53 protein-coding genes, 1 tRNA gene, 1 other RNA gene and 1 pseudogene (2 of these 56 running past the window's edge) are annotated in these 54890 nt (G+C 67.6%); 26 read left to right on the forward strand and 30 right to left on the reverse strand.

What is annotated here, in order from left to right:
* Positions 1-1102, forward strand: the 3' portion of a protein-coding gene (locus ACZYX4_RS09715) for an FAD-dependent oxidoreductase (protein ID WP_463875370.1). It extends 140 nt beyond the left edge of the window; the window shows 1102 of its 1242 coding nt (coding positions 141-1242); its start codon lies off the left edge, out of view; its stop codon occupies positions 1100-1102.
* 26 nt (positions 1103-1128) lie between these two features.
* Here the strand turns inward: ACZYX4_RS09715 and ACZYX4_RS09720 are convergent, their stop codons facing one another.
* Genes ACZYX4_RS09720 through acsA form a run of 5 tightly spaced genes read right to left on the reverse strand, consistent with a single transcriptional unit; the run spans position 1129 to position 6717 of the window.
* Positions 1129-1371 (reverse strand): phosphopantetheine-binding protein, encoded by a 243-nt coding sequence (locus ACZYX4_RS09720; protein ID WP_463875371.1) that lies wholly within the window; start codon positions 1369-1371, stop codon positions 1129-1131.
* Between the two features lie 13 nt (positions 1372-1384).
* Complete coding sequence (locus tag ACZYX4_RS09725) at positions 1385-2845, reverse strand: 2-oxo acid dehydrogenase subunit E2 (RefSeq protein WP_463875372.1); 1461 nt, start codon at positions 2843-2845, stop codon at positions 1385-1387.
* Positions 2838-3818: an alpha-ketoacid dehydrogenase subunit beta gene (locus ACZYX4_RS09730; protein ID WP_463875373.1), complete on the reverse strand. Its 981-nt coding sequence runs from the start codon at positions 3816-3818 to the stop codon at positions 2838-2840. The genes ACZYX4_RS09725 and ACZYX4_RS09730 overlap by 8 nt, the downstream gene beginning before the upstream one ends.
* Complete coding sequence (gene pdhA / locus ACZYX4_RS09735; protein ID WP_463875374.1) at positions 3815-4843, reverse strand: pyruvate dehydrogenase (acetyl-transferring) E1 component subunit alpha; 1029 nt, start codon at positions 4841-4843, stop codon at positions 3815-3817. The genes ACZYX4_RS09730 and pdhA overlap by 4 nt, the downstream gene beginning before the upstream one ends.
* Positions 4840-6717 (reverse strand): acetate--CoA ligase, encoded by a 1878-nt coding sequence (gene acsA, locus ACZYX4_RS09740; protein ID WP_463875375.1) that lies wholly within the window; start codon positions 6715-6717, stop codon positions 4840-4842. The genes pdhA and acsA overlap by 4 nt, the downstream gene beginning before the upstream one ends.
* 140 nt (positions 6718-6857) lie before the next feature.
* Between acsA and pyrE the strand changes: the two genes are divergently transcribed.
* The 4 genes from pyrE (at position 6858) to ACZYX4_RS09760 (ending at position 10128) form a co-directional block, all read left to right on the forward strand.
* On the forward strand, positions 6858-7442 hold the full coding sequence (gene pyrE / locus ACZYX4_RS09745; RefSeq protein WP_463875376.1) for an orotate phosphoribosyltransferase: 585 nt from the start codon (positions 6858-6860) through the stop codon (positions 7440-7442).
* A gap of 91 nt (positions 7443-7533) precedes the next feature.
* Positions 7534-8301: a GAF and ANTAR domain-containing protein gene (locus ACZYX4_RS09750; protein WP_463875377.1), complete on the forward strand. Its 768-nt coding sequence runs from the start codon at positions 7534-7536 to the stop codon at positions 8299-8301.
* 96 nt (positions 8302-8397) lie between these two features.
* The gene (locus ACZYX4_RS09755; RefSeq protein ID WP_463875378.1) at positions 8398-9003 is read left to right on the forward strand and encodes a hypothetical protein; all 606 of its coding nucleotides are present in this window, start codon (positions 8398-8400) and stop codon (positions 9001-9003) included.
* Between the two features lie 84 nt (positions 9004-9087).
* On the forward strand, positions 9088-10128 hold the full coding sequence (locus ACZYX4_RS09760; protein ID WP_463875379.1) for a thioesterase domain-containing protein: 1041 nt from the start codon (positions 9088-9090) through the stop codon (positions 10126-10128).
* Between the two features lie 9 nt (positions 10129-10137).
* On the opposite strand, the gene ACZYX4_RS09765 is transcribed toward ACZYX4_RS09760, so the two are convergent.
* Positions 10138-10992 carry an HAD-IIA family hydrolase gene (locus tag ACZYX4_RS09765; protein ID WP_463875380.1) on the reverse strand — a complete coding sequence of 285 codons (855 nt, stop codon included), beginning with the start codon at positions 10990-10992 and terminating at the stop codon, positions 10138-10140.
* A gap of 52 nt (positions 10993-11044) precedes the next feature.
* Between ACZYX4_RS09765 and ACZYX4_RS09770 the strand changes: the two genes are divergently transcribed.
* From ACZYX4_RS09770 to ACZYX4_RS09780, 3 genes are all read left to right on the forward strand, one after another.
* Positions 11045-11731: a TrmH family RNA methyltransferase gene (locus ACZYX4_RS09770; protein WP_463875381.1), complete on the forward strand. Its 687-nt coding sequence runs from the start codon at positions 11045-11047 to the stop codon at positions 11729-11731.
* 178 nt (positions 11732-11909) lie between these two features.
* Positions 11910-12929, forward strand: a complete 1020-nt coding sequence (gene fbaA / locus ACZYX4_RS09775; protein ID WP_463875382.1) for a class II fructose-bisphosphate aldolase — start codon at positions 11910-11912, stop codon at positions 12927-12929.
* Between the two features lie 2 nt (positions 12930-12931).
* Positions 12932-13360, forward strand: coding sequence for a DUF3151 domain-containing protein (locus tag ACZYX4_RS09780; RefSeq protein ID WP_463875383.1), 429 nt, complete (start codon positions 12932-12934; stop codon positions 13358-13360).
* A gap of 115 nt (positions 13361-13475) precedes the next feature.
* Here ACZYX4_RS09780 and ACZYX4_RS09785 read toward each other — a convergent pair whose 3' ends face one another.
* Both ACZYX4_RS09785 and ACZYX4_RS09790 read right to left on the reverse strand, forming a co-directional pair.
* Positions 13476-14108: a uracil-DNA glycosylase family protein gene (locus ACZYX4_RS09785; protein ID WP_463875384.1), complete on the reverse strand. Its 633-nt coding sequence runs from the start codon at positions 14106-14108 to the stop codon at positions 13476-13478.
* 172 nt (positions 14109-14280) lie between these two features.
* Positions 14281-15489: pseudogene (locus ACZYX4_RS09790) on the reverse strand (cobalamin-independent methionine synthase II family protein).
* 309 nt (positions 15490-15798) lie between these two features.
* Between ACZYX4_RS09790 and ACZYX4_RS09795 the strand changes: the two are divergent.
* Positions 15799-17088 carry an adenylosuccinate synthase gene (locus ACZYX4_RS09795; RefSeq protein WP_463875385.1) on the forward strand — a complete coding sequence of 430 codons (1290 nt, stop codon included), beginning with the start codon at positions 15799-15801 and terminating at the stop codon, positions 17086-17088.
* 212 nt (positions 17089-17300) lie between these two features.
* On the opposite strand, the gene ACZYX4_RS09800 is transcribed toward ACZYX4_RS09795, so the two are convergent.
* The 6 genes from ACZYX4_RS09800 to ACZYX4_RS09825 all read right to left on the reverse strand — a co-directional run bounded on the left by ACZYX4_RS09800 (position 17301) and on the right by ACZYX4_RS09825 (position 24100).
* Positions 17301-17798, reverse strand: coding sequence for a CoA-binding protein (locus ACZYX4_RS09800; protein WP_463875386.1), 498 nt, complete (start codon positions 17796-17798; stop codon positions 17301-17303).
* Positions 17795-19108 carry an O-acetylhomoserine aminocarboxypropyltransferase/cysteine synthase family protein gene (locus tag ACZYX4_RS09805; RefSeq protein WP_463875387.1) on the reverse strand — a complete coding sequence of 438 codons (1314 nt, stop codon included), beginning with the start codon at positions 19106-19108 and terminating at the stop codon, positions 17795-17797. Before ACZYX4_RS09805 ends, ACZYX4_RS09800 begins: the two co-directional genes overlap by 4 nt.
* Positions 19109-19179: 71 nt before the next feature.
* Positions 19180-21159, reverse strand: a complete 1980-nt coding sequence (gene acs / locus ACZYX4_RS09810) for an acetate--CoA ligase (protein ID WP_463875388.1) — start codon at positions 21157-21159, stop codon at positions 19180-19182.
* Positions 21150-22061 carry an ABC transporter permease gene (locus ACZYX4_RS09815; RefSeq protein ID WP_463875389.1) on the reverse strand — a complete coding sequence of 304 codons (912 nt, stop codon included), beginning with the start codon at positions 22059-22061 and terminating at the stop codon, positions 21150-21152. The genes acs and ACZYX4_RS09815 overlap by 10 nt, the downstream gene beginning before the upstream one ends.
* Complete coding sequence (locus ACZYX4_RS09820) at positions 22061-23104, reverse strand: aliphatic sulfonate ABC transporter substrate-binding protein (protein ID WP_463875390.1); 1044 nt, start codon at positions 23102-23104, stop codon at positions 22061-22063. The genes ACZYX4_RS09815 and ACZYX4_RS09820 overlap by 1 nt, the downstream gene beginning before the upstream one ends.
* Before the next feature lie 135 nt (positions 23105-23239).
* Positions 23240-24100, reverse strand: a complete 861-nt coding sequence (locus ACZYX4_RS09825; RefSeq protein ID WP_463875391.1) for an ABC transporter ATP-binding protein — start codon at positions 24098-24100, stop codon at positions 23240-23242.
* Positions 24101-24493: 393 nt separating this feature from the next.
* Here ACZYX4_RS09825 and ACZYX4_RS09830 point away from each other — a divergent pair, with 393 nt between their 5' ends.
* The 6 genes from ACZYX4_RS09830 (at position 24494) to ACZYX4_RS09855 (ending at position 27394) form a co-directional block, all read left to right on the forward strand.
* Complete coding sequence (locus ACZYX4_RS09830) at positions 24494-24919, forward strand: CoA-binding protein (RefSeq protein WP_463875392.1); 426 nt, start codon at positions 24494-24496, stop codon at positions 24917-24919.
* A gap of 87 nt (positions 24920-25006) precedes the next feature.
* Positions 25007-25417 carry an MmcQ/YjbR family DNA-binding protein gene (locus tag ACZYX4_RS09835; RefSeq protein ID WP_463875393.1) on the forward strand — a complete coding sequence of 137 codons (411 nt, stop codon included), beginning with the start codon at positions 25007-25009 and terminating at the stop codon, positions 25415-25417.
* The gene (locus tag ACZYX4_RS09840) at positions 25414-25959 is read left to right on the forward strand and encodes a DUF1990 family protein (RefSeq protein ID WP_463875394.1); all 546 of its coding nucleotides are present in this window, start codon (positions 25414-25416) and stop codon (positions 25957-25959) included. The genes ACZYX4_RS09835 and ACZYX4_RS09840 overlap by 4 nt, the downstream gene beginning before the upstream one ends.
* 13 nt (positions 25960-25972) lie before the next feature.
* Positions 25973-26575 (forward strand): hypothetical protein, encoded by a 603-nt coding sequence (locus ACZYX4_RS09845; RefSeq protein ID WP_463875395.1) that lies wholly within the window; start codon positions 25973-25975, stop codon positions 26573-26575.
* Positions 26576-26706: 131 nt separating this feature from the next.
* Positions 26707-27024: a putative quinol monooxygenase gene (locus ACZYX4_RS09850; RefSeq protein WP_463875396.1), complete on the forward strand. Its 318-nt coding sequence runs from the start codon at positions 26707-26709 to the stop codon at positions 27022-27024.
* 76 nt (positions 27025-27100) lie between these two features.
* Complete coding sequence (locus ACZYX4_RS09855; protein WP_463875397.1) at positions 27101-27394, forward strand: DUF503 domain-containing protein; 294 nt, start codon at positions 27101-27103, stop codon at positions 27392-27394.
* Positions 27395-27479: 85 nt separating this feature from the next.
* Here the strand turns inward: ACZYX4_RS09855 and purL are convergent, their stop codons facing one another.
* The 3 genes from purL to purS are packed head-to-tail and all read right to left on the reverse strand — an operon-like array spanning position 27480 to position 30833.
* A complete protein-coding gene (gene purL / locus ACZYX4_RS09860) occupies positions 27480-29819 on the reverse strand; it encodes a phosphoribosylformylglycinamidine synthase subunit PurL (protein ID WP_463875398.1) in 2340 nt (779 codons plus the stop codon).
* Positions 29816-30580: a phosphoribosylformylglycinamidine synthase subunit PurQ gene (purQ, locus tag ACZYX4_RS09865; protein ID WP_463875399.1), complete on the reverse strand. Its 765-nt coding sequence runs from the start codon at positions 30578-30580 to the stop codon at positions 29816-29818. Before purQ ends, purL begins: the two co-directional genes overlap by 4 nt.
* A gap of 1 nt (position 30581) precedes the next feature.
* Positions 30582-30833, reverse strand: a complete 252-nt coding sequence (gene purS / locus ACZYX4_RS09870) for a phosphoribosylformylglycinamidine synthase subunit PurS (RefSeq protein ID WP_011690410.1) — start codon at positions 30831-30833, stop codon at positions 30582-30584.
* A gap of 286 nt (positions 30834-31119) precedes the next feature.
* Here purS and ACZYX4_RS09875 point away from each other — a divergent pair, with 286 nt between their 5' ends.
* Positions 31120-31305, forward strand: a complete 186-nt coding sequence (locus ACZYX4_RS09875; protein WP_463875400.1) for a hypothetical protein — start codon at positions 31120-31122, stop codon at positions 31303-31305.
* A 282-nt stretch (positions 31306-31587) separates the two neighbouring features.
* Complete coding sequence (locus ACZYX4_RS09880) at positions 31588-34728, forward strand: S8 family serine peptidase (RefSeq protein WP_463875401.1); 3141 nt, start codon at positions 31588-31590, stop codon at positions 34726-34728.
* A gap of 131 nt (positions 34729-34859) precedes the next feature.
* Here the strand turns inward: ACZYX4_RS09880 and ACZYX4_RS09885 are convergent, their stop codons facing one another.
* Genes ACZYX4_RS09885 through ACZYX4_RS09900 form a run of 4 tightly spaced genes read right to left on the reverse strand, consistent with a single transcriptional unit; the run spans position 34860 to position 37238 of the window.
* Positions 34860-35225, reverse strand: coding sequence for a serine protease inhibitor (locus ACZYX4_RS09885; protein ID WP_463875402.1), 366 nt, complete (start codon positions 35223-35225; stop codon positions 34860-34862).
* Positions 35222-36208 (reverse strand): 3-methyladenine DNA glycosylase, encoded by a 987-nt coding sequence (locus tag ACZYX4_RS09890; RefSeq protein ID WP_463875403.1) that lies wholly within the window; start codon positions 36206-36208, stop codon positions 35222-35224. The genes ACZYX4_RS09885 and ACZYX4_RS09890 overlap by 4 nt, the downstream gene beginning before the upstream one ends.
* Positions 36177-36737: a serine protease inhibitor gene (locus tag ACZYX4_RS09895; protein WP_463875404.1), complete on the reverse strand. Its 561-nt coding sequence runs from the start codon at positions 36735-36737 to the stop codon at positions 36177-36179. The genes ACZYX4_RS09890 and ACZYX4_RS09895 overlap by 32 nt, the downstream gene beginning before the upstream one ends.
* Before the next feature lie 27 nt (positions 36738-36764).
* Positions 36765-37238: a MarR family winged helix-turn-helix transcriptional regulator gene (locus ACZYX4_RS09900; protein ID WP_463875405.1), complete on the reverse strand. Its 474-nt coding sequence runs from the start codon at positions 37236-37238 to the stop codon at positions 36765-36767.
* Between the two features lie 79 nt (positions 37239-37317).
* Between ACZYX4_RS09900 and ACZYX4_RS09905 the strand changes: the two genes are divergently transcribed.
* Positions 37318-37551: a hypothetical protein gene (locus ACZYX4_RS09905; protein WP_463875406.1), complete on the forward strand. Its 234-nt coding sequence runs from the start codon at positions 37318-37320 to the stop codon at positions 37549-37551.
* Between the two features lie 159 nt (positions 37552-37710).
* Positions 37711-37944 carry a hypothetical protein gene (locus ACZYX4_RS09910; RefSeq protein WP_463875407.1) on the forward strand — a complete coding sequence of 78 codons (234 nt, stop codon included), beginning with the start codon at positions 37711-37713 and terminating at the stop codon, positions 37942-37944.
* Between the two features lie 88 nt (positions 37945-38032).
* Here the strand turns inward: ACZYX4_RS09910 and ACZYX4_RS09915 are convergent, their stop codons facing one another.
* The 4 genes from ACZYX4_RS09915 to ffs all read right to left on the reverse strand — a co-directional run bounded on the left by ACZYX4_RS09915 (position 38033) and on the right by ffs (position 43575).
* Complete coding sequence (locus tag ACZYX4_RS09915) at positions 38033-39391, reverse strand: aspartate kinase (protein WP_463875408.1); 1359 nt, start codon at positions 39389-39391, stop codon at positions 38033-38035.
* Between the two features lie 331 nt (positions 39392-39722).
* On the reverse strand, positions 39723-40322 hold the full coding sequence (gene recR, locus ACZYX4_RS09920) for a recombination mediator RecR (protein WP_463875409.1): 600 nt from the start codon (positions 40320-40322) through the stop codon (positions 39723-39725).
* Between the two features lie 51 nt (positions 40323-40373).
* Positions 40374-43451, reverse strand: coding sequence for a DNA polymerase III subunit gamma and tau (locus tag ACZYX4_RS09925; RefSeq protein WP_463875410.1), 3078 nt, complete (start codon positions 43449-43451; stop codon positions 40374-40376).
* Positions 43452-43478: 27 nt separating this feature from the next.
* An RNA gene (ffs, locus tag ACZYX4_RS09930) (signal recognition particle sRNA small type) lies at positions 43479-43575 on the reverse strand.
* 248 nt (positions 43576-43823) lie between these two features.
* Between ffs and ACZYX4_RS09935 the strand changes: the two genes are divergently transcribed.
* Positions 43824-43908 (forward strand) — tRNA-Ser (locus ACZYX4_RS09935).
* Positions 43909-43989: 81 nt separating this feature from the next.
* Here ACZYX4_RS09935 and ACZYX4_RS09940 read toward each other — a convergent pair.
* Positions 43990-44901, reverse strand: a complete 912-nt coding sequence (locus tag ACZYX4_RS09940; protein WP_463875411.1) for an oxygenase MpaB family protein — start codon at positions 44899-44901, stop codon at positions 43990-43992.
* 242 nt (positions 44902-45143) lie between these two features.
* Here ACZYX4_RS09940 and ACZYX4_RS09945 point away from each other — a divergent pair, with 242 nt between their 5' ends.
* The 4 genes from ACZYX4_RS09945 (at position 45144) to ACZYX4_RS09960 (ending at position 49798) form a co-directional block, all read left to right on the forward strand.
* Positions 45144-46619 (forward strand): M23 family metallopeptidase, encoded by a 1476-nt coding sequence (locus ACZYX4_RS09945; protein ID WP_463875412.1) that lies wholly within the window; start codon positions 45144-45146, stop codon positions 46617-46619.
* A 109-nt stretch (positions 46620-46728) separates the two neighbouring features.
* Complete coding sequence (locus ACZYX4_RS09950) at positions 46729-47214, forward strand: glutathione peroxidase (RefSeq protein WP_463875413.1); 486 nt, start codon at positions 46729-46731, stop codon at positions 47212-47214.
* A gap of 224 nt (positions 47215-47438) precedes the next feature.
* On the forward strand, positions 47439-48650 hold the full coding sequence (fdhA, locus tag ACZYX4_RS09955; RefSeq protein ID WP_463875414.1) for a formaldehyde dehydrogenase, glutathione-independent: 1212 nt from the start codon (positions 47439-47441) through the stop codon (positions 48648-48650).
* A 206-nt stretch (positions 48651-48856) separates the two neighbouring features.
* Complete coding sequence (locus ACZYX4_RS09960; protein ID WP_463875415.1) at positions 48857-49798, forward strand: phosphodiesterase; 942 nt, start codon at positions 48857-48859, stop codon at positions 49796-49798.
* A gap of 3 nt (positions 49799-49801) precedes the next feature.
* Here ACZYX4_RS09960 and ACZYX4_RS09965 read toward each other — a convergent pair whose 3' ends face one another.
* Together ACZYX4_RS09965 and ACZYX4_RS09970 are read right to left on the reverse strand one after the other, a co-directional pair.
* The gene (locus ACZYX4_RS09965) at positions 49802-51436 is read right to left on the reverse strand and encodes a stealth family protein (RefSeq protein WP_463875416.1); all 1635 of its coding nucleotides are present in this window, start codon (positions 51434-51436) and stop codon (positions 49802-49804) included.
* A 120-nt stretch (positions 51437-51556) separates the two neighbouring features.
* Positions 51557-52471, reverse strand: coding sequence for a hypothetical protein (locus ACZYX4_RS09970; RefSeq protein ID WP_463875417.1), 915 nt, complete (start codon positions 52469-52471; stop codon positions 51557-51559).
* Positions 52472-52649: 178 nt separating this feature from the next.
* Between ACZYX4_RS09970 and ACZYX4_RS09975 the strand changes: the two genes are divergently transcribed.
* Both ACZYX4_RS09975 and ACZYX4_RS09980 read left to right on the forward strand, forming a co-directional pair.
* On the forward strand, positions 52650-52949 hold the full coding sequence (locus ACZYX4_RS09975) for a type II toxin-antitoxin system VapB family antitoxin (protein ID WP_463875573.1): 300 nt from the start codon (positions 52650-52652) through the stop codon (positions 52947-52949).
* Positions 52942-53622 carry a LytR C-terminal domain-containing protein gene (locus tag ACZYX4_RS09980; RefSeq protein ID WP_463875418.1) on the forward strand — a complete coding sequence of 227 codons (681 nt, stop codon included), beginning with the start codon at positions 52942-52944 and terminating at the stop codon, positions 53620-53622. Before ACZYX4_RS09975 ends, ACZYX4_RS09980 begins: the two co-directional genes overlap by 8 nt.
* 21 nt (positions 53623-53643) lie before the next feature.
* On the opposite strand, the gene ACZYX4_RS09985 is transcribed toward ACZYX4_RS09980, so the two are convergent.
* Complete coding sequence (locus tag ACZYX4_RS09985) at positions 53644-54282, reverse strand: TetR/AcrR family transcriptional regulator (RefSeq protein WP_463875419.1); 639 nt, start codon at positions 54280-54282, stop codon at positions 53644-53646.
* A 74-nt stretch (positions 54283-54356) separates the two neighbouring features.
* Positions 54357-54890 carry the 3' portion of a DsbA family oxidoreductase gene (locus tag ACZYX4_RS09990; protein ID WP_463875420.1) on the reverse strand. 186 nt of this gene lie beyond the right edge of the window, so the window shows 534 of its 720 coding nt (coding positions 187-720); the start codon falls outside the window, past its right edge; it ends in the stop codon at positions 54357-54359.

Below are 54890 nucleotides of genomic sequence, written 5' to 3' on the forward strand. Positions count from 1 at the left end.
CCATGCGTCCACCATCCGGCTGATCGATGAGCTGGGTCTGGGCGAGGAGTTCCGCCGGCTTCCGCAAAGCCGCTTGAGCAACGTCGCCTTCCCGGTGCCCGGCGGTCCGCCGGTGACCATGGGCAACTTCGATTCGCTGCCTTCGCCCTACAACTACGTGGCCATGATGCCGCAATGGGACTTCCTGAATTTCCTGGCCGACGCCGCCGCCCAGGAACCGTCGTTCAGCCTGCGGATGGGCCACAGGGCCACCGCGCTGGTCCGCAACGGCGGCCGGGTCACGGGGGTCCGCTACCGGACCGCAGACGGGTCCGCGGGTGAGGTCCGGGCGGACGTGGTGGTCGCGACCGACGGGCGTCATTCGACCCTGCGTGCCGGGGCCGGGCTGGCCCCGAAAGAATATCCCGTGCCGTTCGACACCTGGTGGTTCCGTCTGCCGCGGCTCACCTCCGAGCACGGCGAGATCGCCGGAATCGTGCCGGCGTTCGGCCGCGGCGAGGCACTGCTGGCGCTCAACCGCACCGACTACTTCCAGATGGGATACCTCGCGCCGAAGGGCGCCGACGCCCGGATCCGTTCCGAGGGCGTAGAGGGCTTCCGGCGCCGGGTCGCGGGGCTCCGTCCCGATCTCGCCGACCGCATGGACGCGATCGCGTCGCTGGAGGATCTGCATTGGCTGGACGTGCGCCTGGACCGTCTGCGCCACTGGCACATCAACGGGCTGCTCTGCATTGGAGACGCGGCGCATGCGATGTCCCCGGCCGGCGGGGTCGGGATCAACCTGGCTATCCAGGACGCCGTGGCCGCCGCGGACTGCCTGGCCCCTTCGCTGCTTCGGGGCCGGGTTTCCCGCGGGGACCTGGCGAGAGTCGAACGACGGCGGCGGACGCCCACCGTCGTCGTGCAGACGGTGCAGCGGGTGATGCACCGGCTGCTTTTCGAGCCGATCATGACCGGAACGCGGGCAGGGGCGCCGGCTGTCCTGCTGTTCGCGGCAAGGCACCTCCCGGCTATCGGCAGGGTGATTCCGCGGTTCGTGGCTTTCGGGCCGCGGCCCGAGCACGCCCCCGCGTTCGCCCGGCGCGCCCCGCAGCGTTCCTAGCACGGCGCGAAGGGGGACTGCTTTTCCTAGCCGTGGGCCTCGAGGTATCCGATCAGTGCCTTCACCGTGGCCACTGCCGGGTAGTCCCGCTCCGGGATGTCGACGCCGGTGGCCGTGTCGATCGTTTCGACCAGCCGGAGGAAATCCAGTGAATCGAGGTCGAGGTCCTGCCGGAGCCGGGCGCCCTCGTCCACCTCGGCCAGGTCCACGTCCGGCGCCACCTTGCCGAGAGCTGCCGCCACGGCCGCCCGGGCGTCCTGTTCGTTCATGGTTCCTCCTGTTTCACAGTTGCTCCGGTGTCTGCAGCAGCTCGTCGATCCGCGCCAGGTAGCGGCCGCCGCGCAGCCCGTCGCTGACCCGGTGGTCGGCGGAGAGGGTGGCGGTCACGGCGGGCCGGACGCCGAGCATCCCGTTCTGCGCCCACGGTTGTTCCAGGACCCGGCCGAAGCCAACCATCGCGACCTGCGGGGGATAGATGACCCCGAAGACGCTCTCCACCCCGAGGTCCCCGAGGTTCGTCACGGTGATCGTGGGATCCGCCATTTCGGCGCGCTGCAGCCGTCCGGCCCGGGCGCGGCTGACGAGGTCCCTCAGCTGCTCCATGAGCACATCGACCGGCAGGGTGTCCGCGTCGTGGATGGCCGGGGCCACCAGGCCGCCCTGGCGCAGGGCGACGGCGACACCGAGGTGCACGGACGCGCTGGGCCGGAATCCGCCGTCGTCGTAGAACCCGTTCACCTCCGGGACGTCCTTGGCCGCGAGCGCCGCGGCCTTGAGCAGCAGCGCGGAGGGGACCAGCCGGGACGCCACCGGCCGCTGGGCGTTGACGGACTGCATCCAGTCGACGGCGGCGCGCAGGTCCAGGGTGGTGCTCAGGTAGTAGTGCGGGATTGTCTTCTTTGACCGCGACATCAGGGCCCCGATGGCGCGGCGCAGGCTGGCCACGCGCTCGCGTGCCTCCGAAGGCTTCCCGGAAACCGGGGCCCCTGCGGCCGGGGCCCCGGGGGCTGGCTCTCCGGCAGCTTCTTCCGCTGGAGCTTCCGGCAGGGCCTCCTCCACCGGACCGGCTTCCTCCATCGGAATCGGACCGGCTTCCGCCACTGGACCGGCCGCCGGGTGGCTGGCCGCGGCGTGCTGAACGTCCGCCACGGTCACGGCACCCTCCGGTCCGGTGCCGCTGACGGCGGAAAGCTCGACGCCGAGTTCTGCGGCGAGGCGCCTGGCCCGCGGCGAGGAACGGACCCGGGACCCGGAGGCCCTGGCCGCCACAGCGTGTTCCACATCGGCCCGTGTGACGGCGCCGGCCTTGCCGGTGCCGTGGATCCTGGCTGTGTCAACGCCCAGCCGGTGTGCCAGATGCCGCACCGGGGGAGCGATGGGGGGAGCGGTTGGGGGCGCGGCGGGGGGAGCGATCGGGGGAGCGATCGGTGGCGTTTCCCCGGTCTTCGGGGCCGCGCTCCGGGCCGGAGGCGCCGGCGCCTCCGGCCCGGGAGCCCCCACCTCGGCAGGGGTCTGCGTGATCCTGGCCAGCGGGGTGCCCACCGGTACGGTTTCGTCGAGGGCCACGAGCAGTTCGGCGACGACCCCCTCCTGGAAGGACTCCACATCCATAACCGTCTTGTCGGTGTCCACCACCGCCACGAGGTCCCCGCGGCGCACATAATCACCGGGCTTGACCAGCCATTCGACGATCTTGCCGTGCTCCATGTCAGCCCCGAGGGACGGCATCAGGAAGTCACCCACTGGCCCTGACCGCCTCCTTGGCAGCGGCCACAATCCGCTCGACGGACGGCAGGGCCGCCAGTTCCAGATGCTTGGAATAGGGGATCGGCACTTCGGCACTGCAGACCCGGCCCACCGGGGCATCCAGCTCATAGAACGCGTGCTCGGTGATCCGGGCGCTGATCTCGGCGGAGATGCTTCCGCTGCGCCATCCCTCATCCACCACCACCGCACGGTGGGTCCTGCGCACCGAGGCGAGGATGGCGGCCTCGTCAAGCGGCCGCAGGGTGCGCAGGTCCAGCACCTCCGCGTCGATGCCCTCGTCCGCGAGCTGTCCGGCGGCGTCGAGCACCGCCGGAAGCGTTCCGCCATACGTGATCAGCGACAGGTCGTTCCCCGGGCGCCGGACGGCGGCGGCGTCGATGTCCACCGGGCCGGCGTCGTCGTCGAGCTCCCCGGTCACGTTGTAGAGCGAGCCGTGCTCGAAGATCAGCACCGGGTCGGGATCCTGAAGCGCGGTCCACAGCATGCCGCGCGCGTCGGCGAGCGTGGCGGGGGCGAGGATGCGCAGCCCGGGGATGTGCGCGTACCAGCCCTCCAGGCTGTGCGAATGCTGCGCCCCGAGCTGGCGGCCGGCGCCCGTGGTCATCCGGATCACCAGAGGGACGTTGAATTGGCCGCCGGACATGTGCAGCAGTGAGGCGGCGTTGTTCACGATCTGGTCCAGCGCGAGCAGGCTGAAATTGACGGTCATGATCTCCACGACCGGGCGCATTCCGCCGAGCGCCGCCCCGATGCCCGCCCCGACAAAACCGGACTCCGACAGCGGCGTATCGCGGATCCGCGCAGGCCCGAATTCCTCCAGCAGGCCCAGGCTCACCGCGAAGGACCCGCCGTACGCCCCGACGTCCTCACCCATCAGGAACACCCGCTCGTCGCGGAGCATGGCATCGCGGATGCCGGCCCGGAGTGCCTCGCGGTAACTGGATTTCATGGCTCAAGCCCTTCGCCGGTTTTCGGGCCGGTGCCGCGCTCGCTGTAGACGAAGCGGGTGAGGTCCTCCACGGGTTCGAGGGTTCCGGCTTCGGCGAAGTCGACGGCGGCGGCGACCTCCGCGGCGGCATCCGCCTCGAGCTGTTCCCAGTCCTGCGTGGAGAGCTGGCCGGCGGCCTCCATCGTGGCGCGCAGCAGGGTGAGCGGGTCGCGTTCGAGCCAGCGGGCGACTTCGGCTTTATCGCGGTACCGTTCCGGGTCGAACATCGAGTGCGCCCGGAAGCGGTAGGTGCGCAGCTCCAGGAAGTGCGGGCCGCCGCCGGACCGGACGGCGTCCACCGCGCGCCGGGCCGTTTCTTCGACGGCCAGGACGTCCATGCCGTCCACGGCCCACGCCGCGATTTCGTAGGCGGCAGCCTTGAGCGCGATGTCCGTCTGCGATTCCGAGTGACCCAGCGCCGTGCCCATGGCGTAGAGGTTGTTCTCGCAGCAGAACAGCACGGGCAGCTGCCACAGCGCGGCGAGGTTGAGGCTCTCGTGGAATTCCCCTTCCGCGACGGCGCCTTCGCCGAAGAAGCACACGGTCACGCGGGAGCGTCCGGCCATCTTGTCCGCGAGGGCCAGCCCGACGGCGAGCGGCAGGCCCCCGGCGACGATGGCGTTCCCGCCGATGAAGCGGGTGGCGGCGTCGAACAAATGCATGGACCCGCCGCGGCCGCGGCAGCAGCCCTCAACGTAGCCGTACATCTCGGCGAGGATCGCCCCGGCAGGGACACCACGCAGGAGGGCGTGGCCGTGCTCCCGGTAGGTGGCGACGACGGCGTCCTCCGCGCCCAGGGTTTCCAGCACCCCGGCCGCGATGGCTTCCTCCCCGATGTAGACGTGCAGGAAGCCGCGGATTTTGGCGGCGCTGTACAGCTCGACGCATTTCTCCTCAAACCGGCGGACCCGGAGCATCTGCAGCAGCAGGTGCCGCCCGTGGGCGGGGTCCAGGGCCGGGGCCAGCGGGTCCAGGGGCCCGGTCATGGCGGTGGCTCCGGCTGCTGTCCGTCCGGCTGCTGTGCGTCCGGCTGCTGTCCGTCCGGGTCCGGCGCGCCGGACGGGGTCTCGACCGTGGAGGTGTCGCCCTCCGGGAGCCCGAGTTCGCGGGCCTTGAGCAGGCGCCGGAGGATCTTGCCGCTGCGGGTCCGGGGCAGGGCCGTGGTGAAGTCCAGCAGCCGGGGCGCCACCGCCGGGCCGAGCCGTTTGCGGGCGAAGCCGATGATTTCCAGCTGCAGTTCCTCCGAGGGCTCCCAGCCGGGCCGCAGTTCCACGAACGCCTTGACCACCTCGCCGGCCACGGGGTCGGGGACCCCGATCACCCCGGCCTCGGCCACCGCCTCGTGTTCCATCAGGGAGCTCTCCACCTCGAACGGGCCGATCAGGTGCCCGGAGGACTTGATGACGTCGTCGCCGCGTCCGACGAACCAGTAGTAGCCGTCGGCGTCGCGCCTGGCGAGGTCGCCGGTGAGGTACCAGCCGCCCGCGAAGCAGCGTCGGTAGCGTTCCTCCTCATGCAGGTAGCCGCGGAACATCGAGGGCCAGCCCGGCCGCAGGGCCAGTTCCCCGACGGTGTCCGGCGAAGTGACGAGGACCGCCTCGCCGTCGCGGACGACCGGCTTGTCCTGGGCATCCCGGGCCACGATGCCCGCCTCGACGCCGGGGAGCGGCCGGCCCATCGAGCCCGGGCGGATCTCGGTGGCGGCGAAGTTGGAGATCATGATGCCGCCGGTTTCGGTCTGCCACCAGTTATCGTGCACGGGCTGGCCGAAGGCTTCCTGGCCCCAGAGAACGACCTCGGGGTTCAGCGGTTCCCCGACGCTGGCGACGAAGCGCAGCGCGGACAGGTCGTGGGCCCGGGCGCGTTCGGCCCCGGCCTTCATCAGCATCCGCAGCGCCGTGGGGGCGGTGTACCAGACCGTGACGCGCTGGTCGGCGAGGATCCGGTACCAGCGGTCCGCGTCCATTTCCTCCTCGTCCACGATGGTCGTCACGCCGTGGGTCAGCGGCGCGATCACGCCGTACGAGGTACCGGTGACCCAGCCGGGGTCGGCTGTGCACCAGTACACGTCCTCCGGGTGCAGGTCCAGGGCGGCGGTGCCGGTTGCGTGGTGCGCGGTGACCGCGTCGTGCACATGGATGGCACCCTTCGGGGTCCCGGTGGTGCCGGACGTGAAATGCAGCAGGGCCATGTCCTCGGCCTGCGTCGCGGCGATCTCACAATCGGCCGGGGCTGCGCGCAGCAGCGCAGCGAGGTCCAGGGTGCCCGGCTCCGGGCGGCCGTCGGCGTCGGTCAGCAGGACGTGCCGGAGTTCCGGGAGCGAGTCGCGGAGGTGGGCAATTTTCTTGCGGTAGAGAGCCCGGGTGGTGACCAGGACCCGGCCGGATCCCAGCTGCAGACGCTGGCGGACGGGTTCCGGGCCGAACGCGGAGAACAGCGGGCAAAAGACGCTGGCGTTCTTCAACGTGCCCAGCACCGCTATGTAAAGTGCCGGTCCGCGCCCGGTAAGCGAGAAGACGCGCTCGCCGCGCCCGACGCCGAGGCTGCGCAGCACCCCGGCAAAGCGGCTGGTTTGCTCCGCGAGCTCGGCAAAGGTCAGGGAGTGGCTGCTGCCGTCGGCCCGGACGAACCGCAGCGCCTCGTGCCCGGCGTGCCCGCCGGCGGCGTGCCGGTCCACTGCCTCATAGGCGATGTTGACGCCGCGGCCACCGGGGAGCCCGGAGAGCTGATGCCGGGCTTCGTCCCAGGAGAAGGCGGCACAGGCTGCGTCATAGTCCATCAGGTTCGGCCGCACCCGGAAGCTGCCGATGTCCTTGGGAATGGCGGGCCAGCGGGTCGAAGGTTCGGTTCCTGCCGTCATGGTTCCATCGCACTCCTGCCCGGCACGGGTTCCTAGAGGACAAAGACCCGGCGCCGGATCAGGGGAGCCTTCGGAAGGCGGACCGGCGTCAAAATGGCCGGCTGGGGATCCGGTGCCGGACAGCCACTAAACTGGGTCCCATGACTGCCACCAGTGCCCCTGCAGCTGACACCGCTGCCGCCCGTGCCCGCCTGCTTGAACTGATCAAGGAGCTGGCCGTCGTGCGCGGCAAGGTTATCCTCTCCAGCGGCGCCGAGGCCGACTACTACATCGACCTGCGCCGGATCACACTGCACCACGAGGCCTCCAGGCTTGTCGGGCAGGTTATGCTTTCGCTGCTGGACGACGCCGGCATCGACTTCGAGTGCGCCGGTGGACTCACCATGGGTGCCGACCCTGTGGGCACCGCTGTTATGCACACCGCCGCCGGCGCCGGACGTCCCGTGGACGCGTTCGTGGTCCGCAAGGCACAGAAGTCCTACGGCATGGGCCGCCAGGTGGAGGGCCCCTCCGTCGAGGGCCGCAAGGTTCTGGTGCTGGAGGACACCTCCACAACCGGAGGCTCCGCGCTGACCGCCGTCGAAGGCGTCCGCCGGGCCGGCGGAAACGTTGTCGCCGTCGCCGTGATCGTGGACCGCGACACCGGCGCCAAGGAAAAGATCGAGGCAGAGGCCGGAGTTCCCTACCTCTTCGCTTTCGGCAGGGACGAACTGGGCCTCAGCTAGGCTCTTCCGTCTCAGCGGGCGCGTGTGGACGGGGGATTGGCCATGATTTATCCTTTTTAAGTATTCACCTGACAAAAAGAGACCACGCGCCATGCTCCTTCCCGAAGATATCCTCGAACCCGCCAGCACCGTTGTCCAGATCCAGAACCTGATCCTTGAGAGCGCCGATTTCGAGAACTTCCTCAACGAACTCGCACGATTTTCCGCCCACCAGGTGGCGGGTGCCGGCGACGATGCCCTGTGTGGCATCACACTGCTGCGGGACCGCAAGGCCGCGACCATCGGCTGGAGCAGCGATTCTGCCCGCGAAGTGGACGAAATCCAGTACCGGCTCGCGCAGGGCCCGTGCCTGACGGCGGCGCAGGAGGAATGCGAGGTCTACGTTCCTGACCTGTTTGATGAGGAACGCTGGGGACCGGACTATGCCAATGCTGTCGCTGCCCACGGCCTGCGCTCGGTACTCTCCGTGCCGTTCCACCTGCAGGGCGAGGCACAGGCGGCGCTGAACCTTTACTCAGATGTGCCGCACAAGTTCGACGGCGATGTTGCCGTCAGGGCGCGCGGCTACACCCGGGAGATCTCCCAGGCGCTCCGGCTGGCCATCCGCTTCTCCCTGCACACCGACAGTGCCATCAATCTCCGGGCCACCCTCGAATCCCGCACTGCGATCGACATGGCCGTCGGGATTGTCATGGCGCAGAACCGCTGCGACCAGGAGGCGGCCGTCAAGATCCTCACGGACGCGTCCAGCAACGGCAACGTTAAGCTCCGTGACATTGCCACGTCGCTGGTCCGGTCCGTGGGCGGCAACGCGTCCCGGACCCATTTCGAGGAACCGGGCGGTAGAGAAGCCGGCTGAACCGGTGGCGGCATATGACTTGTGCGCTCCTCCGGCGGCCCATAAACTGTAGGTGGTTGAGCCGTCGGCCATAGACACCCCTCTTTTGGAGTACCTATGGACACCTCGTTGAACGCCCAAGCCAAGCTGAACATCGCCACGGATGTCGTCCGGATCGATGTCCGTGGCAGCCTTACACAGCACTCCCGACCCTCTTTGATCCAGCTGATCCAGCGCGTCCGGCGGATGGGCATCACGTCCCACATCCGGGTGAATCTCGGACACGCCGCCTTCGTGGAATCCTCGGCCCTGGCAGGACTCCGCAACGACCTCAATGCGATCGATGCCGCCGCGGCGCTCGTCGACACCGCCGGCGCCCTGCCCAGCTCTACGGGCGTCTCCCTCGAGCTGCACCCCATCGTGGAAAACGCGACCGCCGCGCTGCTGTCCCTCGATCTCTCGGCAGACTTCACCGCCTCCATTGACACCTACGGGACCCGCCCGCTGAACGTCTACTCCGATGACGAACTGCTGGCCGCCAGTGACTCCGTGTTCGGGCTGCTGGACAACCCGGCGGACATGGCCAACACGCAGCTCCTCGCGACCTATGTTGAAATCGGCCTGGAACTCAGCCGGCGGGAAGTCGACATCAAGGCCGTCCCGCGTGAGATCGACCTCCAACTCAGCCTCCCCGACCCAGGCCGGGAGCCGGAACCCGTCTAGGTACACACTCAAACGCCAGGCTGCAACTGAGCTGTTATCTGGCGCCGTTTCTGATCCGCGGTCCCCGGTGGCTACGGTAGAGATGTGCCGCGTGAGCCTGACGTTGAGGATGTGGGCGGGGCCGGCGATGCCGACGCCCGTGTGCTTCGGCACGCCGCCGAACTCCAGCGGTTCTCCCGGCGGGGTTTTCTGACCGGCGCCGGTGCCGCCTCCGTGCTGGCGGCGGACATGCTGCTGACCCGGCGTGTGCAGGCCGAACGCCGTGTTCATAAAATCCTCACGGTGCCGGACGAGACCGCCGAGAGGTACTTTCCCAACGCCAGCTGGTTCCTCTTTCCCGGTTACAAGACGAGCTGGGAGGAATCACTGTGGATCCTGAACGCGCTGCGTGGTGGGCTGACCAAGCGCGGCCAGCTCGCCGTCGTCGGATACTCCAATATGGGCCTCGACATCGACGGGATCGTGATCGCCGTGGTCGAGCACGCGCGTGCGCATCAACTGACCACGTTCCACTTCTACGGCCACAGCTTCGGCGGCATGGTGGCCACCCAGGTCGCCGCCCGGCTCCGGGAACTGCACGGGATTGAGGTGGCGTTTATCCTGCTGGACTCCAGCCCGTACAGCAAGTACGACGTGCTGGACCAAAGCTGGTTCGAGGGTGTCGTGTTCCTCTACGAGAGCGGCTTCCGGTTCCCCTCGGTGCTGCGCGGGGGCTACGAACTGGGTGAGCGGATGATGCACAAGGACGAGCGCAGCTGGGGACAGGTCGTGGACCAGACCCTGGAACAGCTCTCGCCGATTGCGCCCTCCAGTGTGCTGATCCAGTCCGAGTCCGCCTTCATCTACCACTACGACGCCACCCGCTTCGCGGGAAAGCTCGGCGGGACCCGGATGGCCTTTATCGGCAACCCGCGGGACCGGACGGTGGACTACGAGACCGCCCGTGACTCCTGGTCACTGACCTTCAAGGACAACATGGCCGTCGACTCGCTGCGGACCGACGGCGCCCGGCCGGCGCACGCCAGCCCGGGCTGGAACCCGTTCATCTACCGGCCGGTCATCGAGGAGCTGCAGGATCAGATCCTCCCGCTGCCCGCCGGCGGAGGCAGGAAGACCGCCTTCTAGGGACGGGACTTAGATCTGGTTCTTCAGGTCGGCCACGGAGTTCAGGATCTGGTTGGGCCGGAACGGGTAGGCGGCGATGTCGTCCCTGTGGGTGATGCCGCTGAGCACCAGCACCGTGTGCAGCCCAGCTTCCATACCCGCGATGATGTCGGTGTCCATCCGGTCACCGATCATGGCGGTGGTTTCCGAATGCGCGTCGATCTGGTTCATGGCCGAGCGGAACATCATCGGGTTCGGTTTGCCCACTATGTAGGGTTCCCGGCCCGTTGCCTTCGTGATGAGCGCCGCGATCGCGCCGGTGGCCGGCATGGGGCCGTCCTTCGAGGGCCCGGTGGCGTCCGGGTTGGTGGCGATGAACCGCGCCCCGCCCAGGATCAGCCGGATGGCCATGGTGATGGCTTCAAAGGAGTAGGTGCGGGTTTCGCCGAGCACCACGAAGTCCGGGTCCTGGTCGGTGAGGATAAAACCGGCCTCGTGCAGCGCCGTCGTCAGGCCCGCTTCGCCGATCGTGTAGGCGCGGTTGCCGGAATCGGAGCCGCGCACCTGGTCCTTGAGGAACTGGGCGGTGGCCAGGGCGGAGGTCCAGATGTTCTCTTCGGGGATTTCCAGGCCCGAACTCTTCAACCGGGCCGCGAGGTCCCGGGGTGTGTAGATCGAGTTATTGGTCAGGACGAGGAAGCGCCTGGACGTGTCCACCCAGCGCTGGATGAGTTCAGCGGCGCCCGGGATGGGCTGGTTTTCGTGGACCAGGACACCGTCCATGTCGGTCAGCCAGCACTCGATCTCCTGGCCGCTGCGGTACACGGATTTTGATGAGAGCACGTGGTCCGGGTCTTCCCGGTGGTCTGTCTGCTGCTCCGCCATGCTGTCCTCCGCCGATAATGTGCCGATGCCAGTCCCAGTCTAATGTTGAGTGGTGACTGAACCCGAGATACCCAGCGAAATCCTTTCCGGCACCCTGGCAGAGCCGGAGCCGGAAGCGGAGCCCAAGGCGGAGGTCGGTGTCGGCCCCTGGGAAGGGGAACTGCCGGCGGGCGCACACTGGGACCCGGACCTCCTGGCGGACGGGGACCGCCGCAATGTGGTGGACAAATACCGCTACTGGAAGCACGAGGCGATCGTTGCGGACCTGGACTCCAAGCGGCACAACTTCCATATTGCGATCGAAAACTGGCAGCACGACATGAACATCGGCACTGTCGTGCGCAGCGCCAACGCGTTCCTGGCCAAGGAAGTGCACATCATCGGGCGACGCCGGTGGAACCGCCGCGGGGCCATGGTCACCGACCGGTACCAGCACGTGCGGCACCACCCGACCGTCGCGGACTTCGTGGACTGGGCGCAGGGGGAGTCCCTGGCGATCATCGGCATCGACATCTTCCCGGACTCCGTCCCGCTGGAAACCTATGAACTGCCCAGGGACTGCGTCCTGGTGTTCGGCCAGGAAGGTCCGGGGCTTTCCCCCGAGGTCCACGAAGCGGCAGTGGACACCTTGTCGATCGAGCAGTTCGGCTCCACCCGCTCGATCAATGCCGCCTCGGCTGCCGCCATCGCGATGCACGCCTGGATCCGCCGGCACGTGTTCAACCAGCTCCCGGGGTAGGTGCGCGGCCGGCGCGAAGTGGCCGTGGGGCGAACGGGATCACGCGCGGGGGAGTATTACCGGCACGAGTGACCGGAACCACGGCCCGGGCGCCGGCATGGCTAGGATGGTTCCTAGCCGACGAGGTTCACTCCAGGGTGAGCCCAGCCCGCAGAAGAAATTCACTTAAGGAGTCAGCATGCCCATTGCAACCCCAGAGATCTACTCCGAGATGATCGACCGCGCTAAGACGGGCGGCTTCGCGTTCCCGGCCGTGAACGTCACGTCCTCCCAGACCCTCAACGCGGCCCTCCGCGGCTTCGCCGAGGCCGAGTCCGACGGCATCGTCCAGGTCTCCACCGGCGGCGCCGCCTACTGGTCCGGGGCCTCCACCAAGGACATGGTGGCCGGTTCGCTCGGCTTCGCCGCGTTTGCCCGCGAAGTCGCCAAGAACTACGGCGTCAACATCGCCCTGCACACGGACCACTGCCCCAAGGACAAGCTGGATGGGTTCGTCCTGCCGCTGCTGGCAGCCTCCGAAGCCGAGGTGAAGGCCGGCCGCAACCCGCTCTTCAACTCCCACATGTGGGACGGCTCCGCCGAGACCCTGCCGGAAAACCTGCGTATCGCCCGTGAACTGCTGGAACGCACCGCTGCCGCCAAGATGATCCTCGAGGTCGAGATCGGCACCGTCGGCGGCGAGGAAGACGGCGTCGAGAACGCCATCAACGAGAAGCTGTACACCACGGTCGAGGACGCCCTCGCCACCATCGATGCCCTCGGTGCCGGCGACAACGGCCGCTACATCACAGCGCTGACCTTCGGCAACGTGCACGGCGTCTACAAGCCCGGCGGCGTCAAGCTCCGCCCGGAGATCCTCAAGGACATCCAGGATCAGGTCGGCGCCAGGATCGGCAAGGCCAACCCGTTCGACCTGGTCTTCCACGGCGGCTCCGGCTCCTCCGAGAAGGAGATCGCCGACGCCGTCTCCTACGGTGTCATCAAGATGAACATCGATACCGACACCCAGTACGCCTTCACCCGTCCGGTGGCGGACCACATGTTCCGCAACTACGACGGCGTGCTCAAAGTCGATGGCGAGGTCGGCAACAAGAAGCTGTACGACCCGCGCGTCTGGGGCGCCTCCGCCGAGGCCGGCCTCGCGGCCCGCGTGGTCGAGGCTGCCCAGCAGCTCGGCTCCACCGGAAAGACGTTCTAGGCATGTCGGAAGATTTCCGCAGGAACCTGATGGGTCCCGAGCCCACGCACCTGCCCGCCGAGACCGAGGTCTACGCGGCGCTGGACGCAGGCCAGGAAGCCCTGGACCTGGTCGAAAAGCACCCGACGTCCTCGCTGCTCTGGGCCGTGCTGGCCGAGGAGGCATGGACCGAGGGCCGGACCATCGACTCCTACGCCTACTCCCGTGTCGGCTACCACCGCGGCCTGGATTCGCTGCGCCGCAACGGCTGGCGCGGCGTCGGGCCCATCCCGTGGGAGCACGAACCGAACCGCGGCTTCCTCCGTGCCCTGTATTCCCTGGGCCGGGCTTCCGCGGCGATCGGCGAGGCCGAGGAGCTGGAGCGGATCGAGAAGTTCCTCAAGGACTCTGACCCCTCCGCCAAGGCAGCCATCGAAGCCGAAAAGCGCTAACCACAACGCGGGGTCACTAACGGCCCATTCCATGCCCTGGGATGGGCCGTTAGTGACCCCGCGTTGTTAGTTAAAGCCCGACGGCGGGCTTGCGAGGCTAGGGTGCGGGTGGGGATTAGCTGGGCTTGGCCAGACCGGTGCGGGCCATGGCGTCCGCGTAGACGGCGCCCATCTCTTCAAGGTACTGCTCCTGGCGGGCCGGGGTGCCGGCGAAGGCGCGGCCGCTGAGCGAGCGGACCTTGTAGGTCTTGAGGCCGCGGCGCCAAATCATGGGCACCTCGGTCTTGAGGAGCAGGTTCGCGAGGCGGTTGGCCTCGGTGCCGTGCGCCACAATCACTGAGGCGCGGGGCACGACGGCGAGGAACTTCAGCAGCGGCTTCAGGCCTGCGGAAATCTGGTCCGGCGTGAACTTGCCGTTGGGCTCGCCCGGCACGTACCAGGGGTGGACGTTCCAGGGCATGACGTACTCGGGCCGCAGGCCGAGCTTCCACTGGACGCCCAGCAGGCGGGTGGCCGCTTCCTCGTCACCGGCGGTGATGAAACCCGACTCGTCCTCGGTCCCGATGTTGGAGAAGAGGCTGATGATCCGGCACTCGTCGACGTCGTGCAGCGGGTCCACGTACGGGACGTTCATGCCAGCTTTTGTTGCCTGCAGCGTGTCGCACAGCTCGTTGACGGCCGCGACGCTAGGTTCGTAGCGGCGGCTCAAAAGCTGTTCGCGGGAATTTTCAGTGGCCAAGGCTGTCATATATTGCAAAGTCTCCTGCGGGATTGGTGAAGCTGCCAGACCGTACGCGGACACGCGGGCACCGGGGCACGCCAAGTACGGTGTGGTTTGAAAATGTGGTGTTGACCGATTCCTGGTCGATCCCTATTAGTCTATCAAGCCCTGCGAAATGACGGGTCGGCTCACGGGCCGGCTACCAGAGCCGCGTGGTGGCGCGGCGGGCGCCCTCCCCCAAAGATTCCAGCTTGGCAAAGGCGATTTGCGGGTGCACCCGTCCGCCGAGACCGCAGTCTGTGGAGGCAATCACATTTTCCCGGCCCACCAGCTGGGCGAAGCGTACGATCCGGTCAGCCACCAGGTCCGGGTGATCGACGACGTTGGTGGCGTGGGAGACGACGCCCGGGATGATCACTTTTCCGTCGGGGAGCCGGGTGTCCTCCCAGACACGCCATTCGTGTTCGTGGCGGACATTGGCGGCCTCGAAGGAGTAGCCGCCCGCATTGATCTGCAGCACCGGGCCGAGGATGTCCGCGAAGGGGATGTCCGCGGTGTGCGGGCCGTGCCAGGAACCCCAGCAGACGTGCAGCCGGATCTGCTCCTGGGGGAGGCCGCGCAGGGCCCAGTTTGTGGCCTCAACCCTGAGCTGGATGAATTTGAGGTAGTCCGCCAGAGCCGGTTCCGGGTTGATCTGGTCCCAGCTTTCGGCCAGCGACGGATCGTCGAGCTGGACGGTGAGCCCGGCGTCGATAATCGCCTTGTACTCCTAGCGCATGGCGTCCGCACAGGCGTAGAGGAGCTCCTCATCGGTCTTGTAGTACTCGTTGGCGACCCGGGCGCAGGATCCGGGGGAAAGGGAGGCGACGAAGCCCTCGGCCAGCCCGGCCGCGGCCAGCCCGGTCTTGAGGTTGGCGATGTCCGAGCCCACGAGGGCATGCCCGGTGTAGCTCAGCGGGCCGGCAATTTTCGGCTGCGTGACACTCTTGCGGTGTGCCAGGATCCCGGAGGACGGATCGTTGTAGGCCTCGTTGAACTTCTGCCGGTCGCGCCGGTCAGGGAAGGAGGTCAGCACAATGTTGCCGGGTGTGGAGCGGTGCACCGCGGCGTCAGCCCAGCGGTCCACCTCCGTCGGCTCGAGGCCGCCGAGCCGGCTGAAGGAGTAGTTCCACCACGCGCCGCAGTCCACCGGGCCGGACATCGTGTGCCCGTATTCGCCGTCGTTGGGCATGTTGATGCCATGGTCCCTCTGGCGCCGGACAATGTCCATCACGGAGGTTTCCAGCAGGTCCAGGAACTCGGGGGTGATGCCGTCCGCTTCCTTGGCCTCGTTCGCCGCGATGAGCTCGGGGGGCTGGGGCAGCGAGCCGGCGTGCGTGGCGCGGATATGGTCGGTGTTCTGGCGCATGTGGGCGCTTCCTTTCCCTCGGTCCTGGCCGCAGCACCCTTTGCCGTCACAAGGCTCTGTCCGGGCAGGTTTGCTGCGGCGTCAACGGTTCAGGCCCCTTAGGCCGCAGCCGCGGGAAGTCCATTGGATGGTCAAATGAGCTGCCACGTCCGTCATCGGCTAAACTTGGGTGGTAAGAGCCCCGGACTCTGGCGTTGATGGTAAGAGCACAGCGGCAGATTCGGGGCATTCTCATGACCGGCGCTGATCTCCGGTGACCACCCTGGTGAGTCACGCGGACTTCGGCCCGAACGAATGGGGGAGGATCCCATGCCAGCAATCGTGATCGTCGGAGCCCAATGGGGCGACGAAGGCAAAGGTAAGGCCACTGACCTGCTTGGTGGCCGAGTCGACTACGTCGTCAAGCCCAACGGCGGTAACAATGCCGGGCACACCGTCGTCGTGGGCGGTGAGAAGTATGAGCTCAAGCTCCTTCCGGCCGGGATCCTGAGCCCCAACGCGGTTCCGATCATCGGCAACGGCTGCGTGGTGAACCTCGAGGCGCTGTTCGAGGAAATCGACGGCCTCGAAGCCCGCGGCGCCGACACCTCCAAGCTGCGCGTCTCCGCCAACGCCCACCTCGTGGCGCCCTACCACCAGGTCCTGGACAAGGTCACCGAGCGGTTCCTCGGCTCCCGGGCCATCGGCACCACCGGCCGCGGCATCGGCCCGGCCTACATGGACAAGGTGGCCCGCCTCGGCATCCGCGTCCAGGACGTTTTTGACGCCTCCATCCTGCGCCAGAAGGTCGAAGGGTCGCTGCGCCAGAAGAACCAGCTCCTGGTCAAGGTCTACAACCGCCGCGACGTCGAGGTGGACGAGATCGTGGAGTACTTCCTGTCCTTCGCCGAACGCCTCCGCCCGCTGGTCATCGACAGCACCTATGTCCTGAACACCGCCCTGGACGAGGGCAAGGTGGTCCTCATGGAGGGCGGCCAGGCCACCTTCCTGGACGTCGACCACGGCACGTACCCCTTCGTGACCTCCTCGAACCCGACGGCCGGCGGCGCCTCTGTGGGCTCCGGCATCGGCCCCACCCGCATCTCGCGCTCCATCGGCATCATCAAGGCGTACACCACCCGGGTGGGCGCAGGTCCGTTCCCCACGGAACTGTTCGACGACATGGGCATGTACCTGCAGAAGACGGGCGGCGAGTTCGGCGTCAACACCGGCCGGCCGCGCCGCTGCGGCTGGTACGACGCCGTGCTGGCGCGCCATGCCTCGCGCGTCAACGGTTTCACGGACTACTTCGTCACCAAGCTGGACGTGCTCACGGGCATCGAGCAGATCCCGGTCTGCGTGGCCTATGACGTCGACGGCGTCCGGCACGAGGAAATGCCGATGACGCAGACCGAGTTCCACCACGCCAAGCCGATCTTCGAGTACTTCGAAGGCTGGACCGAGGACATCACCGGCGCCCGTACCCTGGAGGACCTCCCGGAGAACGCCAAGAACTACGTGCTGGCCCTCGAGAAGCTCTCCGGGACGCGCTTCTCGGCGATCGGCGTCGGCCCGGACCGCGACCAGACCATCGTGATTAACGATTTGATCAACGACTGACACTGACCAACGCTTCAGAAGCTGACGCACGACGGCGGCGGGTCACCTGACAAGGTGGCCCGCCGCCGTCGTGGTCCGGCCAGGCGGGGGTTCGGGCGCCCCCGCCGTCGTGGTCCGGCCAGGTCGCTGGTGGCCTGCGGGCTCGCCGTTTCGTCGTTACGGCGACCCCGCACTATCGGCGCGAGTTCGGTAGCCGAACGCGCGGGCGCCGGCTAGGCCAGGACCTGACGCTTCGAGGAAATGACTCCGGTGTCGAAGCCGGCCAGGTGCAGGCCGCCGTGGAACCGGGCATGCTCAATCTTCACGCAGCGGTCCATCACGACGTCGAGCCCGGCAGCTTCCGCTTCCTTTGCCACGTCCTCGTGCCAGGAGCCGAGCTGCAGCCAGAGCGTCCTGGCGCCGGCGGCGATGGCCTCGTCCAGGACACCCGGCAGGTCATCGTGCTTGCGGAACACGTCCACGATGTCCGGACTCTCCGGCAGGTCCGCGAGCGACGCGTACGTCGGCTCGCCCAGGATCTGCTTGACCGCCGGGTTCACGAAGTACACCTTGTAGCGCGTGGAGGACTGCAGGTAGGTCGCCACAAAGTAGCTCGCCCGGGACGGCTTGTCCGAGGCGCCCACAATCGCGATCGTTCTCGCCTGCCGCAGCAGGTTCAGCCGTTCCGGCGCGGACGGTCCGGCCCAGGTTCGGGTTTCTTCGCTGCTCATGACAGTGCTCCGATCGTGCTGGTGACGGCCGACGCCAGGTCCAGGGCCTGGTCCAGGTCCCAGAGGATGTCCTCGATGTCTTCCAGCCCGATTGAAATCCGGACCAGGTCCTCGGGGACGCCGGCGGATTCGAGCTGCTCCGGGCTGAGCTGCTGGTGGGTGGTGGAGCCCGGGTGGATCACGAGGGTCCGGGAGTCGCCGACGTTGGCCAGGTGCGAGGCCAGCTGCAGGGACTCGATGAACTTCTGGCCCGCGGCCCGGCCGCCCTTCACGCCGAAGGAGAACACCGAGCCCGGTCCCAGCGGCAGGTACTTTTTCGCCCGCTCGAAGTGCGGGTGCGAGGGCAGGCCGGAGAAGTTCACGTAGGCCACGCGCTCGTCCGCTTCGAGCCATTCCGCCACGGCCTGGGCGTTCCTGAGGTGCTCGTCCAGGCGCTGCGGTAGGGTCTCCACGCCCTGCAGGAGCTGGAACGCGGACATCGGGGAGAGCGCGGGTCCGATGTCGCGCAGCTGCTCGCACCGGAGCTTGGTCAGGAAACCGTACTCGCCGAAGTTCTCCCACCACGAGACGTTGCCGTAGGACGCCACCGGCTCGGTCATGGTGGGGAACTTCCCGTTGCCCCAGTTGAAGCGGCCGCTCTCGACAATCACTCCGCCGAGGGTGGTGCCATGCCCGCCGAGGAATTTGGTGGCGGAATGGATGACGATGTCCGCCCCGTGTTCGATCGGCCGCACGAGGTACGGGGTGCTCAAGGTCGCGTCGACGACGAGCGGGATGCCGGCGTCGCGCGCGACCTTCGCCAGCCCCTCCAGGTCCTGGACTTCCGAGGACGGGTTGGCCACCACCTCAACGAAAATCGCCTTGGTGTTCGGCCGGACCGCCGCGGCGTAGTCCGCCGGGTCGGTGCCCGGGACGAACGTGGTGTCCACCCCGAAGCGGCGCAGCGTGACGTCCAGCTGGGTCACGGTGCCGCCGTAGAGCTGGGAGGCCGCGACGATGTGGTCGCCGGACTGGGTGAGCGCGGCGAAGGTGATGAACTCCGCGGCCATGCCCGAGGACGTGGCCACCGCGCCGATGCCGCCCTCCAGGGAGGCGATGCGCTCCTCGAACGCGGCGACCGTGGGGTTGCCGATCCGGGAGTAGATGTTGCCGTACTTCTGCAGCGCGAAGAGGTTGGCGGCGTCCTGGGTGTCCTTGAACACGAAGGATGTGGTCTGGTAGATCGGCACGGCCCGGGCGCCGTGCTCGGCGTCGGGCGTTCCTCCGGCGTGCAGGGCGCGGGTGCGGAAACCGAACTTGCGGTCGGCCATTACGCGCTCACCAGCGCGTTGGTAGTGCCGGCCGGAGCAACCGGGGTGCTGATGTCAGTCATGGGAGTTCCTCACTTCTGGGGCATTTCGGGTTTGTCAGTGCGGTCGCGCAGGACGGCCTGGATGCCGGCGATCGACGGTTCGTTCTGCAGCGAGGTCGTGTCACCCAGGGTGGTTCCTTCGAACAGCTGGGTCAGCAGCCGGCGCATGATCTTGCCGCTGCGGGTCTTCGGCACATCAGGGACGACGACGACGTCGCGCGGCTTGGCGATCGGCCCGATCTTGTCTCCGACCCAGGCCCGCAAATCGGCGGTAATCTCCTCCCTGGCCGCCGTCGCTTTCAGGACCACGAACGCGACGACGGCGTGGCCGGTCTTTGGGTCCGCGACCGTGCAGACGCCGGCCTCCACGACGTCCGGGTGCGAGACGAGGGCCGATTCGATCTCGATCGTGGAGAGCAGGTGTCCGGAGACGTTGAGGGTGTCATCCACCCGCCCGAGGATCCAGATGTCGCCGTCGTCGTCGTACTTCGCGCCGTCGCCGGCGAGGAACCAGCCCTGCGCCGCGTACTGGCGCCAGTACGAATCGAAGTACCGCCGCGGGTTGCCCCAGACGGTGCGGGCGATGGCGGGGCCCGGGGCGTCCACCACGAGAAAGCCCTGGATCCCCGGCGGGACCGTGGTGCCGGCGTCGTCCACGATCCGGGTACTGACGCCGGGCAGCGGCCGGGCGGCGCAGCCGGGCTTGAACTCCGTGTCGGTGGGGGACGGGGAGAGGATGGTGGCGCCGGTTTCGGACTGCCACCAGGTGTCCACCACAGGAGCCGTGCCGGAGCCGACGTTCTTCCGGAACCAGCGCCACGCCTCGGGGTTGACGGCTTCGCCGACGGTGCCGAGCAGCCGGATGGAGGAGAGGTCGTAGCTGGCCGGAACGCCGTCCGGGAACCAGCCCATCAGCGAGCGGACGAGGGTGGGCGCGGTGTAGTACTGCGTGACGCCGTAGCGTTCGATGATCTCGAAGTGCCGGCCCGGGTGCGGGGTGTTGGGGGTGCCCTCGAAGATGACCTGGGTGGCGCCGTTGGAGAGCGGGCCGTACAGCTCGTAGGTGTGGGCCGTGACCCACGCGAGGTCGGCCGTGCACCAGTGGACATCGCCGTCCCGGAGGGCCGGGTCCGGGTTGCTGAAGAGATGCTCGAAGCTCCAGGACGCCTGCGTGAGGTAGCCGCCGGAGGTGTGGACCAGGCCCTTGGGCTTTCCGGTGGTGCCGGAGGTATACATGATGAACAGCGGGGTCTCGGCGTCGAACGCCTCGGGTTCGTGGAGGTCGGCGGCCTGCCCGACGGCGTCGTGCCACCACACGTCCCGCCCCGCGGTCATCGGGACAGTCTCCAGGTGTTCCTGTGCGGTGGTGCGGTTGACCACCAGGACGTGCTCGATTGCGTTGTCCCCGGCGACGGCCGCGTCCGCGTTGTCCTTGACCGGAACTGCGACGCCGCGGCGGAACTGCCCGTCGGTGGTGACGAGCAGTTTGGCGCCCGTGTCTTCCACCCGGAACCTGAGCGCCTCCGCGGAGAAGCCGCCGAAGACGAGCGAGTGGATGGCGCCGATCCGGGCCACGGCCAGGGTGATGATGATGGTTTCCGGGATGACCGGGAGGTAGATGACCACCCGGTCGCCCTTGGTGATGCCGAGCTCCAGCAGGGCGTTGGCGGCCCGGGAGACCTCGCGCTGCAGTTCGGCGTAGGTGATGGTGCGGCGGTCGCCGGGCTCACCCTCGAAGTGCAGGGCCACTTTGTCCCCGCGTCCAGCCGCTACATGGCGGTCGACGCAGTTGTAGGCGACGTTGAGCCTGCCGCCCTCGAACCAGGTGATGTCCGGGCCGGTGCCGGCGCCGACGTCGGCCGGGATCCGGCGGTGGGTGGTGTGCCACGGCAAGTCCTGCCCGGGAACGTCCTCCCAGTCGAGCCGGAGGGCAGCTTCTTCCCAGAAGGAGAGGCGCTCGTCCTCCGTGACCGGGTGCCTGGCCGGGGCGGTTTTGGTGTTTACGCCCATCGTCTGACCGCCCATTTCTCTGCAAGGCCCAGCAGGGCGTCGGTCATTTTTCCAATGACGGCGAGCAGCACGATGGCCAGCAGGAGCCGGTCGGTGCGGCCGTTGTTCTGCGAATCCGTCAGCAGAAAGCCGAGCCCCATGGAGGAGGCGATGAGTTCTGCGGCCACCAGGAACAGCCAGGCCTGGGCCAGCGCGAGCCGGAGCCCGGAGAACACCGCCGGGACCACGGCCGGGAGCTGGACTGTGGTCAGCAGCTTCACGCCCTTAAGCCCGAACGCACGGGCGGCTTCCACCAGGTTCCGGTCCACGTGGCGCAGCGCCAGGGAGACGGTGGTGAACACGGGGAAGAAAGCGCCGATCAGGATCAGCGTGATCTTGGAATCCTCGCCGATCCTCATCCATAAAATCAGCAGCGGTACCCATGCGAGCGACGGGACGGCGCGGAGGGCGCCGATGGTCGGCGCGAGCAGCGCGTCCGCGACCCTGGACAGGCCCACCAGTGACCCGAACACCAGTCCCAGTGCCGCGCCGGCGGCGAAGCCAATCAGCACACGCTGGGTGGAGATCGCGATGTGCTGGCCGAGCTGCCCGCGCTGCAGGAGGTCGGCTCCGGCCTCCAGGACCATGGCCGGCGGCGGGAGCTGGACAACGCTGAACACCCCGGCGGCCGTGGACAGCTGCCAGGCGGCCAGCACCGCAGCGGGGAAGATCAGTCCAAGGAGCAGGCGCGCCCAGCCCTTGGCCAGGATCCCGCCGGGGGACCAGCCGTTTGCCGGGGAGCCGCCCGCACCCGTGCGGGCCGGGCCCGGCGCGGCGGCGTCTGCCGGAGTGGCGGGGACGGCTGCCGCGCGCCCGTCCGCAGCACTGTGGCCGGTGACGGCGGGATTCCTGCGCGGTGTCATCAGGAATCCTTGATGGCGGACGCGTCCGCCTTCTTCACCAGCGAGTCATCCAGCAGGGAGGCGACGGCGTCGTCGATCTGCTGCTGGCTGGCGACGTCGCCGGTCTCCACGAAGGTGGGGCCGATCTTCGCCAGGACCTGGCGCTGGGCGTCGCCCGGTGCCGGGTCCACGTCCAGGTTGCTGCGCTCCAGCACCACTGTCTTGGCGACGGCGAGGTCCAGGCCGGCGACCTCGGCGAGGATCCGGGCCGTCTCCTCCGGGTTGGCCGCGGCCCAGGCGCGTGCCTTCTCGTAGGCGTTGACCACGGTCTGCGCCTGCTGCGGCTTGTTCTTCAGGAAGGATTCGGTGGCGTTGAGGAAGCCGTAGGTGTTGAACGAGAGGTTCCGGTGGAAGAGTTTGGCGCCCTTGTGCTCCGCGCCGGCCATGATCGGGTCCAGCCCGGACCAGGCATCCACCGAGCCGTTTTCCAGCGCGGCCCGGCCGTCCGCGTGCTGCAGGTTCTGCACCGTGACGTCCTTGGCCGAGATCCCGGCTTCGGAGAGGGACTGCAGCAGGAAGAAGTACGGGTCGGTGCCCTTGGTCGCGGCCACGGATTTGCCCTTGAGGTCGGCCACGCTACTGATGCCGGAGGAATTCTTCGCCACCAGGGCGGCCCATTCCGGCTGGGAGTAGATGTCGATCGTCTTGATCGGGGAACCGTTGGCGCGGGCCAGCAGCGCGGCGGATCCGGCGGTGGAACCGACGTCGATGGCGCCGGAGCGCAGCGCCTCGTTGGCTTTGTTGGATCCGGCGGACTGGACCCAGTTGACGGTGACGCCCTGGTCCTTGAGGGAGGCCTCAAGCCAGCCCTTCTCCTTGATGACCAGGCTCAGCGGGTTGTAGGTGGCGAAGTCGATGTTGAGCGTGCCGGTCTCGACGGCGGCGTTCGCCGCGGGGGCCCCGCCGGAACCTTCTCCCGCGACGCAGCCCGTCAGGACGAGGGCGGCGGAGACGGCGGCAGCGCCGAGAACGGACCGGCGGGTGGCTTTGCGGGCGAATGACATGGGGATCCTCTGAGGTATGAAACGGTTGAACCGAAAAGCGAACGGGCGTGACGGGGGTGAAGCGGGCGGGCGCACGCAGCAGCGGCTGCGGCGTTCCCGGCCGGGGAAAGTGAGGGGAACCGGGCGGGGTGGCGGCTAGTGGCCGTCGACGCCGAGGGTCTCCAGGAGCGAGGCCCGCAACCTGGCGAGTTCCAGGGAGCCGCGGTCCCGGGGGCGCCCGCCGGGCACAGCCACGGTGCGGACGATCGTCGCGCCGGGGGCTGCGGGTGCTGCGCCTTGGCCGGGGTGGGTTTCCTTGCCGAGGACGATGATGCGGTCAGCAAGCTGGAGGGCCTCGTCGACGTCATGGGTCACCAGCAGCACCGTGGTGGGCTCGGCGCGGTGGATGTCCAGCAGCAGGTCCTGCATCTTGATCCGGGTCAGCGCGTCGAGCGCGCCGAACGGCTCATCCAGGAGCAGGACACCGGGGTTGCGGGCGAGGGCCCGGGCCAGTGAGGCGCGCTGGGCCATGCCGCCGGAAATTTCGCGGGGGCGGTGCTTGGCGAACTCCGTCAGCCCGACGAGCTCGAACAGCCTGGCCACCTTCGCTTTGCCGTCCCTGGCGCTGATGCCGGCGGGCAGCCCGATCGCGACATTGGCCTGCAGGGTGTGCCACGGCAGGAGGCGGGGTTCCTGGAAGGCGAAGGCGCAGCGGGAGTCAATGCCCTGGACGGGTGTGCCATCGATAGCGACACTGCCGGCGGTGGGGGAGTCGAGTCCGGCGGTGGCCCGGAGCAGCGTGGACTTGCCGCAGCCGGAGGTGCCGAGGATGGCCAGGACCTCCCCGGCGCGGATCTCGAAATCAACGTCGCGCAGGACGGTGTGGGCCGCTGCACCGGTGCCGAAGGTGCGGCGCAGCGAACGGAAGGCAACCGGCAGGGCCGGGGTGCGGGCGGGGGCTCCGGCGGGGGCGTCCAGGGACGTCTCAGGCGCGGAGGAGGTCAGGACAGCAGTCATAGGGATACTCCATCGGTCCTGGCAGTAGCACCCTACGGAATGAGCCTTTGTGCCGGGTGGTCAGTCCGGCGGTTCCCTTGGCTCCATACCTTGCTATCGCCGGCATCCAGGGACGGATGACGGCGACCAGGGTTGCTGCGGCTTCATCGATCCAGGTCTCTCGGCCGCTCGGGATGGTCGCTACTAACTAAAACGGAATCGGCGCTTTTTCCCAAATGGGGCCGGTTTTGCTGCGTAATATTCGGCGGTGCCCCGCCCCCGGCCCGGGTGCCGGTCAATTGTTCGAATCGGGCCGCTGGGCCGGGCGCAACCCGTCCGTCTGAGGCGGCTGCCCGTGCCGGGTGCGTGTCCCGTGCCGCCCCGCTGGCGCGCGGGGGCGGTTAGGCTGTGCTCATGGCCCACGTCAACGCTCCGGCAGTCCTCGAAAAGCTCATGCGCACCAAGGGGCGGTGGGCCATTGTCGGCCTGTCCACAAATCAGTGGCGTGCCGCCTACGACACGTCCCTGTTCATCCGGGACCGGCTCGGGATGGAGATCATCCCGGTGAATCTGTCCGCCGATCCCGTGCACGGGGAAGCCGGCTACGCCGCCCTCGCCGACATTCCCGCCGGGAAGCAGCCGATCGACGTCGTGGACTGCTTTGTGAATTCCCACAAGGTGGGGGCGGTGGTGGACCAGGCGATCGCCGTCGGCGCCAAGGCTGTCTGGATGCAGCTGGGTGTCATCGACGAAGCGGCCGCGGCACGGGCCAAAGCCGCCGGACTCGACGTCATCATGAACGCCTGCCCCGCGCAGGACGCCAGGCGTTTCGGCCTCTGACCGGTCGTCCGCTGGTACCGGAGGGGCCGGCGGCCGCAGCAGCAACGCTGACTGCACAATGTCCGGGCCGGCCGGTAGGCTCGGAGCATGGATGCAGCAGCGCTCCGGGGAATCTGTCTGGGCTTTCCCGGCGCCTTCGAGGACTTCCCGTTCGGGCCGGAGACATCTGTCTTCAAGGTGCGGGCCGCGGTGTCCGGCGGCGACCGCCACGAAGCCAGGATGTTCGCCCTCTCTGCCCTGGCAGCGGGCGACTTTTCCGTCAGCCTGAAGTGCGAGCCTGCCCTGGCCGAACAGTTGCGGGCCGCACACCCGGAGATCACCGGAGCGTGGCACATGAACAAGAGGCACTGGAACGGAGTGCGCCTGGACGGGTCCCTGCCGGATGCGATGGTGCGTGACATGGTGGAGGATTCCTACGACCTCGTGGTGGCATCGCTGAGCCGCCGCCAGCAGGAGCAGCTGGGCTGGGCGCGGCTGGCCGACGGCGGCCGGGTGTGAACGCGCGGATCGCCCGGGGCGAACTGAACTACCCCGGCATCGGATTCACCAGCGAGGGCCGGTCACCGGAGGGCTTCGACCGGTTCCAGGCCCGCGCCCACCTGGGCGAGGGCTTCGAAACCTACCGCCGTGTCGCCGACGGGATCCTCACCTGGCAGATCCAGCGCCGGTCCGGGCTGCGGGTCCGGACCGAAACCGACGCGGTGGAGTCCGGCTCGCGGATTGTCAGCGGATTCGGCATCGGACCCTTCAGGATCAAGGCGCCGTGCGAGGTCGTGTGGGTCCGGCGCCCGGCCCCTGGAGACACGGCGCAGTCGGCAGGGTTCGGCTACGGCACGCTCCCCGGCCACCCGGAACGCGGCGAGGAGGCATTTGAAGTCTCCATCGACGCCGCCGGCGACGTGACGTTCACCATCACCGCCTTCAGCAGGCACGCCAACTGGTTCTACGCCGCCGGCGGGGCAGCGGCCAGGGCCGCCCAAAAGCTCATCACTTCCCGATACATTGACAGTGCACATCAACTGGCCGCAGGTGAGAGCTGATCAGGAGCAGGCAATGCTGAAACAAACCACCCTCGATGGACTATGGAATTTTGAGGACCCGCAGGTGTCGGAAGCCCGCTTCCGGGCGGCAGCAGCCGATCCGGCCTACGACACCGACGAACGCGCCGAGCTGACCACCCAACTGGGCCGCGCCATCGGCCTGCAGGGCCGGTTCGAGGAAGCCGACGCGCTGCTGGACGCGATCGACGGCGACGAACCCACCGTGGCCGTCCGCGTGCTGCTGGAGCGCGGCCGGGTGCTGAACTCCAGCGGGCACGCGGAGATGGCCGTGCCGCTCTTTGAACAGGCCGCCGAACTCGCGGACCACCTGGGCGAGGAGTTCCTGGCCGTGGACGCCCTGCACATGCTCGCCATTGCGGATTCAGCCCACGCCGAGACCTGGACCCGCAGCGCCCTAGAATACGCGTCCACCGTGCACGACGTGCGGACCAGACAGTGGCTCGTGGCCCTGCACGACAACCTGGGCCGGACGCTGCACGACGCCGGGCGCTGCACCGAAGCGATGGTCGAGTTCCAGCTCGCCGGGCAGTGGGCGGAACGCGTCGGCACCCCGCGGCAGCAGGAACTGGCCCGCGAGGCGATCCAGTCCTGCTGATTCCCGCCCCTTCATCTGCAACGCGGGGTCACCTACGGCCCATCCGCGCCGCCGCAACGGGCCGGATATGACCCCGCGTTGTCCTGTTGCAAGAATGGAAGACCGTCCAGCCCCACCGAAAGGCAGTTCCCGTGATCTTCATTGTCGTTAAATTCAAGGTCAAGCCCGACTGGTCCGACCGCTGGCTCGGCCTCGTCGGGGACTTCACCCAGGCAACACGCCAGGAACCGGGCAATCTCTGGTTCGACTGGTCCCGCAGTGTGGAGGACCCCAACGAATTCGTCCTGGTCGAGGCCTTCAAGGACGACGCCGCCGGGGACCACGTCAACAGCGCACACTTCAAGCAGGCCATGGCGGACATGCCCCGGGCCCTGCGGGAGACGCCGCAGATCATCAGCCGCCAGTTCGACGGCGAGGGGTGGGACCGGATGGGCGAGCTCACCATCTAACCTGCGCCGTTTGCTCCGTAACCGCCCTTTTGGCACACCAGAACGGCAGTTGCGGAGCACTCGCTACGATTAATGCATGTGGATTGGCTGGATTGAATTCGACGTCCTCCTCGGCGACGTCCACAGTCTGAAGGAGAAGCGCTCCGTCGTGCGCCCGGTGCTCGCCGAGCTCAAGCGCCGCTTCGACGTCTCCGTGACCGAGGCAGGACTGCATGACCAGTACCGCCGCACCGTGATTGGCGTGGGGCTGGTCGCGGCGGACCGGGCGCACCTGGTCGAGGTGCTGGCCGCCGTCGAGCGCTTTGTCGCGGCCCGGCCGGAACTGGACCTGCTCAGCGCCCGCCAGCGAGAACTCCGCAGCGACGACTAAAAAAGGACAACGCGGGGTCACTTAGCGCCCATCCCGAGGGGATTTATGGGCGGTAAGTGACCCCGCGTTGCCTTGGCAGGGAGCGTTAGCCGAAGTATTTCGGCAGGGTGGCCTCGTGGGCTTCACGGAGTGCGTCCAGGCTCATGGTGTCGACGCCGTTGATTTCCAGGGTGCCGCCCTCGGCGTCCACGACGCCGATCCGGAGGTGCGCGAAGCCGCGGGCGGTGCACATGTCCGTGAAGCGGATCTCCTCGGAGCGGGGCACGGCCACGATCGCGCGGCCCTGGGTCTCGGAGAACAGCGCCGTGAACAGGTCCACGCCGTCGCGATCCAGGACATCCTGAAGCGCGACCCGGGCACCCACGCCGTAGCGCAGCGAGGACTCCACGAGGGCCGCAGCGAGGCCGCCTTCGGAGAGGTCATGCGCGGAGTCCACCATGCCGTCGCGGGAGGCGTTGATCAGGATCTCGCCCAGGGCGCGTTCGGCCGCGAGGTCCACCTTGGGCGGCAGTCCGCCCAGATGCCCACGCATGTTGGACCATTCCGAGCCGTCCAGTTCCGCTGCCGTCGTGCCGAGCAGGTAGATGGCCTGGCCGTCTTCCTTCCAGCCCGACGGCGTGCGGCGCGCGACGTCGTCGAACTTGCCGAGCACGGCCACCACGGGGGACGGGTGGATCGGGGTAGAGCCGGTCTGGTTGTACAGCGAGACGTTGCCGCCCGTGACCGGGATGCCCAGCACCATGCAGGCGTCCGAGAGGCCGCGGATGGCTTCGGCCAGCTGCCACATCACGTCGGGGTCCTCGGGCGAGCCGAAGTTCAGGCAGTCGCTGACCGCCATCGGCACGGCGCCGGAGGTGGCGACGTTGCGGTACGCCTCGGCCAGGGCCAACTGCGCGCCGTGGTACGGATCGAGGTAGGTGTAGCGGCCGTTGGCATCGGTGGCCAGGGCCACGCCCAGGCCGGTTTCCTCGTCCACCCGGACCACACCGGCGTCGTCCGGGAACGCCATGGCGGTGTTGCCGCCGACGTAGCGGTCGTACTGGTTGGTGATCCAGGACTTGCTGCACATATTCGGTGAGGCGACGAGTTCGGTGATGGCGGCGGCGAGTTCCGCGGGGGCGGACGGGCGGCCGTTATCCTGCACGGAGCCGGTGAAGGAGTCGGCCTGCACGGCGTCCTGCCATTCGGGGCGGGCGTAGGGGCGGTCGTAGACCGGGCCGTCGTGGGCCACGGTGCGCGGGTCGACATCGACGATGACCACGCCGTCCCACGTGATGATGAGGCGGCCGGTATCCGTCACCTCGCCCAGCCAGGAGTACTCCACGGCCCACTTGTCCATGACCGCTTCAAACGCGGTGACGTTCTCCGGGGTGACCACGGCCATCATGCGTTCCTGCGACTCGGACATCAGGATTTCGCCCGGGGTCAGGGTCGGATCGCGGAGCAGGACCGAGGTCAGCTCGACTTCCATGCCGCCGTCGCCGTTGGAGGCGAGCTCGGACGTGGCGCAGGAAATGCCGGCGGCGCCGAGGTCCTGGATCCCCTCAACCAGGGAGCCCTTGAAGAGCTCGAGGCAGCATTCGATCAGGACCTTCTCGGCGAAGGGGTCGCCGACCTGGACCGCGGGGCGCTTGGACGGCTTGGTGTCGTCGAAGGACTCCGATGCCAGCACGGAGGCTCCGCCGATGCCGTCGCCGCCGGTGCGGGCACCGAAGAGCACCACTTTGTTGCCCTTGCCGGAGGCGTTGGCGAGGCGGATGTCCTCGTGCCGCATGACGCCGACGGCGAGGGCGTTGACCAGCGGGTTGCCCTGGTACACGGAATCGAAGACCATTTCGCCGCCGATGTTCGGCAGGCCCAGGGAGTTCCCGTAGCCGCCGATGCCGGCCACCGCGCCGTGCATGACGCGGGCGGTGTCCGGGTGGTCGATGGCGCCGAAACGCAGCGGATCCATCACGGCCACCGGGCGGGCGCCCATGGAGATGATGTCGCGGACAATGCCGCCGATGCCGGTCGCGGCACCCTGGTACGGCTCCACGAACGACGGCGAGTTGTGCGACTCGATCTTGAACGTCACGGCCCAGCCGTCGCCCAGGTTGGTGACACCGGCGTTTTCGCCGATGCCCACCAGCATGTCCTTTTTCATCTCGTCGGTGACCTTTTCGCCGAACTGGCGCAGGTGGTTCTTTGATGATTTGTAGGAGCAGTGCTCGCTCCACATCACGGAGTACATGGCGAGCTCGGCGCCGGTCGGGCGGCGGCCCAGGACCTTGACGACCTCGTCGAACTCGTTCTGCTTCAGGCCCAGCTCGGCCCAGGGGAGTTCGACGGCCGGGGTCTTGGCCGCGTTCTCGACGGTGTCGATGTTGAACTTCTGGGTCTCGGTGGCGGTGCCGGCCATCCGGCCTGTCGACGTCTCCGTCATTTGTTGTCTCCCACGATCTTGTTCAATACAGAGGTGAAGAAGCCGACGCCCTCGGTGCCGGAGCCGTTTTCGGGGCCGAAACCCGCCTCCACGGCGTGCTCCGGGTGCGGCATGAGGCCCACCACGTTGCCCGCGGCGTTGGAGATGCCGGCGATGTCGCGGCGGGAGCCGTTCGGGTTGAAGCCGACGTAGCGGAACACGACCCGGCCCTCGGCCTCCAGGGCATCGAGGGTCTTCCCGTCCGCGATGTACTGCCCGTCCTGGTTCTTCAGCGGCACGGTGATTTCCTGGCCGACGGCGTAGTCCCGGGTCCAGGCGGTCGAGTTGTTCTCCACGCGCAGGATCTGGTCGCGGCACATGAACAACAGGCCATCGTTCTTGATCATCGAGCCGGGCAGCAGGTGCGATTCGGTGAGGATCTGGAAGCCGTTGCAGATCCCCAGGACGGGCAGCCTGGCGTCCGAGTTGGCGGCGTCGATGATCCTGGCCATGAGAGGCGCGAACCGCGAGATGGCGCCGGCGCGGAGATAATCGCCGTAGGAGAAGCCGCCGGGAATCACGACGGCGTCGACGTCACCGAGGGTGGTGTCGGCGTGCCAGAGCGGCACCGGCGTGCCGCCGGCCAGGCGGACCGCACGGACGGCGTCGCGGTCGTCCAGGGTGCCGGGGAAGGTCACGACGCCGATCTTCGCACCAGCAAGCTTGCTGGCACCAGGCGAGTGCGCGGCGACGGCCTCGCCGATCAGGGGGAGTTCAGTCATCTCAGGCCTCGACGACCTCGACGTTGACGACGTCCTCGATGACCGGGTTGGACAGCAGGGTCTCGGCGGCGTTCCGGGCCTGGGCCAGGATCTCCTCCGTCACCTCGCCATCGACCGTGAGTTCAAAGCGCTTGCCCTGGCGGACAGAGCTAAACGCGGTGAAGCCCAGACGGGGGAGTGCACCCACGATGGCCTTCCCCTGGGGGTCGAGAATCTCGGGTTTGGGCATGACGTCGACAACGATCCGGGGCATCCGGCAACTCCTGTGCGTGAGCATTGGGTAAGGGCGCAGCGGAGTGGTGCCGTCTCACGCCGATCCGCTGTGTGGTGAGGACAGTGTGAAAGGGCGCTCCGCGAGCTTGCATGCCCATTCTACCGGCCGCGGCGCGTCCGGCCGCATCCGCGGAAGGGAGTATGAACGATGCCCGCACGGCCGGCCCGGACGGCACGCGGCGGACCCCCCGCCCAGCGGCACGGTGGCCCGGCGTGGCCTGCGCCGATCTATGGTCACCCCGGTGCGCCGTCAGTAGGATGTGCGCATGTCTGATAAATCGAAATCCCTGGTCCTGCCCGTCGTTGCCGCCGCCGTTTTTGCCGGCCTGGGCGGGATGGTCCTGCAGAAGATCAAAGCGGACCGCAAAGCCAGGGTAAGCAATGTGGCCGGACCCCTGGATGAGAAGACCCGCGCCTGGATCAGCGAAGTAGTCAGGACACCCCGCCAGTAGCGGCCCCCGGGCGACCTCTTGGCGCGACCGCGATTCCCCAGATCCACCGACCCGACAGGGCCGTCCGCGCCCCTCCCGCGCCGCCGGTCCGCTGGGTCTTGTCGAATTGCGTGACAAATTCGAATTCCCCATTGTGGGCTATGTCATATCTGCGTCTCAGTCTGTACTGTAAGAATCGGCTGGTATCCGTCGGTGCCGTGAGAGTCTCAGCTCTTTCTGTCCTGCCAGTCTTTGGCCCGGCATTAACGTCGGGGCCGTTCCTTATGAAAGGTTCAACCACACGTGAAATCACCAGGAAAGAGCTTCCTTCGAAGCGGGGGACTCCGGAGGGCCGTGGCACTGACCCTGGGCCTGCCGCTGCTCTTGTCAACAGTTGTTATCGCACCCGCCACCGCGGCACCATCACAGGGATCCACCGTCGCGGGAGTCGCCCAGAAGAATCTGGATCCCAGCAGTTACCCGGACGGCCGTTACATCGTTCTCCTGGCTGAAATGCCGGCAGCGAGCTACGAAGGCAGCACCGCCGGTTTTCAGGCCACCAAGCCGGCGGCAGGCAAGAAGCTCAACACCGCAAAGGCTGAGGTCAAGAAGTACCGGGCCCACCTGGAGAAAAAGCAGGCCGAGGTCGCCGGGCAGCAGGGCGTCCAGATCCAGCGCCAGTACTCCGCCGCGGTCAACGGCTTCAGCGCCACGCTCACCACGGACCAGGCCGTCAAGCTCGCCAAGGATCCCAGCGTCCTGGTGGTTTCCCCTGACACAGAAAACGCCCCGGACTACTCCAGCACCGATTTCCTCAAGCTCAGCGGCGAGAACGGCACGTGGAACACCCAGTTCGGCGGCCAGGACGGCGCTGGCAAGGGCGTCGTCGTCGGCGTCATCGACACCGGCTACACCCCGGATAGCGACTTCTTCGCCGGCGAAGAGGTCAAGCCCCTCGTCGGCGAACCCGTCGTCGGAGTGCCGTACAGGACGGCGGACAGCAAGATTGCGATGCTCAAGTCCGACGGTGACACCTTTATCGGTGAGTGCCAGACAGGCCAGGACTTCGACGGTTCGGCCTGCAACTCCAAGGTCCTCAGCGCGCACTACTTCGCCGAGGATTTCCTGGCCTACGTTCCGCCGGCCAACCGTGCACCGCAGGAACTGCTGTCCCCGGTCGACGTCGACAGCCACGGCACCCACACCGGCAGCACCGCGGTGGGCAACGCCAACGTTGAGACTTTCGTTGACGGCCGCAGCTTCGGCCTGACCAGCGGCATCGCGCCCGCCGCGAAGCTCTCCGTCTACAAGGTCTGCTGGGAAGACACCGACCCGAACACCGGCGGCTGCTACAGCTCCTCGTCCGTTGCCGCCGTCGAGCAGGCCATGGAGGATGGGGTGGATGTGCTGAACTACTCCATCTCCGGCTCAACGACGTCCGTGATCGACCCCGTTTCGGTGGCCTTCCTGAACGCTTCCGCCGCAGGAATCTTCGTGGCCGCGTCGGCCGGAAACTCCGGACCGACGGCCAGCACCGTCAACCACGGCGGCCCCTGGGTCACCACAGTTGCGGCCAGCAGCTTCTCCCAGGAGCTCCAGGGCACTATCGAATTCGCCGACGGCACCAAGTTCCGCGGCGCCAGCATCATGAACCGCGAGGTCAAGGACGCCGGCGTCGTGCTGGCTGCCAACGCGGCCCTTACGGCCGGTAACCGGAACGCTGCACTCTGCGGTCCGGACACACTGGAGCCCGCCAAGGTTGCAGGCAAGGTCGTCGTTTGTGACCGCGGTGTCTTCGACCGCGTCGCCAAGAGCGCCGAGGTCGCCCGCGGCGGCGGAGTCGGCATGATCCTCGTGAACCTCAGCAGCTCCTCGCTGGACACGGACAAGCACGCCGTCCCGACCGTCCACGTAAACCCGCCGGCCACCGAGGCCATCAAGGCCAAGGTCACCGCCAACCCGGCCACCACGGTTTCCCTGGTCAACAAGGACACCACCGGGCTGCCGCTGGAAGCTCAGCCGCAGATCGCCGGATTCTCCTCCCGCGGGCCGCTGCTGGCCACCGGCTCCGACCTGCTGAAGCCTGACGTCGCCGCTCCGGGTGTCGCAGTCCTGGCCGGCGTCTCACCCATCGGCACCGGTGGCGACGAGTTCGGATTTATGTCCGGCACATCGATGGCCGCACCGCACGTTGCCGGCTTCGGCGCGCTGCTCCTGGGCAAGAACCCCGACTGGTCCCCGGCAACGGTCAAGTCCGCCATGATGACCACGGCAGGCGATGTAGTCAACGCCGACGGCTCAAAGAACACCGATGTCCACGCCACCGGTGCGGGCCAGGTGGATCCGGCACGCATGGCCGATCCGGGTCTGGTCTACGACGCGAACCTCGAGGACTACAAGAAGTTCATCCAGGGAACGGGCGTCAACCTTGGCCTGGCGTCCAGCACGTTGCCGCGGGACATGAACGTCCCGTCCTTCTCCCTGGGTAACCTCACCGGAAAAATCACCGTGACCCGCACTCTGACTGCCCTGACCCCGGGCATCTACAAGGTCAAAGCCAATGTGCCCGGCATCAAGGTCAGCGTGGCTCCGGCTTCCCTGAACTTCAAGGCAGCCGGCGAAAAGAAAACCTTCAAGGTCACCTTCGAGAACAAGGGCGCTGCCCTGGGTAAGTTCGCGATGGGCTCCCTGAGCTGGCAGGGTGCCGGCAAGACCGTCACCTCGCCGATCGCAGTCCGTCCGCAGTCCGTCGTGGCCGCAAAGGAAGTTTCCTTCACCTCCGAGACCGGGACCGGATCCGGTGACATCAGTGTTGTCTCAGGCACCGACAACCCGATCAACATGACCGTGGATGGACTGTCCAAGGCGGATTCCACCGAAGTGGAGCTGGTTCCGGGGCCGTTCACTGGCCGCGCTGACGCCTCGACCTTCGTCAAGACTGTCACGGTCCCGGCGGGTGCTCCGCTGGCCAAGTTCTCGGTCTTCTCCTCTGACCCGGACTCGGACTTCGACATGTGGGTGGCTACCCCCAGGGGCGTCGAGCAGGTGGCGACAGCGTCGGCCAGCGAGTCACTGTCGATCGCTAACCCGGCTGCCGGCACGTACACGATCTACGCGAACCTGTTCTCCAGCCCGGACGGCAAGGCCCGCAAGGCAAGCGTCGATGCCGCTATCCTCGGTGCCAACGAGAACAATGCCACGCTCACGCCGAACCCGCTGGTGCTGCCCAACGGTGAGGCGGGCAAGGTCACCCTGAATTGGACCGGCCTTCAGCCCGGCTCCTACATCGGACGGATCACCTTTGCCGGTGCCAGCGAGCCGACCTTCGTCGGTGTCCTCGTGAACGCTGCAGGCGTCGCCTCGGTGGCGCCGACCTCGGATGGTTCAGCCGGGCAGTCCAAGTTCCAGAACCAGGAGCCGGACCGCCCGAACAACGCCATCTAGGCGGAGTCCAACCCTGAGCGCAAAAGGCCAATGGCCGGCGGTTTCCACCGCCGGCCATTGGCCTTTAATCTGCCGGTGCCGTTCAGGCTTCCGGTGGACTTGCCGCCGGACTGACGCTCAGCGGCGGCGACTCAGATCGCGCCGGTGGAACCCGCAACCCCGCCCAGCAGCGGCGCCATGGCGCGCCAGCGGGCGATCTCGCAGCCGTCGGTGCGGCTGAACTCGCTGTTGACTTCACGGCCCAGGAACCAGCCCGTCACCACGGCGACCTGGGGGCCGCCATACTGCTGGGTGCACATCTTCGGCGGGCCGGGCTTGGGGAAGAAAATGTCCTCCCCGTGGCGCGTAACAGCTGCGAGGGCGGCGGCGGAATCCGGCAGTGTGCACCCTTCGGCGAGGGCTCCGCCGCGTGCCTCCAGCCGGAAGACGTGTGCCGGCGCGCCGGGGGCCTCCGTCAGGCGGATGGTGAGATCGATCTCGTGGCGGGTGGCGGTCATTGCTGTCCTTCCAAGCTTTCGGGGGCGGGGCCGGGCCCGGAACCCACCGACCGGAGCAGGGGCGTGAGCTCCCGCAGCAGCCGGCGCCGCAGTTCCTGCGACTCGGCGGAAAAAGCCCGCTGGTATTGAACGTACTCGGCTTTGCCTTCGGCCGTTTCGATCAGGATGGCGGGATAGCCCCACTCCAACAAGTCATAGGGCGACGCCTGCATATCCATGGCCCTGATCCGCCAGGAAAGCTCGAAACAGTCCATCACCAGCTCGCTGGGCAGCAGCGGGGCGAGCTTGTACGCCCACTTGTACAGGTCCATGTTGGCGTGCAGGCACCCGGGCTGTTCCATGGCCCGCTGGTTCTCCCGGCTCGGCGCCAGGCTGTTCAGCGGCACGGCGTCCGGCGTGTAAAAGCGGAAGGCATCGAAGTGCGAGCAGCGGATCCGGTTCTCCTCCACCACCTCGTCGGTCCGTTCGGATCCGAGCCGCAGCTGGAGGTACTCGTGCCGGAGCTCGAACTTGTCCTGCCGGTAGACCATGGCCCACTCGTGCAGCCCGAAGCAGCCGAACTGCGCCGGCCGCGCCGCCGTCCCGGCCAGGATGATCCCGGCGAAGCGCAGCGCATCCCGCCGGTCCCGGGCAAACGCCTCGACGTCGACCGTGACGGCCGTGCTCCCCGCCGGCAGGCCGGCGGCGGCCAGTTCGCCGTCGTCGGGCGTGCGGTAGTACTTCCAGCCGGCACGCTCTGCCGCGGCGGGACCGGCGAGCACGACGCCGGTGCCCGGGTGCCAGCGCAGCAGCTGGCCCGGCTTCTGGGTGTAGTAGGTGAACAGGAAATCCTCAACCGGGTGCTTCCTGCCGGCGGACCGGCGGGCGAGGTAGGGATCCGCGTAGCGCCGGACGCGTGCCTGATAAACGGCCTGGCGCGGCAGCCAGGCTTCCTGGGGGAGGGCGAGCAGCTTAGACAGCCCCGCCGGTGGAGCCAAGGACATCCCTGGCGGCATTCCAGGCGGCGATCTCGCAGCCGTCGCGCAGCGTGAAGGTTGTTTCGACCGGCAGGCCGTCCACGACTCCGGTGACCGTGGCCTCCTGCGGGCCGCCGTACTGCATGGTGCAGGCCTGGTCCGTTGGCCGGGGCGCGGGGCTGAGCAGCGCGGCATTGTTCTTCACGGCGAGGCAGGCCGCCGCAGCGTCGGGGTGCTGGCTCTCTGCTGCCGGGACCCCGTCCAGGCAGACAAGCGTGAAGTTCTTAGGCGTGCCCGTCCCGGATGGCTTGACCATGATCGCGAGTTCGGCGTTCCCCTGCCCGGGCCCTGAGGTCACAGGCGCGGCTGACGGCGAGGCGGCAGGGGTCTTTGTCTCGGTATCCGGCGAGGGGGTGACCGTCGCGGATGGGCTTGCCCCGTCCGTAGGCGCGGGGGCCGTCGCCGATGGCGAGGGGGTTCCGCCGCCCGGCGAGCAGGCGGCCAATCCGGCTACCGCCATCAGAACGAGCGCCGCCTGGCTCAGTTGCTTGCGCATCAGCAGTCCTCCTGTGTTTTGCCCAGTCTACCGCCGCGACGGACCGAAGGAGTCCGTCTTTGTGGCCGCAACCAGATCCATCATGGAGGCGTGCAACTGGCTGACCTGTTCACGGGTCAGGCCCAGCCGCTCCATCATGGTTCCCGGCACAGCGGTGGCCTGCTGCCGCAGCGCGGTGCCTTGCGCGGTGAGGCCCACGGCAAGGGTGCGTTCGTCGCCTTGCACCCGCTCGCGAGTGATGAAGCCAGCCGCCTCCAGACGGCGCAGCAGGGGCGAAATCGTCGCGGGCTCCTGGGCGAGGGCCTCACTGATGTCGCGGACGGAACGGGGGCTGGATTCCCAGAGACACAGCATCACAAGGTACTGGGGGTGGGTCAGGCCGAGCTTGTCCAGCACCGGCTTGTAAGCGCCGACGACACTGCGGGAGGCCACCGTGAGTGCGAAGCAGAGCTGGTGCTCCAGCAGAAGGTCATCCTGGGTTCCTTCGGTCACATCTGTCACTGGTGCCCTCCTGGGATAGTTAGTGCACTAATCATTAGCGTACACTGGTGGAACGTCTCGTTCTTAGGAGTGGATAGTGATGGCAAAGGAAAAAGCCGAAAACGCCTCGCAGAGGTTCATGCGCGCAACGGGCAAGCTCCGGATGATTTTCGGTCCTGCCAACCGCAGCGCCCTGGGGAACGACATGACGGAACAGAACCGGGAACTGCTGGCCCAGCGCGAAGCCGAAACCCAGCAGTGGGAGACCCTGCACCGCCCCGACGGCAGCACCTACGTCGTGCCCCGCAACCCCGAGGACAAGTCGCTGCGGTAGGGCCTCCGCGGGCCGCGCGCCAGGCTTTGCTTTCCGGGATTTTGCGGGCGCCGGCACCCATGCTTTTCGCCGGTGCAGGGCGTAAAATAGGGTCACAGGCACCAGCACTTAGCCACGGCTGTTCCCCGTGGCCCGGACGCTGGAAAGGGGGTGGGAATTATGGCACTTCCACTGCGGAAATCTGCCCAGAGGCAGCACCTGCATCCGTTGTCCGCGGCACGCTTCCTTTTCGGCCCGGCCTCGCGGGGGGATTACTCCGCACCGGTCATCCACAGGCATGACGACTTCGAGACGGCCTCCGAGGCCGAGCTCGCCGGTTTTGTAGTCGAGACCGACGCGCACGGACATCACTACGCTGTCCGAAAGGAAGACCTCCCGAAAGAGGAAGTCTGAGCAGCGCCCTGCGAGGGCACAGGGAAGGGAGCGGCGGATGCCGCTCCCTTCCTCAGTTAATTCCCGGGGCCCACCCTCGGCGGGTGGCTCAGCGGCCGGTACCGCCGTACACCGTCGCCTCATCATCGCTGTCCAGGTCGAAGGCCTTGTGGATGACGCGTACGGCGTCGTCGAGCAGGTCCGCATGCGTGACGACCGAAATCCGGATTTCTGAGGTGGAGATCATGTTGATGTTGATCCCGGCCTCGGACAGCGCGGCGAAGAACCGTGCCGAGACGCCCGGGTGGGAACGCATGCCGGCGCCGATCAGCGACAGCTTGCCAATCTTCTCGTTGAACTCGATGCTCTCGAACCCGATCCGGTCCTGCGCGGCGTGCAGGGCGGCCAGCGCGTCGGCGCCCTCGACGATCGGCAGCGTGAAGGAGATGTCGGTCCGGCCCGTGCCGTGGGTGGAAACGTTCTGGACGATCATGTCGATGTTCGAGTGCGCATCGGCGATGACCTGGAAGATCGCGGCAGCCTTGCCGGGGATATCGGGAACCCCGATTACCGTGACCTTGGCTTCGGAACGGTCGTGTGCAACACCGGAGATGATTGGCTGCTCCAAGGCAACTCCCTCTTGGGTTGTGATCTTGTCGTTGGCGCTGGGCATGACCCAGGTGCCTTCGTTCTGGCTGAATGAGGAACGGACGTGCAGCGGAACGCCGAAACGGCGCGCGTACTCGACGCAGCGCAGGTGCAGGATCTTCGCGCCGGACGCCGCCAGTTCCAGCATTTCCTCGCTGGAAATCCTGTCGATCTTGCGGGCGGATGCTACGACGCGCGGATCGGCGGTGTAGATCCCGTCGACGTCGGTGAAGATCTCGCACACGTCCGCGTCGAGGGCGGCGGCCAGCGCCACCGCCGTCGTGTCCGATCCGCCGCGGCCCAGGGTGGTGATTTCGTTCGTGGTGCGGCTCATGCCCTGGAAGCCCGCGACGATCGCAATGTGGCCCTTGTCCAGGGCGGTGCGGATGCGGTGCGGGTCGACGTCGATGATCCGGGCCTTGCCGTGGATGCCATCGGTGATCATGCCGGCCTGGGAGCCGGTGAATGACTGGGCCGAGGCACCGAATTTGGTGATGGCCATGGCGAGCAGTGCCATCGAGATGCGTTCGCCGGCGGACAGGAGCATGTCCATTTCACGGGCCGGGGCGGAGTCGGTGACCTGGGCCGCGAGGCCGAGGAGCTCATCGGTTGTGTCGCCCATGGCGGAGACGACCACCACCACTTCATCGCCGGCGTTCTGGGCATCCACGACCCTGCGGGCCACGCGCTTGATGCCTTCGGCGTCCGCCACGGACGAGCCGCCGAACTTCTTGACTACAAGGTGCTTTGTCGTGGCGGCAGCGGCGGGCCGCTCCTGTGGCTGCGGTCCGGGATGGACTTCGGTCGTGGGCAAACTCATGGGCGCACCCTCACTGGATCATCGGAGTTCTGGGCCAAGCAACCAAACGGCGCGACGGCGTAACTTCTCAGCCCAGTTTATCGCCGGGACGCCTTGGATGCTGAATTGTGACCACATGCCAGACAGCCCTGCTCCCGAATCCGCGGGCTAATCCCCCCCCCCGCTTCGGGCCCCCCGTGGGCACGTGCTCCGGCCCCTTGGGGACATGCCCACCCCTGGGGCCGGCGGCTGGTCATAGTGGCCTTATGTCCAACCGTGGGCACGGCGGCTGGGCATGTCCACCCGGGGTGAGGCGCGACGGCGGCAGTCACCGAGGTGCTCTGCGCAGCCGCTAGCTCAGGGCGTTGCGCCGACCTTCGAAGGCCCGGCCGAGGGTGACTTCATCGGCGTATTCGAGGTCACCGCCCACGGGCAGGCCCGATGCCAGCCGGGTCACGGCGATGCCAATCGATTTGAGCATCCGCGCCAGGTAGGTCGCTGTGGCCTCGCCCTCCAGGTTGGGGTCGGTGGCGATGATGATTTCCTGGATGGCGCCGTCGTTGAGCCGGGTGAGGAGCTCCCGGATCCTGAGCTGCTCCGGGCCGATGCCCGCAATGGGGTTAATCGCCCCGCCGAGCACGTGGTAGCGGCCCCGGAAGGAGCGTGTGCGCTCCACGGCGAGGACGTCCTTGGATTCCTCGACAACGCAGATGATCGAGGGGTCCCGGCGAGGGTCGCGGCAGATGTTGCACAGGTCCTGTTCCGTGACGTTGCCGCACACGGTGCAGAATTTGACGCGTTCCTTGACGTTGGTGATGGCGTCGACGAGCCGTTTCATGTCCTGCGGGTCGGCCTCAAGGATATGGAAGGCCAGCCGCTGGGCGGACTTGGGTCCGACTCCGGGAAGGCGTCCGAGCTCGTCGATCAGCTCTTGAACTGCACCTTCGTACACTGTGTCCTCGTTCGTTTGGGGTGGTGACGGGCGGTAGGCCCGGCGGTGCGGCTAGAAACGCGGCGGCAGCGGGCTTCCGTCCAGTGACCGCTCTTCAACAAGTTTTCCGCCCAGGATGCGTTCGACGGCGGCCCGTCCGAAGACGCCTGATTCCTCGATCGTTTCGTCATCCGCGCTGGGGATGTCCTGGACATAGGTGGTCGTGGCGGCTGCGGCCGCGGCCCGGGCCGGGGCTTTGGCGCGGCCGGCTTCGGCTTCCGGGCTGTTGGAGAGTCGTTGATAGAGGCTTTGCCGGCCCGTCGGGAGCGGCGCGGTCTGGGGTGCGGTGTCCGCTGCCGGTGACGCGGTCCGTGGAGCGGGCGCGGCCGCCGGCGCAGCGTTTGCTGGGGCTGGAATGGAGGGGGCGCCCACCGCCACCAGCTCCGCGGAGTCACCCCACCCGTTGGATGAGGAGGCGACTGGCTCATACGCCGCGGTGGCCGGCACCGCGGCGGCGTAGTGCGGGACCTGGGCCGCCGCAGGTTCGTAGTGTGGCGGTTCCGGTTCCGGCGCCGGCTCGGGAGCCTCGGACTGCTCGGGCGGGTAGCTTCCGACGTTGGAGTCAGGCCCGATCGTCCAGATGCCGGGGGCCTGCTCGATGGCGCGGGCCCACGGGTCGTTGGCGGTGTCCGGTGCCTGCGGTGCCGGAGTGTTGGTTGGGGGCGTCGCGGCAGCAGCGCCGGAACGCGCCGCCGAAGCAGCCCTTTTGCGGGCGGGCGCGGCGGACGGCTGGGCGGGGGCGGGCTGGGCGGCCCGGGCCAGGATTGGGGCCGCGGGGTCCCAGTCCATGGGCGGTTCCTCGTCCAGCGGCGGAGCGTCCTCGTCCCGCGGCGGGCCCCAGTCATCGTCGGGGTAGGCGTAGGATCCGGCGGCCTCCGGAGAGGCGCTCGGCTGTTCGCTGGCCGCCACGGTTGCCGGCGCAGCGGACGGTGGTTCGTCGGTGGCAGCAGTTGCCGGGACGTGCGCGGGCGCCGCGGACAGGGGTGCGGAGACAGGTGTCTGGCCCGGCGCGGCCGGCGCGACGTGTGACTGGGATGCATCGGCCGGTGCGAGGGGGCCAGCGGCGGGGACCGCTGCCGCACGTGCAGGCTCCGACCCGGCCGGGACACCCTGGGCTGACCCGGAGGGAGCCGGGGCGGCGGCCGGGGGCAGGCCCCAGTCCGCGTCGGACGACGTGGCCGGGACGTCCCGGCTAACGGGTGCTTTTGGGTTTGGTTCAGAGCTCGCTGCGCTGTTGCTTCCGCTGGCCACTGCATTGATCTGGCATTCGATGCCGATGGTCTTGTGGATGGCCTGCCGCAGGTTCTCGGAGTGATCCGCCCGGCCGAACGCGCCGGCCAGCCCGGAGGTGGTGAAGGCGAGCGTCAGGACATGGTCTTCGAAGTGGCCCACCTGGGCATTCGGCTCGACGAGGGCCCAGGTGCTCCGCTTGATTTTCGTCAGCGTCTGCAGGATCTCCGGCCAGGCGCGGCGGAGGACTTCGACGTCGGGCCCGGATCCGGTGGCCGCGGCGCGCGGGGCTGAAGGTGCCGCTGGGACCACTGGGGCCGGCTGGTTCCGGGCTGCTGCGGATGGGGCCGTGGCAGGGGGCGCCTCGGCCACTGGTCGCGTCGGCGCGGACGCCTGGGGTGCCGGGGCCCTCCCAGCAGAAGCACGGCTGACCGCGGCAGGTTCGTCGACAGGCCAGTCGCCGGTGCTGACGCGCGGCGGGGTGAGTGCTTCTTTGACTGGTTCGGCATCTCGCGCAGGGGCCACTGCAGCCGCGGGGGCCACGGCGGCAGGAGAGGCAGGAGCGGCAGGTGCAGCCGCGGGAACAGGGGCTACCGGAGCCGGGGCGGCGGCTGCGGGAGCGGCTGCTGCCGGGACAGTGGCTGCCGGGACAATGGGTGCGGAAACGGCGGGAGCCCCGACGTCGTTCCCGGCGTAGTTCAGCCGGCGTTCCACCCTGTCGATCCGGGCAGCAATGCCGCGCTCGGTCTGCTCGGAGGAGGGCAGCAGGATGCGGGCGCACAGCAGCTCCAGGTGCAGCCGCGGCGACGTGGCGCCGGTCATCTCGGTGAGGGCCGTGTTGGTGACGTCAGCCGCGCGGGAGAGCTCGGCCGCGCCCAGATTGTGGGACTGGTTCTGCAAACGCGCGATCTGGTCCGCGGGCATGCCGCGGAGGATCGACTGGGCGCTCTCCGGCATGGCCTGGACGATGATGAGGTCGCGGAAGCGCTCAAGCAGGTCCTCCACAAAACGGCGGGGGTCATGCCCGGTCTGGATGACGCGGTCCACCGCCCGGAACACCGTGGCGGCGTCGGAGGCTGCGACGGCCTCAACGACGTCGTCGAGCAGGGACGCGTGGGTGTAGCCCAGCAGTGCGACGGCGAGTTCGTAGTTCAGGCCGTCTGGTCCCGCACCGGCCATGAGCTGGTCCAGGACGGAGAGGGAATCCCGCACCGAGCCGCCGCCGGCGCGGATAACGAGTGAGAGCACGCCGGGCGCCACGGGGACATTCTCCTGCGTGCAGAGCAGCTCAAGGTACGCCATGAGCGGCTCCGGCGGAACGAGCCGGAACGGGTAGTGGTGCGTGCGGGAGCGGATGGTGCCGATGACCTTGTCCGGCTCCGTGGTGGCGAAGATGAACTTGATGTGTTCCGGCGGCTCTTCGACGATCTTGAGCAGGGCGTTGAAGCCGGCGGAAGTGACCATGTGGGCTTCGTCGATGATGAAGATCTTGTAACGGTCGCGGACGGGGGCGTACGTGGCCCGTTCGCGCAGGTCCCGGGCGTCGTCGACGCCGCCGTGGCTGGCAGCGTCAATTTCGATGACGTCGAGGGATCCCGAGCCGCCGCGGGCGAGTTCAACGCAGCTGGGGCACTTGCCGCAGGGGGTGTCCGTGGGCCCCTCGGCGCAGTTCAGGCACCGGGCCAGGATGCGCGCAGAGGTGGTTTTTCCGCAGCCCCGGGGGCCCGAGAAGAGGTAGGCGTGGTTGACGCGGTTCTTGCGCAGGGCCGTCATCAGCGGCTCGGTGACGTGTTCCTGCCCGATAACGTCCGCGAACGAATCTGGGCGGTATCTACGGTAAAGGGCGGTTGTAACAGTCACAGATAAACCCTACCAATCGGCACAGACATAAAAGACCCCTCATGCACCCGCCAGAGCCCATTTACCCTTGCTACCTTCCGGTCCTGGGGGAGTTCAACAGGATGACGCCACATGAGGGGCCGTCAGCAAGTTTACCCGACGTTTGAGTGTGCCCCGAATCGTGCTCTTCGACCCCGGGAAATCCCTCGGGACATGCCCATTTTTTGCTGCGGCGAGTGGGCATGGCAGGACCATGTCCACTCGCCGCAGTCCGGCGGGGGCAGGTCCGGCGGGGGCGGGTCCGTGGGGCGTCCGTGGGGGTTCCGAGGGGCCAATTGGGCGATGCCGGGAAGTTCAGGTATTCTAGTATCTGCTTTTGATTCAGAAGCTACTGGAGAATTCGCCTAGCGGCCTATGGCGCACGCCTGGAACGCGTGTTGGGTTAACGCCCTCGGGGGTTCAAATCCCCCATTCTCCGCGGTTGGCCCCGGTCCCTTGGACCGGGGCCTTTTTGCGTCCCACAGATTCCCCGCGCCGTAACCCGTGTGCGTGTGCGGCCTTAGCCCTGGTGGCCCAGCCGGCGGAGGCGGGCGCGGGCAGCCTGCTCGCTGGGTCCGACCCGGCCCAGGGCAAGATGGACGACGCCGAGCGTCACCTTCGTGGCCAGCCGCACCGGCACCGGGATGGGACCCAGCCGGGCGGTCCGCAGGCCCAGCAAATCGCGGTATTTGGGTTCGAGACTTGCCACGGCTGCCGCGAACAGTACCCGGTAGCCTGGCCTCAGCACCGGATGGAGCGGCGGATTGCGGATAAACGCCACGGTCTCGGCGACCCTGTCGTCGGAACGGAGCTCGCCGGCGTCGTGCCACTGGTCCAACTGCCGGCGCATTTCCGCCTCGCTGAGTGGCGGGGACTCCACTCCCATGAGCTCCCCGGCCTGCGCCCACTCACGCACGTAGGCGTCGGGGCCGCCGGGAATCGGCCTGCCCCAGATCTTGTGCGCCGACAGGAAAGCGTCGGTGAAGGCAATGTGCACCCAGCGCAGCAGGTCCGGATCATTGGCCGCGTAGCTCCGGATGACGCCATGTCCGTCCACGTAATCCCCGCGCACCGACCCATGGAGCCGCAACACCCAGTCGGAGGCTGAGCGGGCCGCGGAGGTCGAACCGTAGGAGACTGTGAAGATCCAGCGGATCGTTCCGGCAAGCCGGCCCAGGGGGTCCTCGCGGAAGCGGGAGTGGTCGTGGACGCCGGCCAGCGCGCCGGGGTGGAGCGACTGCATGAGCAGGGCGCGAATTCCCGCCACGATCGTCGGCATGTCCCCATGGACGGCCCAGACCGCCGATCCCGGCAAGTGATAGCCAGGGTCGTCGCCTTCCGCCAGACGCGGGACCCAGTCCGGCACTGCATCCCGGGTTCCGGTGAAGGTCTGCTTCAGTTCGGCCTGCCATTCCCTGAGGAGGTTGCGCATACTCCATTCTCTCCCATCGCCGCGGTGCCTGGTACTGGTCCTGGGAACCAGTAGTACTGGGCGACCACCTGTAGTTGGAAAGGGGTAGTTTTTACGGTTCACAGGTCCCCCCGGTTGTGGTCCCATAAGAACGTGGGTCCGCGGAATTGGGGACTGGCGAAACAAGATGCGGGAGACACATCGTGGGAAAACACTGGGGAAACTCATCGAGTGAGCAAGCAGGCAGAGCGCGCATTATTGCTGTGCGCTGTTTGTCCGGCGGTTTCTGCCTCTCCCTGGCGGTCCTAACCTTCGGGGTCCAGGGACTGTCGGGCGGCGGCTCCGCCGTTGTGCCGTCCCCTTCTCTGGCCTACGGCGTCGTGGGACCGGGCACGCTGGATCCAGACACTCCAGGCACAGTTGGTGCCAGCGCGGTTCCGGCCGCTGACGCCCCGGCGCCGGCGGCTTTCACTGCGGATGCCCTGGCGCTCGTCGCCTACACCCGGTCGACGGTTGAGACAACCTCCAAGGACGGCGTCCCCGGGGAGCTCAATGTGGCGTCCGCCGGACTGAAACGGCCCGCCGAAGGCTTCCTCATGGCCCCACTCGAATCAATTCGGGAGTCCTCGTCCTTCGGATTGCGAACCAGTCCCATCACGGGGTCCTCCGGGGAATTTCACTGGGGCCAGGACTTCGCCTCGCCGTGCGGTACGCGTGTCTACTCGGCCGACGCCGGCGTGGTGCGGGCCGTCGGCTGGCACCCGTGGGGCGGCGGAAACCGCGTGGAAATCGACCACGGCAACGGGCTCATCACCACCTACAACCATCTTGAGGCGATCGCTGTCAAGAAGGGCGACTCGGTGCGGGTTGGCGAGGTCATTGCCCGGGTGGGAACGACCGGATCCTCCACCGGTTGCCACCTGCATTTTGAGACGATCCGGAACGGCTCCCACAAGAATCCGCACGACTGGATCCTTCTTCCGATCGTGCAGACGGACCAGTTGGGCGCCATCGAGATGACCAGCTACGCGCCCGATGCCGGCAGTCCTTCCAACACTTCCCTTGGCTGGGCTATCCCGGTGTCCGATGAGGGGACGCACATAGTTGCCGGCGGCGCCGAGGAAGTGCCCCTGTCAGCGCTGCCGGGAACGCCGTCCTCCGCGTCCGCTGCGGCCACGCCCACTCCGTCGATCTGGGACGCGCTGTCGCCGACCAAGACGCGGGCGGACTCGCCAACGCCCGCACCCAGCCAGCCGCCGGGCGGGTCTCCGAGCGGGACCACGACGACGGGGGGCACGCCGACGAGCGACACCCCGAGCCCCTCGGAGCCGAGCACCGCGCCGCCGCCGGAATCGCCGACGCCGTCGCCTGAGCCCACGGCCCCGCCCCTGCCGCCTCCGCCGATCGTGGAGCCCGCGCCTGCCCCGCCGCCGGTTGTGGAGCCCGCGCCGCCACCTGTGGTGGAACTGCCGCCCCCGCCGCCGGTTGTGGAGCCCGCGCCGCCACCTGTGGTGGAACTGCCGCCCCCGCCGCCGGTTGTGGAGCCCGCGCCGCCACCTGTGGTGGAACTGCCGCCCCCGCCTCCGCCGCCCGCGAGCACCGTGGCGCCGCCTCCGCCGCCCGCGAGCACCGTGGCGCCGCCTCCGCCCGCGCGCACTGTGGCACCCCCGCTGCCCGCTCCCACGGTGTCCGCTGAACCGTCGGAGACCCCTGACCCGTCACTGACCCCTGGCCCGTAGACGGCACTAACCCATACCCGCGCGCGTTGGTATCGAATGACAGTCGTGACCAATTCCGGAATACCGCTCCGGACACGAACTTCATGACAACATCGCGAGGAACCTTCCCATGACTTCTCTACACAGCATTCCGCTCACCCTGATCGACGGCACGGACACCGACTTTGGCCGCTTCAAAGGGGAGGTGGTGCTGGTAGTGAACGTGGCGTCGCAATGCGGATTCACGCCGCAGTACGCGGGCCTCGAAGCGCTGCACAACAAGTTCCGCGAGCAGGGCTTCGAAGTGCTCGGTGTTCCCTGCAACCAGTTCGCTGGCCAGGAACCCGCCGCTGACGCCGAAATCGCGGAATTCTGCGAACGGAATTTTGGCGTGACATTCCCGCTCACCGCCAAAGCCGATGTCCGCGGCAAGAACCAGCACCCGCTCTACGCTGAGCTCACCAAATTCAAGAACGGCTTCTTGCCGGGATTGGTGAAGTGGAACTTTGAGAAGTTCCTGGTGAACCGCGACGGCGAGGTGGTGGCCCGTTTCGCCCCCACCGTCGAGCCGGATTCACCGGAAGTTATTGCAGCGGTGGAGTCCGCCCTCCGTTGAGAGCCGGCGCCCAGCCCACAAGGGGACAACGGCCCCTATCTCCAAGCATGCTCACCGCCTAGACTGGCCGGACCTACCCAACTAGCCGGGCACACCCGCGGCGCAGACGCGCCTGTGTGAGCTGGCGGTTCAGCCGCCACAGGCCCGGGGGAAGGCGCATCAGCACGCTTCGTGAATCACAACTGGACACTCTAATTGGGGTCCGTGAAACCAGGAGGAAAGTGATGACAGGGAACAAAGCCGTTGCCTACAAGGGGCCGGGCAAGGTCGAACTGATCGACATTGACTACCCCACCTTCGAACTTAAGGACGGCCCGGGGGTCAACCCCGACAACGTGGGCCGCCCGGTGCGCCATGGTGTGATCCTCAAAACCGTTGCCACGAACATCTGCGGCTCGGACCAGCACATGGTCCGTGGCCGCACCACAGCCCCCGTGGACCTGGTCCTGGGCCACGAAATCACCGGCGAAGTCGTGGAAGTCGGACCGGACGTCGAATTCATCAAGGTCGGGGATATCTGCTCCGTCCCCTTCAACATCGCCTGCGGACGGTGCCGGAACTGCAAGGAGCGCAAGACCGGCATCTGCCTGAACGTCAACCCCGCCCGTCCGGGCGCCGCCTACGGGTACGTGGACATGGGCGGCTGGGTCGGCGGACAGGCCAACTACGTACTCGTCCCGTACGCAGACTGGAACCTGCTGAAGTTCCCGGACAGGGACCAGGCACTCGAGAAAATGATGGACCTGACGATGCTGTCGGACATCTTCCCGACCGGCTTCCACGGCGCCGTCTCCGCCGGCGTTGGCGTCGGCTCCACCGTCTACATCGCGGGTGCCGGTCCCGTCGGGCTGGCCGCGGCCACCAGCGCACAGCTGCTGGGTGCCGCCGTCGTGATCGTCGGCGACATGAACGCCGACCGGCTGGCGCAGGCGCGCAGCTTCGGCTGCGAGACCATTGACCTGTCCCAGGGCGGGCCCGCGGAGCAGATTGAGCAGCTCCTCGGCGTGCCCGAAGTCGACTGCGGCGTCGATGCCGTCGGGTTCGAGGCGAAGGGCCACGGCCACGGCGCCAAGGAGGCCCCGGCGACAGTGCTGAACTCCCTGATGGAACTCACCACGGCCGGTGGCGCGCTCGGCATTCCGGGACTCTACGTCACCGGGGATCCTGGCGGCATCGACGAGGCGGCCAAGAAGGGTGCCCTCTCGCTCAGCCTGGGCACCGGCTGGGCCAAGTCGCTGAGTTTCACCACCGGGCAGTGTCCGGTGATGAAGTACAACCGCGGGCTCATGATGGCCATCCTGCATGACAAGGTCCAGATCGCGAAGAACGTCAACGCAAAGGCGATCACCCTGGAGGACGCCCCCAGGGGCTACGCGGAGTTCGACGCCGGTGCTGCCACGAAGTACGTGCTGAACCCGAACGGATACCTGAGCTAGCCGCCAGGCAGCCGAGTAATCCATATTCCGGCGGGCACAACCGGCACATGCCGCAGCAGGTATGTGCCCGCCGGAGTACCCGGTTATTGCCTCTTTTCGAACATGCCTACTGGAGTTTGCACATTGTTGGCCGAATGTCTGGTTGGATAGACATTACTGAGAGGGACGCTGGAGGCAACAGCTTCCACCCAACCAGGAAGGTAGCAATGGAGCTCATCGAGGCCGAGCACCCCCGGCCACGTCATTTTTTACTCCATCTGAGTGACCCCCACCTGCTGGGAGGTCCGGCCCCATTGCATGGTGTGGTCGACAGCGACGCACTGCTCCGACAACTCTTCGACGAGGTTCGGGCGTCCGGCGCGCGCCCCGAAGCCGTGATATTCACCGGCGACCTCGCCGACCGGGGCGAACCCGAGGCCTACGCCAAATTGCGGGCCATCGTCGAGCCCGCCTGCAAGGCCATGGGTGCGAAAGTCATCTGGGCGATGGGCAACCACGACAACCGCGCCCACTTCCGCACCGGCCTGCTGGACCAGCCAGCCGACGACGCCCCCGTGGACCACACCTACTACATCAACGGGCTGCGGATCATCACCCTCGACACCTCAGTCCCCGGTTTCCACCACGGAGAGCTAAGCCCCGATCAGCTGGAGTGGCTCGCGGACGAACTCGCCACGCCCGCCCCGGACGGAACCATTCTGGCCCTGCACCACCCGCCGGTGCCCTCGGTCCTGGACCTCGCCGTCCTGGTGGAGCTTCGGGACCAGACGGCGTTGGCCGGAGTCCTGCGGAACTCCGACGTCCGTTCAATTTTGGGTGGCCACTTGCACTACTCAACGACGGCGACCTTCGCGGGGATCCCGGTCTCCGTGGCGTCGGCCACCTGCTACACGCAGGACCTCAACGTTCCGGTCGGCGGAACCCGCGGACGTGACGGCGGACAGGCGTTCAATCTGGTCCACGTTTATGAGCACACGATCGTGCATTCCGTGGTCCTCCTCGGCAGCACCCCGGCAGTAGGAGAGCTCGTCCCGGCCGAGGAAGTCCAGCGGCGCATCACCGCGGCCGGGATCCGCATTCCGGGCAAGGCGAAGCTCGAAGACCCGGCCAGGACTCCCGGCCACCGCCGGCTGACCGCCAGCAACTAGCCACTACTTCTCCCAGGGAGCCTTGATCGGGTAGTACTTCTCCAGGAAGTCCGTCACGAGTTCGGCCCGTTCCCCGGCCGGGACCTCCGGGAAGCTGCCGTCATTGAGGCAGAAGAAGTCCATGTTCCGCTTGGCGAGAAGCTTGGGCAGGTAGTTGAGTCCTGCCCTGGCGGTGGTGTCCACATAGCGCACCTTGGCCGCCGTCTGGGTGACGGCGCGGCCGGTAAGCAGCGCGTAGTAGTGGTAGAACGAGTTGGTCACCGAGATGTTGTCGGCCGCGCGGAACGTGCTGGCCGCCGTCTTGGCGAATTCCGCCGGAAACTCCTGCTCCATCTGGGCTACGACGCTGCGGCGCAGCGGCGCAGCCGTGTGCTCCAGGTGCCGGGTGGTGATCCGGCCAAAGCGGTCCCAGAGCAGCTTCCGGTTCACCCGGGCTGCGTTCTCAAATCCGCTGCGCTCCGTATCGTTGTCACCGAGCCCGATCCTGGTTTCCGCCTCGATGAACTTCGTGACGCCGCCTGGCGTGAAGAACATGTCCGGTCCGACGGCGCGGCCGAAGAACATGTCGTCATTGGAGTACAGGAAGTGCTCGGAGAGGCCCTCGATGTGGTGGAGCTGGCATTCCACTGCTTGCGAGTTGTGGGTGGGCAAATCGGAGGGGTCCGCGAAGAACTCCTCGCTGCGGACGATCGTCACACCGGGATGATCCGCCAGCCAGGATGGGGCGGGGGAGTCCGTGGCAATGAAGATGCGGCGGATCCAGGGCGCAAACATATAGACCGAACGCAGCGCGTACTTGAGTTCGTCGATCTGGCGGAAGCGGGCTTCGTGGTCGTCGCCTTCGCCCACCACGACGCCGGCCATCCGTGCGCGCCGCGCCGCGATGTACTCCGGAGAGCTGCCATCCACCCAGGAAAACACGAGATCGATGTCGAAGCTGATGTCACTGGCGTGGTCCGCGAACATATTCTCGATGGTGGGCCAGGTGTGGCCGTACCGCTCCACCGTGCCGCGGACGGCGTCCTGGGCCAGCAGCGTCCGGCGGGTCAGTGAGTTCTCGATCGGGAGGATCAGCTCGTCGGCCTCGAAACTCCACAGTTCCAGCTGCACCCCGGCCGAGGCGCCGAACTCGAAGCCGCCTTCCGGCTCGACCCGGGGACGGTACAGCCGGAAGATCCGGGACTGCCGGTTGGGGGAGAGCTCCCCGTCGGCGACCAGCACCGAGGATTTTTTCTTGGCGTCGACGCTCATCGAGTAGAACGGCTCTCCGTGGCAGGCTTTCACGAGTGCGCCGCGGAGTTTCTTGCGGTCCTTCCAGTCCACGGCAATGACGGGCCTGTCGTTGTTGCCGCGTACCAGCAGGTAGTCCAGGCCGGCGCCGTCCAGCACCGAGCGGATGAACATCAAGTCCTCGACCATTGCCTGGTACGGCGTACGGTTCTCGTTGATCAGGCCGAACCGGCCCCGGCGGCGTAGGACGTCCTGGCGCGCCCGGAATCTCGCGACGGCAGCCGCGGAGGTGACCTCATCATGGGCGTCTACCGATGCCTGGCTGCCGTAGTAGATCTCATCCTGGACCGATGCGTCTGTAATTTCGATTCTCCGTGATTCTTTGCGTGAATGTGTCCCTACATGCATGATATCGTCCACCCCAAAATCGACCCTAAATATCCGCGGCTGAAACGCCGCCGTTGTGGGCCGCAAGGGCCCTCGCCCACCCCCGGACCCCTGGGTCCGGGGGTGCTTCAGCCCGCCGGTTCAGCCCAGCAGGGCCTGGCGCCAGCTGCGCAGGAAAGCCGCCCCGGCGTCGTCGTGGATGACGTCCTCGCCAAGCCCCAGATCCGCCGCAGTGAGTACCTCGTATGGTTTCACCGGGACGCCGTCGGCGGGCCGGACGTCGACGTGTTTCACCGGGTGGTCGTTGTGGTGCAGCCAGTCGGCCATGGCGTAGTCCGTGCGGGAATCGCCCACCGTCCGCCAGGCCTGCGGGGTGACGCCCTGCGCCGCCAGCAGTTCCACGGCCCGGCTCGCACCGAGGTCCTTGCCCAGCCTGACCGACTCGATGTCGGTGGAGATGATGGTCGGATCGACCCGGTAGTCGATCTGGTCATCGGAGTCAGGGGCGTGGTGGTCCAGCCGCACCACGCCGAGGCCGTGCCGGCCCATCAGTTCCATGGCATCGGCGTCGAACAGGTGCTGTTCGGCGCGGTAGTCGGCGTTCTCGACGGAGATGTGCTGCTCCACGGAGACCATGGCCAGCTTGGTTTCGTCGAAGAACATGTGCTCGGTGTAGTCCTCGGCCACCAGCCGGCGGACGTCGTCGCCGAATGACCGCGGGATGGCCAGATCGTGATCGACATGCACCGGCCCGGGACCCGCGGCGGTGTAGCTGAACCAGACGGCGCCCTTCTCGCACACGGCGTGAATCAGGATGCCGGCCGGCATTCCGGCGGCGATCATCGGCTCCATCACCTGTTCGCGGATGAAGGCAGCCGACCGGCCGGTGTTGAAGATGACCGGGATCCCCGCCGCGGCCAGTGCCAGCAGGTCCGTGATGATCACCGGCTGGACCGCGCGGGTGACGGGGCTCGCCACGGGACCGTCGACGTCGAGCAACAGTGCCAGCGGAGGAGCCGACGGCGAGAGGGACACTGAAGTCTCGGGAAATGTCATGGTCCCATTCTCCCAGCAGCACGGCATCATTGCATGTGCTGTGGACCGTGCCGCAGCCAGGGTCTCGACTGTGACAGCAGGGACCGGCGGTGTGAGCAATGGTTGCTGTTTGGCTACAACCTGCCGGCGCCGGGAGTCGTGGATTCCTTTGCCCGGCCAACTTCCTTACGCTTGGATGGTGATATTCAAAGCCGTGGGCGAGGGACGCCCGTACCCCGACCATGGTTTCAGCACGCCCAGGGACTGGGCGGCGCTGCCGCCGCGCCCGGTCCGGTTGGACGATCTGGTGACCACCAAGCGCACACTCGACCTGGAGGCGCTGCTGGCAGAGGACTCGACGTTCTTCGGCGACCTGTTCCCGCACGTCGTGGAGTACCGCGGAGTCCTGTACCTGGAGGACGGCCTGCACCGCGCCGTCCGGACCGCGCTGCACCAGCGCACAGCCATCCATGCGCGGGTGCTGGTGATCAATGGCTAGAAAGCCAAAGGACGTCACCGTCCTGCACGGGCACCGTGTCATTACCGGCCCGGACCTGCGGGCCACCTTCGTGGAGGATGACGAGCTGCACGACAATCCCGTCAGGATGCGCCGACGCATCCTGCACGGGGTCGTCCTGGTGCTGCTCGTCGCCTTGGTGGCCGCCGCGATTATGATGGCGCTGGCGATCATGAACGGCCAGATCAAGATTCCGGCGTCGGAGCGCAGCCAGGCCGCCGCGTCCGTCTGCCCCGAAGCGCGCTTCGACTACACACCGCCGGAAAAGGTCAACCTCAACGTCTACAATTCGACCTCCCGCCCGGGCCTGGCCCGCTCTGTGGCCGACGCGTTCGCGGACCGCAAGTTCATCGTCGGGGCCGTTGCCAATACGACCTCGAGCTACCGCGGCGTGGCGCTGGTCGTCTCCGGAGCCGCGGGCCAGTCCGCGGCGTTCAGTGTCCAGCGGAACCTGCCGGGCTCGGACTACTTCCAGGACGGCCGGACGGACCCGAGCGTGGACGTCATCCTCACCGGAGACTTCCAGGAACTGGCGAATCCTGAACTTGTCGACCAGACGCCGGGGCAACTGAGCTGCCCGCGCGAGGACCGGCGGATCGTGGACGAATCCGGGCGGCCCATGACGCCGGCGGTTGTGCCCACCCCTGGCGGCTAGCCGCGCCGACGGCTCCTGGGATCAGGAGGAAACGAGCAGGGGACGGCCGTCGTCGTCGAACCGTGCCCCGGCGCCGAGCTGGACGAACCGCACGGTGCGGGCAATCCGGGCCTCCGCCTCGGCGTCCTGGCCGGCACCGTCACCGCGGGCGGCGCTGGAAGACAGGGTGCCGTGGATGAGCTGCGCCAGCTCGGTGGCATCCGCCGCGGGCAGGTAGCCCTGGGCGATGCCGTCCCTAAGGATGCCCTGCAGGAGCACGCTGAGTTCCCCGACGTGGTCCGCCAGCTTCGCGAACGACACCGGCGAGAGCACAGCCCCCATCGCGGGGCCGGGCGGCAAATGGCGCCGGCTGAGATCCTCGACCTGGGCACGAACGTACAGGGCCAGGCGGTCCACCGGGTTCTCCAGCGCATCCAGCGATTCGCGCAGGTCGATCAGGAAACGCTCGGTCTCGTCCAGCGCGTAGGCGATCAGAAGCTCTTCGATGTCCGCGTAGTAGTTGTACACCGCGGTGCGGCCAATCCGGGCGTGCCGTGCGACGTCGGTCATGGTCAGCCCCGGGAGCCCATGCGTGAACAGCAGCTCGCCGAACGCCGTCAGGATGCGGTGCTGGGTCTCGGCTCGTTGGGCGGCGTTGCTCGCGGCCGAAATCCTGGGCATACGGACACTTTAGCGCGATCTGTCAGCAAACCGGCGTTCATTGCCTGTAGGGCTCCAGGCCTTGGATTCCGGCCCTAGCTGGCGCAGCCCTCCGGACTGCAGGCCTCGGCGGTTCCGTGGGCGTCCCCGCCGCCGGCGGCGCTGACCATTTCGAGCGGGCGGCTGTCCCGCCACGCCTGCTCAAGGGCGGCGGTGAACGTCTCGGCCGGCTGGGCGCCGGAGAGCCCGAATTTCCGGTCGATCACGAAGAACGGGACGCCGGTGATGCCCAGCGCGCGGCCTTCCTCGAAGTCCATCCGGACGTCGTCGGCGTATTTGTCAGTGGCGAACAGTTCCTCCAGCTCGGCCGCGACGATCCCCAGGTCCAGTCCCAGCGAGGTCAGGTAGTCCCGGCTGCCGATGTCCTTGCCGTGTTCGAAATGGTCGCTGAGCAGGCGTTCCTTGGCGGCGTCCTGCTGCCCGTAGGCGGCGGCGAGGTGGATCAGCCGGTGGGCGGTGAAGCTGTTGGCAACCACGACGTCGTCAAAACGGTAGTTGAGACCCTCGGCCCTGGCCTGCTCCGCCACGTGCGCGAACATTCCGGCGGCCTGGGCCGGGGCCATGCCCTT

The sequence above is a fragment of the Pseudarthrobacter leeuwenhoeki genome (assembly GCF_055412885.1).

Excerpts from the sequence above, each read along its gene's own strand:
- ACZYX4_RS09720 (WP_463875371.1), bottom strand. The coding sequence starts at position 1,371 with ATGAACGAACAGGACGCCCGGGCGGCCGTGGCGGCAGCTCTCGGCAAG.
- ACZYX4_RS09730 (WP_463875373.1), bottom strand. The coding sequence starts at position 3,818 with ATGAAATCCAGTTACCGCGAGGCACTCCGGGCCGGCATCCGCGATGCC.
- pdhA (WP_463875374.1), bottom strand. The coding sequence starts at position 4,843 with ATGACCGGGCCCCTGGACCCGCTGGCCCCGGCCCTGGACCCCGCCCAC.
- acsA (WP_463875375.1), bottom strand. The coding sequence starts at position 6,717 with ATGACGGCAGGAACCGAACCTTCGACCCGCTGGCCCGCCATTCCCAAG.
- pyrE (WP_463875376.1), top strand. The coding sequence starts at position 6,858 with ATGACTGCCACCAGTGCCCCTGCAGCTGACACCGCTGCCGCCCGTGCC.
- ACZYX4_RS09750 (WP_463875377.1), top strand. The coding sequence starts at position 7,534 with ATGCTCCTTCCCGAAGATATCCTCGAACCCGCCAGCACCGTTGTCCAG.
- ACZYX4_RS09755 (WP_463875378.1), top strand. The coding sequence starts at position 8,398 with ATGGACACCTCGTTGAACGCCCAAGCCAAGCTGAACATCGCCACGGAT.
- ACZYX4_RS09765 (WP_463875380.1), bottom strand. The coding sequence starts at position 10,992 with ATGGCGGAGCAGCAGACAGACCACCGGGAAGACCCGGACCACGTGCTC.
- fbaA (WP_463875382.1), top strand. The coding sequence starts at position 11,910 with ATGCCCATTGCAACCCCAGAGATCTACTCCGAGATGATCGACCGCGCT.
- ACZYX4_RS09780 (WP_463875383.1), top strand. The coding sequence starts at position 12,932 with ATGTCGGAAGATTTCCGCAGGAACCTGATGGGTCCCGAGCCCACGCAC.
- ACZYX4_RS09785 (WP_463875384.1), bottom strand. The coding sequence starts at position 14,108 with ATGACAGCCTTGGCCACTGAAAATTCCCGCGAACAGCTTTTGAGCCGC.
- ACZYX4_RS09795 (WP_463875385.1), top strand. The coding sequence starts at position 15,799 with ATGCCAGCAATCGTGATCGTCGGAGCCCAATGGGGCGACGAAGGCAAA.
- ACZYX4_RS09800 (WP_463875386.1), bottom strand. The coding sequence starts at position 17,798 with ATGAGCAGCGAAGAAACCCGAACCTGGGCCGGACCGTCCGCGCCGGAA.
- ACZYX4_RS09805 (WP_463875387.1), bottom strand. The coding sequence starts at position 19,108 with ATGGCCGACCGCAAGTTCGGTTTCCGCACCCGCGCCCTGCACGCCGGA.
- acs (WP_463875388.1), bottom strand. The coding sequence starts at position 21,159 with ATGGGCGTAAACACCAAAACCGCCCCGGCCAGGCACCCGGTCACGGAG.
- ACZYX4_RS09815 (WP_463875389.1), bottom strand. The coding sequence starts at position 22,061 with ATGACACCGCGCAGGAATCCCGCCGTCACCGGCCACAGTGCTGCGGAC.
- ACZYX4_RS09820 (WP_463875390.1), bottom strand. The coding sequence starts at position 23,104 with ATGTCATTCGCCCGCAAAGCCACCCGCCGGTCCGTTCTCGGCGCTGCC.
- ACZYX4_RS09825 (WP_463875391.1), bottom strand. The coding sequence starts at position 24,100 with ATGACTGCTGTCCTGACCTCCTCCGCGCCTGAGACGTCCCTGGACGCC.
- ACZYX4_RS09830 (WP_463875392.1), top strand. The coding sequence starts at position 24,494 with ATGGCCCACGTCAACGCTCCGGCAGTCCTCGAAAAGCTCATGCGCACC.
- ACZYX4_RS09835 (WP_463875393.1), top strand. The coding sequence starts at position 25,007 with ATGGATGCAGCAGCGCTCCGGGGAATCTGTCTGGGCTTTCCCGGCGCC.
- ACZYX4_RS09845 (WP_463875395.1), top strand. The coding sequence starts at position 25,973 with ATGCTGAAACAAACCACCCTCGATGGACTATGGAATTTTGAGGACCCG.
- ACZYX4_RS09855 (WP_463875397.1), top strand. The coding sequence starts at position 27,101 with ATGTGGATTGGCTGGATTGAATTCGACGTCCTCCTCGGCGACGTCCAC.
- purL (WP_463875398.1), bottom strand. The coding sequence starts at position 29,819 with ATGACGGAGACGTCGACAGGCCGGATGGCCGGCACCGCCACCGAGACC.
- purQ (WP_463875399.1), bottom strand. The coding sequence starts at position 30,580 with ATGACTGAACTCCCCCTGATCGGCGAGGCCGTCGCCGCGCACTCGCCT.
- purS (WP_011690410.1), bottom strand. The coding sequence starts at position 30,833 with ATGCCCCGGATCGTTGTCGACGTCATGCCCAAACCCGAGATTCTCGAC.
- ACZYX4_RS09875 (WP_463875400.1), top strand. The coding sequence starts at position 31,120 with ATGTCTGATAAATCGAAATCCCTGGTCCTGCCCGTCGTTGCCGCCGCC.
- ACZYX4_RS09885 (WP_463875402.1), bottom strand. The coding sequence starts at position 35,225 with ATGACCGCCACCCGCCACGAGATCGATCTCACCATCCGCCTGACGGAG.
- ACZYX4_RS09890 (WP_463875403.1), bottom strand. The coding sequence starts at position 36,208 with ATGTCCTTGGCTCCACCGGCGGGGCTGTCTAAGCTGCTCGCCCTCCCC.
- ACZYX4_RS09895 (WP_463875404.1), bottom strand. The coding sequence starts at position 36,737 with ATGCGCAAGCAACTGAGCCAGGCGGCGCTCGTTCTGATGGCGGTAGCC.
- ACZYX4_RS09905 (WP_463875406.1), top strand. The coding sequence starts at position 37,318 with ATGGCAAAGGAAAAAGCCGAAAACGCCTCGCAGAGGTTCATGCGCGCA.
- ACZYX4_RS09910 (WP_463875407.1), top strand. The coding sequence starts at position 37,711 with ATGGCACTTCCACTGCGGAAATCTGCCCAGAGGCAGCACCTGCATCCG.
- ACZYX4_RS09915 (WP_463875408.1), bottom strand. The coding sequence starts at position 39,391 with ATGAGTTTGCCCACGACCGAAGTCCATCCCGGACCGCAGCCACAGGAG.
- ACZYX4_RS09940 (WP_463875411.1), bottom strand. The coding sequence starts at position 44,901 with ATGCGCAACCTCCTCAGGGAATGGCAGGCCGAACTGAAGCAGACCTTC.
- ACZYX4_RS09950 (WP_463875413.1), top strand. The coding sequence starts at position 46,729 with ATGACTTCTCTACACAGCATTCCGCTCACCCTGATCGACGGCACGGAC.
- fdhA (WP_463875414.1), top strand. The coding sequence starts at position 47,439 with ATGACAGGGAACAAAGCCGTTGCCTACAAGGGGCCGGGCAAGGTCGAA.
- ACZYX4_RS09960 (WP_463875415.1), top strand. The coding sequence starts at position 48,857 with ATGGAGCTCATCGAGGCCGAGCACCCCCGGCCACGTCATTTTTTACTC.
- ACZYX4_RS09965 (WP_463875416.1), bottom strand. The coding sequence starts at position 51,436 with ATGCATGTAGGGACACATTCACGCAAAGAATCACGGAGAATCGAAATT.
- ACZYX4_RS09970 (WP_463875417.1), bottom strand. The coding sequence starts at position 52,471 with ATGACATTTCCCGAGACTTCAGTGTCCCTCTCGCCGTCGGCTCCTCCG.
- ACZYX4_RS09980 (WP_463875418.1), top strand. The coding sequence starts at position 52,942 with ATGGCTAGAAAGCCAAAGGACGTCACCGTCCTGCACGGGCACCGTGTC.
- ACZYX4_RS09985 (WP_463875419.1), bottom strand. The coding sequence starts at position 54,282 with ATGCCCAGGATTTCGGCCGCGAGCAACGCCGCCCAACGAGCCGAGACC.